The sequence below is a fragment of the Luteimonas terrae genome (assembly GCF_031457535.1).
In the GTDB taxonomy this organism is placed as follows: domain Bacteria; phylum Pseudomonadota; class Gammaproteobacteria; order Xanthomonadales; family Xanthomonadaceae; genus Luteimonas; species Luteimonas terrae_A.
The window spans coordinates 172,318-228,433 of the sequence record NZ_JAVDWO010000008.1; the positions used below are offsets into that span (position 1 = coordinate 172,318).

Annotated in this window: 52 protein-coding genes (2 of these 52 running past the window's edge); 19 read left to right on the top strand and 33 right to left on the bottom strand. The window is 68.0% G+C overall.

What is annotated here, in order from left to right; genetic code table 11:
- The 7 genes from J2W68_RS11285 to J2W68_RS11315 all read right to left on the bottom strand — a co-directional run.
- Positions 1–52, bottom strand: partial view of an MMPL family transporter gene (locus J2W68_RS11285; protein WP_310235879.1) — the 5' portion only. The gene continues 2,354 nt to the left of window position 1, outside the view; the window shows 52 of its 2,406 coding nt (coding positions 1–52); it begins with the start codon at positions 50–52; the stop codon falls past the left edge of the window.
- Positions 49–780 carry a LolA-related protein gene (locus tag J2W68_RS11290; protein WP_310235881.1) on the bottom strand — a complete coding sequence of 244 codons (732 nt, stop codon included), beginning with the start codon at positions 778–780 and terminating at the stop codon, positions 49–51. The genes J2W68_RS11285 and J2W68_RS11290 overlap by 4 nt, the downstream gene beginning before the upstream one ends.
- The gene (locus J2W68_RS11295; protein WP_310235883.1) at positions 683–1,678 is read right to left on the bottom strand and encodes an acyltransferase; all 996 of its coding nucleotides are present in this window, start codon (positions 1,676–1,678) and stop codon (positions 683–685) included. The genes J2W68_RS11290 and J2W68_RS11295 overlap by 98 nt, the downstream gene beginning before the upstream one ends.
- Positions 1,675–1,989 (bottom strand): hypothetical protein, encoded by a 315-nt coding sequence (locus J2W68_RS11300; RefSeq protein WP_310235886.1) that lies wholly within the window; start codon positions 1,987–1,989, stop codon positions 1,675–1,677. Before J2W68_RS11300 ends, J2W68_RS11295 begins: the two co-directional genes overlap by 4 nt.
- 3 nt (positions 1,990–1,992) lie before the next feature.
- A complete protein-coding gene (locus tag J2W68_RS11305; protein WP_310235888.1) occupies positions 1,993–2,763 on the bottom strand; it encodes a lysophospholipid acyltransferase family protein in 771 nt (256 codons plus the stop codon).
- Between the two features lie 64 nt (positions 2,764–2,827).
- Entirely contained in the window at positions 2,828–3,514 is a 687-nt protein-coding gene (locus tag J2W68_RS11310) for a ketosynthase (RefSeq protein WP_430539715.1), read from the bottom strand.
- A complete protein-coding gene (locus tag J2W68_RS11315; RefSeq protein WP_159680767.1) occupies positions 3,511–3,780 on the bottom strand; it encodes a phosphopantetheine-binding protein in 270 nt (89 codons plus the stop codon). The genes J2W68_RS11310 and J2W68_RS11315 overlap by 4 nt, the downstream gene beginning before the upstream one ends.
- 124 nt (positions 3,781–3,904) lie before the next feature.
- Here J2W68_RS11315 and J2W68_RS11320 point away from each other — a divergent pair, with 124 nt between their 5' ends.
- The 3 genes from J2W68_RS11320 (at position 3,905) to hemB (ending at position 7,488) form a co-directional block, all read left to right on the top strand.
- Complete coding sequence (locus J2W68_RS11320; RefSeq protein ID WP_310235891.1) at positions 3,905–5,281, top strand: NAD(P)/FAD-dependent oxidoreductase; 1,377 nt, start codon at positions 3,905–3,907, stop codon at positions 5,279–5,281.
- Complete coding sequence (locus J2W68_RS11325) at positions 5,278–6,309, top strand: pteridine-dependent deoxygenase (RefSeq protein ID WP_310235894.1); 1,032 nt, start codon at positions 5,278–5,280, stop codon at positions 6,307–6,309. Before J2W68_RS11320 ends, J2W68_RS11325 begins: the two co-directional genes overlap by 4 nt.
- A gap of 189 nt (positions 6,310–6,498) precedes the next feature.
- Positions 6,499–7,488: a porphobilinogen synthase gene (gene hemB / locus J2W68_RS11330; protein WP_310235896.1), complete on the top strand. Its 990-nt coding sequence runs from the start codon at positions 6,499–6,501 to the stop codon at positions 7,486–7,488.
- A 197-nt stretch (positions 7,489–7,685) separates the two neighbouring features.
- On the opposite strand, the gene J2W68_RS11335 is transcribed toward hemB, so the two are convergent.
- Positions 7,686–11,045, bottom strand: coding sequence for a S8 family serine peptidase (locus J2W68_RS11335; RefSeq protein WP_310235898.1), 3,360 nt, complete (start codon positions 11,043–11,045; stop codon positions 7,686–7,688).
- A gap of 268 nt (positions 11,046–11,313) precedes the next feature.
- Here J2W68_RS11335 and aroE point away from each other — a divergent pair, with 268 nt between their 5' ends.
- From aroE to J2W68_RS11350, 3 genes are read left to right on the top strand one after another with little or no spacing between them, the layout of a single operon-like run.
- A complete protein-coding gene (gene aroE / locus J2W68_RS11340; RefSeq protein ID WP_310235901.1) occupies positions 11,314–12,159 on the top strand; it encodes a shikimate dehydrogenase in 846 nt (281 codons plus the stop codon).
- Positions 12,160–12,167: 8 nt separating this feature from the next.
- On the top strand, positions 12,168–12,503 hold the full coding sequence (locus J2W68_RS11345; protein WP_310235903.1) for a hypothetical protein: 336 nt from the start codon (positions 12,168–12,170) through the stop codon (positions 12,501–12,503).
- Between the two features lie 5 nt (positions 12,504–12,508).
- A complete protein-coding gene (locus J2W68_RS11350; protein WP_430539720.1) occupies positions 12,509–12,763 on the top strand; it encodes a YkgJ family cysteine cluster protein in 255 nt (84 codons plus the stop codon).
- Positions 12,764–12,877: 114 nt separating this feature from the next.
- Here the strand turns inward: J2W68_RS11350 and J2W68_RS11355 are convergent, their stop codons facing one another.
- Together J2W68_RS11355 and J2W68_RS11360 are read right to left on the bottom strand one after the other, a co-directional pair.
- Positions 12,878–13,054 (bottom strand): CsbD family protein, encoded by a 177-nt coding sequence (locus tag J2W68_RS11355; protein ID WP_310235908.1) that lies wholly within the window; start codon positions 13,052–13,054, stop codon positions 12,878–12,880.
- Between the two features lie 114 nt (positions 13,055–13,168).
- Positions 13,169–14,008 carry an SDR family oxidoreductase gene (locus J2W68_RS11360; protein ID WP_310235910.1) on the bottom strand — a complete coding sequence of 280 codons (840 nt, stop codon included), beginning with the start codon at positions 14,006–14,008 and terminating at the stop codon, positions 13,169–13,171.
- A 351-nt stretch (positions 14,009–14,359) separates the two neighbouring features.
- Here J2W68_RS11360 and J2W68_RS11365 point away from each other — a divergent pair, with 351 nt between their 5' ends.
- On the top strand, positions 14,360–17,080 hold the full coding sequence (locus J2W68_RS11365; RefSeq protein WP_310235913.1) for a TonB-dependent receptor: 2,721 nt from the start codon (positions 14,360–14,362) through the stop codon (positions 17,078–17,080).
- Positions 17,081–17,126: 46 nt separating this feature from the next.
- Here the strand turns inward: J2W68_RS11365 and J2W68_RS11370 are convergent, their stop codons facing one another.
- Complete coding sequence (locus tag J2W68_RS11370) at positions 17,127–18,347, bottom strand: GAF domain-containing protein (protein WP_310235915.1); 1,221 nt, start codon at positions 18,345–18,347, stop codon at positions 17,127–17,129.
- A gap of 117 nt (positions 18,348–18,464) precedes the next feature.
- Here J2W68_RS11370 and J2W68_RS11375 point away from each other — a divergent pair, with 117 nt between their 5' ends.
- Both J2W68_RS11375 and J2W68_RS11380 read left to right on the top strand, forming a co-directional pair.
- Entirely contained in the window at positions 18,465–19,247 is a 783-nt protein-coding gene (locus J2W68_RS11375) for a transglutaminase family protein (protein WP_310235918.1), read from the top strand.
- 165 nt (positions 19,248–19,412) lie between these two features.
- Positions 19,413–20,132, top strand: a complete 720-nt coding sequence (locus J2W68_RS11380; protein ID WP_310235921.1) for an alpha/beta fold hydrolase — start codon at positions 19,413–19,415, stop codon at positions 20,130–20,132.
- A gap of 43 nt (positions 20,133–20,175) precedes the next feature.
- Here the strand turns inward: J2W68_RS11380 and J2W68_RS11385 are convergent, their stop codons facing one another.
- Positions 20,176–21,270, bottom strand: a complete 1,095-nt coding sequence (locus J2W68_RS11385) for a DNA glycosylase AlkZ-like family protein (RefSeq protein WP_310235924.1) — start codon at positions 21,268–21,270, stop codon at positions 20,176–20,178.
- A 149-nt stretch (positions 21,271–21,419) separates the two neighbouring features.
- On the opposite strand from J2W68_RS11385, the gene J2W68_RS11390 reads away from it, so the two are divergent.
- Positions 21,420–21,773 (top strand): RcnB family protein, encoded by a 354-nt coding sequence (locus J2W68_RS11390; RefSeq protein ID WP_310148459.1) that lies wholly within the window; start codon positions 21,420–21,422, stop codon positions 21,771–21,773.
- A 401-nt stretch (positions 21,774–22,174) separates the two neighbouring features.
- On the opposite strand, the gene J2W68_RS11395 is transcribed toward J2W68_RS11390, so the two are convergent.
- Together J2W68_RS11395 and J2W68_RS11400 are read right to left on the bottom strand one after the other, a co-directional pair.
- On the bottom strand, positions 22,175–22,885 hold the full coding sequence (locus J2W68_RS11395; RefSeq protein WP_310235926.1) for an outer membrane protein: 711 nt from the start codon (positions 22,883–22,885) through the stop codon (positions 22,175–22,177).
- A gap of 262 nt (positions 22,886–23,147) precedes the next feature.
- A complete protein-coding gene (locus J2W68_RS11400; protein WP_310235928.1) occupies positions 23,148–24,236 on the bottom strand; it encodes an ABC transporter substrate-binding protein in 1,089 nt (362 codons plus the stop codon).
- A 123-nt stretch (positions 24,237–24,359) separates the two neighbouring features.
- On the opposite strand from J2W68_RS11400, the gene J2W68_RS11405 reads away from it, so the two are divergent.
- Positions 24,360–25,202, top strand: a complete 843-nt coding sequence (locus tag J2W68_RS11405; protein WP_310235929.1) for a class I SAM-dependent methyltransferase — start codon at positions 24,360–24,362, stop codon at positions 25,200–25,202.
- 130 nt (positions 25,203–25,332) lie between these two features.
- On the opposite strand, the gene J2W68_RS11410 is transcribed toward J2W68_RS11405, so the two are convergent.
- Positions 25,333–27,999, bottom strand: a complete 2,667-nt coding sequence (locus J2W68_RS11410; RefSeq protein WP_310235931.1) for a TonB-dependent receptor — start codon at positions 27,997–27,999, stop codon at positions 25,333–25,335.
- Positions 28,000–28,206: 207 nt separating this feature from the next.
- Positions 28,207–28,530, bottom strand: coding sequence for a DUF3817 domain-containing protein (locus tag J2W68_RS11415; protein WP_310235933.1), 324 nt, complete (start codon positions 28,528–28,530; stop codon positions 28,207–28,209).
- Positions 28,531–29,005: 475 nt separating this feature from the next.
- Here J2W68_RS11415 and J2W68_RS11420 point away from each other — a divergent pair, with 475 nt between their 5' ends.
- Positions 29,006–29,236 carry a hypothetical protein gene (locus J2W68_RS11420; RefSeq protein WP_310235936.1) on the top strand — a complete coding sequence of 77 codons (231 nt, stop codon included), beginning with the start codon at positions 29,006–29,008 and terminating at the stop codon, positions 29,234–29,236.
- A gap of 25 nt (positions 29,237–29,261) precedes the next feature.
- Here the strand turns inward: J2W68_RS11420 and J2W68_RS11425 are convergent, their stop codons facing one another.
- From J2W68_RS11425 to J2W68_RS11440, 4 genes are all read right to left on the bottom strand, one after another.
- Complete coding sequence (locus J2W68_RS11425) at positions 29,262–29,762, bottom strand: hypothetical protein (protein WP_310235938.1); 501 nt, start codon at positions 29,760–29,762, stop codon at positions 29,262–29,264.
- Positions 29,763–29,848: 86 nt separating this feature from the next.
- Positions 29,849–29,989, bottom strand: coding sequence for a hypothetical protein (locus tag J2W68_RS11430; protein WP_310235940.1), 141 nt, complete (start codon positions 29,987–29,989; stop codon positions 29,849–29,851).
- Positions 29,990–30,051: 62 nt separating this feature from the next.
- Complete coding sequence (locus J2W68_RS11435) at positions 30,052–30,552, bottom strand: hypothetical protein (protein ID WP_310235942.1); 501 nt, start codon at positions 30,550–30,552, stop codon at positions 30,052–30,054.
- A gap of 135 nt (positions 30,553–30,687) precedes the next feature.
- Positions 30,688–31,842 carry an MBL fold metallo-hydrolase gene (locus J2W68_RS11440; protein ID WP_310235945.1) on the bottom strand — a complete coding sequence of 385 codons (1,155 nt, stop codon included), beginning with the start codon at positions 31,840–31,842 and terminating at the stop codon, positions 30,688–30,690.
- A gap of 82 nt (positions 31,843–31,924) precedes the next feature.
- Here J2W68_RS11440 and J2W68_RS11445 point away from each other — a divergent pair, with 82 nt between their 5' ends.
- A complete protein-coding gene (locus J2W68_RS11445; RefSeq protein WP_310235947.1) occupies positions 31,925–32,542 on the top strand; it encodes a TetR/AcrR family transcriptional regulator in 618 nt (205 codons plus the stop codon).
- A gap of 45 nt (positions 32,543–32,587) precedes the next feature.
- On the opposite strand, the gene J2W68_RS11450 is transcribed toward J2W68_RS11445, so the two are convergent.
- Positions 32,588–33,031: a hypothetical protein gene (locus tag J2W68_RS11450; RefSeq protein ID WP_310235949.1), complete on the bottom strand. Its 444-nt coding sequence runs from the start codon at positions 33,029–33,031 to the stop codon at positions 32,588–32,590.
- A 251-nt stretch (positions 33,032–33,282) separates the two neighbouring features.
- On the bottom strand, positions 33,283–35,238 hold the full coding sequence (locus J2W68_RS11455; RefSeq protein WP_430539716.1) for an alpha/beta hydrolase family protein: 1,956 nt from the start codon (positions 35,236–35,238) through the stop codon (positions 33,283–33,285).
- A gap of 259 nt (positions 35,239–35,497) precedes the next feature.
- Here J2W68_RS11455 and J2W68_RS11460 point away from each other — a divergent pair, with 259 nt between their 5' ends.
- The 3 genes from J2W68_RS11460 to J2W68_RS11470 all read left to right on the top strand — a co-directional run bounded on the left by J2W68_RS11460 (position 35,498) and on the right by J2W68_RS11470 (position 37,667).
- A complete protein-coding gene (locus tag J2W68_RS11460) occupies positions 35,498–35,704 on the top strand; it encodes a hypothetical protein (RefSeq protein WP_310235951.1) in 207 nt (68 codons plus the stop codon).
- Between the two features lie 64 nt (positions 35,705–35,768).
- Positions 35,769–36,308 (top strand): pyridoxamine 5'-phosphate oxidase family protein, encoded by a 540-nt coding sequence (locus tag J2W68_RS11465; protein ID WP_310235953.1) that lies wholly within the window; start codon positions 35,769–35,771, stop codon positions 36,306–36,308.
- 201 nt (positions 36,309–36,509) lie between these two features.
- Positions 36,510–37,667: an extracellular catalytic domain type 1 short-chain-length polyhydroxyalkanoate depolymerase gene (locus J2W68_RS11470; protein WP_310235954.1), complete on the top strand. Its 1,158-nt coding sequence runs from the start codon at positions 36,510–36,512 to the stop codon at positions 37,665–37,667.
- 58 nt (positions 37,668–37,725) lie between these two features.
- Here the strand turns inward: J2W68_RS11470 and J2W68_RS11475 are convergent, their stop codons facing one another.
- Positions 37,726–38,334, bottom strand: coding sequence for a hypothetical protein (locus J2W68_RS11475; protein WP_310235956.1), 609 nt, complete (start codon positions 38,332–38,334; stop codon positions 37,726–37,728).
- Positions 38,335–38,500: 166 nt separating this feature from the next.
- Between J2W68_RS11475 and J2W68_RS11480 the strand changes: the two genes are divergently transcribed.
- Entirely contained in the window at positions 38,501–38,905 is a 405-nt protein-coding gene (locus J2W68_RS11480) for a hypothetical protein (RefSeq protein WP_310235958.1), read from the top strand.
- On the opposite strand, the gene J2W68_RS11485 is transcribed toward J2W68_RS11480, so the two are convergent.
- From J2W68_RS11485 to J2W68_RS11505, 5 genes are all read right to left on the bottom strand, one after another.
- Positions 38,862–40,064 (bottom strand): serine hydrolase domain-containing protein, encoded by a 1,203-nt coding sequence (locus tag J2W68_RS11485; protein ID WP_310235960.1) that lies wholly within the window; start codon positions 40,062–40,064, stop codon positions 38,862–38,864. The two genes, J2W68_RS11480 and J2W68_RS11485, sit on opposite strands and share 44 nt — an antisense overlap.
- 151 nt (positions 40,065–40,215) lie before the next feature.
- Entirely contained in the window at positions 40,216–41,427 is a 1,212-nt protein-coding gene (locus tag J2W68_RS11490) for a S41 family peptidase (RefSeq protein ID WP_310235963.1), read from the bottom strand.
- Between the two features lie 543 nt (positions 41,428–41,970).
- Positions 41,971–42,483 carry a CIA30 family protein gene (locus J2W68_RS11495; RefSeq protein ID WP_310235966.1) on the bottom strand — a complete coding sequence of 171 codons (513 nt, stop codon included), beginning with the start codon at positions 42,481–42,483 and terminating at the stop codon, positions 41,971–41,973.
- Positions 42,480–42,833, bottom strand: coding sequence for a hypothetical protein (locus tag J2W68_RS11500; RefSeq protein ID WP_310235969.1), 354 nt, complete (start codon positions 42,831–42,833; stop codon positions 42,480–42,482). The genes J2W68_RS11495 and J2W68_RS11500 overlap by 4 nt, the downstream gene beginning before the upstream one ends.
- Positions 42,830–44,161, bottom strand: a complete 1,332-nt coding sequence (locus tag J2W68_RS11505) for a sensor histidine kinase (protein WP_310235972.1) — start codon at positions 44,159–44,161, stop codon at positions 42,830–42,832. Before J2W68_RS11505 ends, J2W68_RS11500 begins: the two co-directional genes overlap by 4 nt.
- 147 nt (positions 44,162–44,308) lie before the next feature.
- Between J2W68_RS11505 and J2W68_RS11510 the strand changes: the two genes are divergently transcribed.
- Positions 44,309–46,189 carry a tetratricopeptide repeat-containing diguanylate cyclase gene (locus J2W68_RS11510; protein WP_310235975.1) on the top strand — a complete coding sequence of 627 codons (1,881 nt, stop codon included), beginning with the start codon at positions 44,309–44,311 and terminating at the stop codon, positions 46,187–46,189.
- A gap of 165 nt (positions 46,190–46,354) precedes the next feature.
- On the opposite strand, the gene J2W68_RS11515 is transcribed toward J2W68_RS11510, so the two are convergent.
- A complete protein-coding gene (locus J2W68_RS11515) occupies positions 46,355–47,335 on the bottom strand; it encodes an NAD(P)H-quinone oxidoreductase (protein ID WP_310235978.1) in 981 nt (326 codons plus the stop codon).
- A 240-nt stretch (positions 47,336–47,575) separates the two neighbouring features.
- Between J2W68_RS11515 and J2W68_RS11520 the strand changes: the two genes are divergently transcribed.
- Positions 47,576–48,691: a sensor histidine kinase gene (locus J2W68_RS11520; RefSeq protein WP_310235981.1), complete on the top strand. Its 1,116-nt coding sequence runs from the start codon at positions 47,576–47,578 to the stop codon at positions 48,689–48,691.
- A gap of 63 nt (positions 48,692–48,754) precedes the next feature.
- On the opposite strand, the gene J2W68_RS11525 is transcribed toward J2W68_RS11520, so the two are convergent.
- From J2W68_RS11525 to J2W68_RS11540, 4 genes are all read right to left on the bottom strand, one after another.
- Positions 48,755–50,665 carry a putative bifunctional diguanylate cyclase/phosphodiesterase gene (locus J2W68_RS11525; RefSeq protein WP_310235985.1) on the bottom strand — a complete coding sequence of 637 codons (1,911 nt, stop codon included), beginning with the start codon at positions 50,663–50,665 and terminating at the stop codon, positions 48,755–48,757.
- A gap of 302 nt (positions 50,666–50,967) precedes the next feature.
- Positions 50,968–51,315: a hypothetical protein gene (locus tag J2W68_RS11530; protein ID WP_310235988.1), complete on the bottom strand. Its 348-nt coding sequence runs from the start codon at positions 51,313–51,315 to the stop codon at positions 50,968–50,970.
- 259 nt (positions 51,316–51,574) lie between these two features.
- Entirely contained in the window at positions 51,575–55,264 is a 3,690-nt protein-coding gene (locus tag J2W68_RS11535; RefSeq protein WP_310235990.1) for a hypothetical protein, read from the bottom strand.
- A gap of 14 nt (positions 55,265–55,278) precedes the next feature.
- Positions 55,279–56,116 carry part of the coding region annotated (locus tag J2W68_RS11540; RefSeq protein WP_310235993.1) for an Ig-like domain-containing protein on the bottom strand (this coding region is incomplete at its 5' end). 1,721 nt of the annotated region lie beyond the right edge of the window, so 838 of the 2,559 annotated nt are shown.

Sequence of the window (56,116 nt, forward strand, 5' to 3'; positions counted from 1 at the left end):
GCAGGCCGGGACGCTGCAGCAGCGAATCGCGGAATCCGGTGCGCCCGCTCAACGCGGAACGTCGTGGCACAGCCGCTGCGCGGCTTCGAGCGAATCCACGGTGGCCGCGGCGGTGGCGGCGCTGCCGAGCAACGTCGGCTGCGCGTCGCCCTGCTTCGGCCGCGTCTCGATGCAGCGCAGTTCGGCGTCGCGGCCGCGCAGCACGATGCCGGTCACGCGCGTGGCAGTGCGCGGATCGCGCGGGGTCAGGGTCAGCGTCCAGTCCGCCGGCACGCCGTCGGCTTCGAGCGCATAGACCGATTCCAGCGCCTTGCGGTCGCCGGCGAGCAGCGCGCCGAAGCTGCCCTGCAGGGCGGCGAGTTCGGGCACGCGCGACAGCGAGAACGTACGCGGGCTGCGGCCTTCGCGGGCGATCGTCGCCTCACCGGCGCGGATGGTCGTCGTTTCCGCGTACGGCGTGCGCACCTCGCGCACCAGCGTGTCGCCGTCCGGGCGGCGGTACTCGCCCGACAGCTGCAGCGGGCGCTTGAGCATCGAGGAGACGCGCAGTTCGACGAACGGCGTGGCGGTGGCGCCGTGCTGGGTCAGGCGCTGCAGGATCCAGTCGGCATCCACGGTGCGGCCGGTGGCGATCACCGGCGCGGGCACACGGTCGCGCGACTGGTTCGCGCGCGGCGCGGGATCAGCGGTCTGCGCCGCCGCCCATGTCGGCAGTGCGAGCAGCATCGCCAGCAGCAGGCAGAGCGCCGGCCACGGGCGCAGGGACGTCGCGCTTGTCATCGGCACCTGTCCAGAAGTCATAGAAGTTGAACCAGTTGTAGGGGGCACTGCGTGCGTGATGTTCCAGACGCGCGGCGTAACGGTGGATGAGCGCGGCCACGCCGGCCTGGCGTTCTCGGCGTGGCAGGTCGATGCCTTCGCTGAAAGGTTCGAACACCAGGTCGTAGCGGTTACCACCACGGTACAGGCCGAACGCCAGCATCACCGGCACCTTCAGCACCGACGCCAGCAACCACGGCGCGACCGGGAACGGCGCGGGCGCGCCCAGGAACGGCACCGGCATCGTCACGCCGCCCTCCTGGCTGCGATCGACCAGCAGCGCGACCATCGCACCCTGCGCCAGCCCTTCCTGGATCGCCAGCGCGACCGCCGGGCCGCTCTCGCCGGCATCGATCACCGTCGCGGCGACTTCGGGATTCAGCGCTTCCAGCAATTCGGTCATCGCCCGGCCGTGTGCGCGGTCGAGCACGACCCGGATCTTGTAATCGGGACGCTGGCTGGCGAGCACGCGCAACACTTCGAAGCTGCCCAGGTGCGAGCCGAACAGCAGCACGCCGCGACCGGTGTCGAGATGTCGATGGAGGACATCGAGTCCCTGCGGATGCACGTCGAACCGGCGCGTGTTCTCGCTGAGCAGAAACAGCCGGTCGAGGATGGTCGCAGCGAAGGTACGGAAATGCCGGGCGACTTCGCCCAGTGTCGCCGGCCGGCCGAACATGCGCGTCAGATACTTCCGCGAATCGCGACGCTCGGGCCCGCGGCGGAGCATGAAATACAGCGCGATCGGATGCAGCAGGGCGCGCGCCGGCGCGCGTCCGCAGTTCGATGCGAACACCAGCAACGTGCGCAGCGCGAGCCGCCCGCCGCCTTCGCGGCGCGCCTTCCACGCAGCACTCATGCCAGCGCGGGACCGTCGCCGACGAGCTCGCCGCTCGCGAGCAGCACCCCGTCGCGTTCCACCCGGAAACGCCAGCGCGGCACGCCGTCACGGCGGGTGTCGTCGAGGACGATCTCCGCCTGTTCGCCCGGCAGTAACGGCTGCACGAACTTGACCTGCGGCAGGCGCAACGCGCCCTGCGGGCCGTGCACGGCCTCGACCGCAGCGACCACGCGATCGAGGATCACCACGCCAGGCACCAGCGGCTGGCCCGGGAAATGCCCCGGCAGGCAGGGATGCGCGGCGTCGATGACAAACGTATGCGACGCCATCGGTCAGCGCCTGCCGAGCATCGCGGCCACGGCGTCCTGCGCCTCGCGCGCAACCGCTTGGCGGCCTGCAGCGCCGATGCGACCTTCGACGCGGATCGGCAGTCCCACCGTTGCCCGCATCGGGCCCCGGCAGGTGCGGAAGAATCCGGTCGGCGGCAGCACCCGGCCGGTGCCGTGCAGCGCGATCGGCAGCACATCGACGCCGGCATCGATCGCGGCCTGGAACGACCCCGACTTGAACTCGCCCATGCGGCCGTCACGCGAACGCGTGCCTTCGGGAAACAGGCACAGCGACTTGCCCGCGCCCAGCAGGCCGGCGACCTGGCGCCGCAGCAGCGGCCCGGCGCGGCGGTCCTCGCGGCTGATGAAGAGCATGCCCGTGGCGCGCGCATACCCGGCGAGGAATGGCACGCGGCGCATTTCCTCCTTCAGCAGGAAGCGCAGCGGCACCGGGACGCTCATGAACAGCACGCAGATGTCGAGCAGCGATTCGTGGTTGGCCACCACCATGTAGGGGCGGTTCCAGTCGATGGCATCCGCGCCTTCGACCGTCAATCCGCCGGCCGGCCCGACCAGGCCCGGCGCCCAGTGGGTGCGCGCCATCTCCAGCGCCAGGTCAGGCCGGCCCGTCAGCGCCTGGCGGACCAGCGACACGCTGATCCAGCCCGCCGTCCATAGCAGGGTGTACAGGCATTCGAGGACGTTGCGCGTGCGTGCGGACAGGGCCGCGAACGCCGCCGCCCCGTTTGCGGCACGGGTCTGTCGGTATTCCATGTGCGGATAGGATATCCCGTGTGACCGCCGTACATCGCGCCGGATGCGTTCAGCAAATGCCGCGTCAGCGCAGCAGATCGCGCCAGAACACCGGACCCAGCCCGGCGAGCTTGCGCAGGAAATCCAGAAATCCGGCGTAGCGGCCCGGGAAGCGGCGCTTGCGGAACGCGAACTCGACAACGAAGAACCCGCCGATCACGCTGTAATTGAGCAGGTTCGCCCACAGCGACCATTGCTCCTGGGTGATCGGCAGCGGCGATGCTACACCCACGCTCTCCAGCAACCCCGCCGGGCTTGCGATCAATGCGAGCAACAGGTTGGCGCCGGCCATCAGCAGCAGCACCCCGGCCCAGGCCGCGGTCAGATTGCGGGTGTAGCGGCGCAGATCAGGCTCGAGTGCCTCGGGCCCGTTGCCGCCTTCGATACCCAGCACGATGCGCGTGATCAGCGGCACCGAGCCTGCGCGCAGGGTGCGTGCGAACAGCCAGGCGATCGCGACCACAAACACCACCGGCACCAGCAGCAGCGGCAACGCCGCGTGCCCGGCGGCATACAGCGCCCACGCGCCCCAGGCCAGCAGCGGCGTGGCGACGTACGCCCACGGGCGACGGGCCAGCAGCGGTTCGATGACCACCATCGCGATCAGCAACGCCAGCGCGCCCAGCGCGAGGCCGTCGTGGTGCCAGCGACTGGCCAGATGCGCCAGGGCCGTGTAACCGAGCCCCAGCAGCAATTGCAGCAGCAGGATCAAGTGGTGCGGTGCTGCTCGATGTGCGCAGACAGCGCGCGCAGCGAGGCGAAGATCTGCCGGTTCTCGTCGTTGTCCGAACGCAGCTGGAAGCCGTAGCGCTTGCTGACGGCCAGGGCGAGTTCCAGGGCGTCGATCGAATCCAGACCCAGGCCGGCGTTGAACAGCGGCGCCTCGGGATCGATGTCGGCCGCCTGCACGTCCTCCAGGTTCAGGCTCTCGACCAGCAGGTCGGCGAGCGCGCGTTCGGCTTCGGTTTGGGCGGACATCGGGGCTTCCGTGGAATGACAGGGGTGCCACGATCCGGCATCGGACCGGCGCGCGCAAGCACTCCAGGCCGCGACAGGGGCTTGCCGTTATGATGCGCGCCTGCCCGCCGCCCATTTCAGCCGGATGACACCCACGCCGCACGCGCCCGCCAGCCCCGATGCACCCGCCCGCGATGTCGATGTGGTGGTGATCGGCGGCGGCCCGGCCGGCAGCACCGCGGCCACCCTGCTCGCCCGCGCCGGCCATTCGGTCGTGCTGCTCGAGAAGGACACGCACCCGCGGTTCCACATCGGTGAATCGCTGCTGCCGATGAACATGCCGATCCTCGCCGAGCTGGGCGTGCTCGATCAGGTCCGTGCGATCGGCGTGCACAAGGCCGGCGCCGATTTCCCGCTGCCAGGCGACGCGGCCCGCAGCCATGTATTCCATTTTACCCGCGCGCTCACGCCCGGCACCGATTACGCCGTGCACGTGCGCCGCGACCAGTTCGACCAGCTGCTGTTCGCGCACGCGCGGCGCAGCGGCGTGGAGACGCACGAGCGCACGCGCGTGGTCGAGGTGGCCTTCGGCGCCGACGGACGCCCTTCGCGCGTCGACGCCGATGGCCCGGACGGTGCGCGGCTGCGCTTGCGACCGCGCTATGTCATCGATGCCAGCGGCCGCGACACGTTCCTGTCGTTGAAGCTCGGCACCAAGCGCAAGAGCCGCGCCCACCAGTCGGCCGCACTGTTCAGCCATTTCCGCGGCGTGCGCCGGCACCCGGGCGTGGATGCGGGCAACATCACCATCGCCCGTTTCCCGCAGGGGTGGTTCTGGCTGATCCCGCTGCCCGACGATGTGATGAGCGTGGGCGCGGTGTGCTTCCCCGAGTACCTCCGGCAACGCAATACCGACAAGGGCCGTCTCGACAACGAGGCGCTGCTGATGCGCACCCTGCAGGGCAATGCGGCCGTGTGGGCGCGCATGGAAGGCGCCGAGCGCATCGCGCCCGTGCACGCGACCGGCAACTATTCCTACGGTGCCACGCGCATGTCCGGCCCCGGCTGGATGCTGGTCGGCGACGCTTACACCTTCGTCGATCCGATCTTCTCGTCCGGTGTGTTCCTCGCGATGGACAGCGCGCGCCGCGGCGCCGCGGTCATCGATGCAGCGCTGCGGGCCCCGGAGCGCGAGGCCTCTTTGCAGCGCGCGATGCAGGCGCGGCTCGAACGTGGCCTGCGCCACTTCACCTGGTTCATCCACCGCTTCAACACCCCGGTCATGCAGCGCCTGTTCTCCGCGCCGCGCAACGACCTGCAGGTGGAGCAGGCGGTGATCTCGATGCTCGCCGGGGACGTGTTCGACAACGCAGCCGTCCGCTGGCGTCTCTACGTCTTCCGGCTGATCTACGCCATCAACGCCGTCGCGATCGCACCGCAGGCGCTGCGCGGCTGGCTGGCCCGGCGCCGCCAGGCCGCCGCCAGCTTTCGCGGCGACACCCTGCACGAGGGCAACCCATGAGCCGACCGGCGCCGCTGCACCCCGAACCGCTGCCGCGCCTGCGCGTGGACTATGTGGAAGACACCGCGCCGGCCGAGCTGCTCGCGCAGGCCGACGTGCTCGCCGTGCTCGGCTTCGGCGATGCCGCGCCGGTGCTCGACGATCCGCGCTGGCTGCGCGTGCCGCTGCAGCCCTATGGCGCCGCGCCGCTGGAAGTCTGGCGTGGTCAGGCGCCGGTCCATCACGGCCGCGACGGCGACATCGCGTGGTCCACCGACGGCCACCTGATGTTCGGCGCGATCGAAGTCGACGAGCCCGAAGGCCACACCGGCGAGGGCGATCACAGCGGCATCCTGCTCGCCGCCGAGCACGCCTATCGCGAGCTGACCCGCTTCATCGGCCAGAGCGAGTTTCCGCACCTGCTGCGGATCTGGAACTATCTCGATGCGATCACCCACGGCGACGGCGACACCGAGCGCTATCGCCAGTTCTGCGTAGGTCGCGCGCGCGGCCTGGGCACCTTCGACACCTCCCAGCTCCCGGCCGCCACCGCGATCGGCCGTTGCGACGACGCACGTACCATCCAGGTCTACTGGCTGGCCGCGCGTCTGCCGGGCATTCCGGTCGAGAATCCGCGCCAGGTCAGCGCCTACCAGTATCCGCGCCAGTACGGCCCGCAGGCGCCGAGCTTTGCCCGCGCGATGCTGCCGCCGGCCGGCAGTGCGATCCCGCTGATGCTCTCGGGCACGGCGAGTGTGGTCGGCCACGCCTCGCAGCACGAGGGCGAACTGCTGGCCCAGCTCGACGAGACCTTCGCGAATTTCGATGCGCTGATCGCGTCCGCACGCACGCACCGCCCCGACCTGCCGGCAGAATTCGGTCCGGGCTCGCGGCTGAAGATCTATGTGCGCGATGCCGCGGACCTGGCCGCCGTGGCCGAGGCATTCGACGCACGCTTCGGGGATCGCCTGCCGCGCGTGGTGCTGCATGCGGCGATCTGTCGTCGCGAGCTGGCGCTGGAGATCGACGGCGTCCACGACGCCGGCTGAAAGCTGCGTTGCGCTCCATGTGGGAGCGCGCTTGCGCGCGATACTCGGGAAAGGCGCTGGCTGATCGATGTGTTCGATGCCGACGCTGTATCGCGTTCGCGACCAAGGTCGCTCCTACAATGACGCCCATTCCCGCCTGCGACGCGGCGTCGCAGGCCGTCCCAGAGGCGCACGCGTAGAATCCGCGCCATGACCCGACTCGATACCCGCATGCGGCGGATGCGCCGCGACGACTTCTCGCGCCGGCTGATGCGCGAATCCACGCTGACCGCCGACGATCTGATCTATCCGGTGTTCGTGCACGAGGCCGACGGCCGCGTCGCGATTCCGTCGATGCCAGGCGTCGAGCGCCTGTCGATTGACGAACTTCTGCGCGTCGCCGAAACCGCGAGCGCACTGCGGATTCCCGCACTCGCGCTGTTTCCGGTCACCGCACCGGAGGCCAAGTCGCTCGACGCAGTGGCCGCGTGGGATGACGACGGCCTGTGCCAGCGTGCGATCCGGGCGCTGAAGTCGCGCTTCCCGGAGCTCGGCGTGATCACCGACGTCGCGCTCGATCCCTATACCTCGCACGGCCAGGACGGCATCACCGACGCCAGTGGCTATGTCGTCAACGACATCACCGTCGATGCCCTCGTGCAGCAGGCGCTGAGCCACGCACGCGCCGGCGCCGACGTGGTCGCGCCCAGCGACATGATGGATGGGCGCATTGGGGCGATCCGCGACGCGCTCGAAGCCGACGGCCAGGTGCACACGCGCATCCTCGCCTACGCCGCCAAGTACGCCAGCGCGTTCTACGGTCCGTTCCGCGACGCGGTGGGCTCGTCCGGCGCGCTCGGCAAGGCCGACAAGTCGACCTACCAGATGGACCCGGGCAACTCGGACGAGGCGATGCGCGAGATCGCGCAGGATCTCGATGAAGGCGCGGACATGGTCATGGTCAAGCCTGGCATGCCCTACCTCGACGTCGTGCGCCGCGCCAAGGACGAGTTCGGCGTGCCGGTGTTCGCCTACCAGGTCAGTGGCGAGTACGCGATGTTGAAAGCCGCCGCCGCCAACGGCTGGCTGGACGAGCGCAAATGTGCGCTCGAAGCCCTGCTCGGCTTCAAACGCGCCGGCGCGGACGGCGTGCTGACCTATTTCGCACTCGACGCCGCACGCTGGCTGCGCGAGGGCTAAGGACGGCGGCGACGCCGCGTTCGTGTTCGACGGCAACGCCCGGCACCTGCCGGGCGTTCTGCTTGAGGCACACCGGATACCGCGACGGTTCCCATCGACGAGGCAAGGCGCATCGCGGCCATCGCCGTTTCGCCTCCGCCCATCAAAGAAAACGCCCGGGCAAGCCCGGGCGTTTCCGTACGACTTGAAGCAAGGGATCAGTTGACCGTCAGCACCACCGGCGCGGCCGCCTTCGGCGTTGCGGGATCGTTGCTGGTCACGCACAGGTGGCCGACGTGGCGACCCGCGCCCAGACCGGCCGCGCTCACCGCCAGACGGTTGGCCTGGCTCGCGCCCGCCTGCACCGTGCCCGACGCAGGCGTCACTGCACCAAGCCACGGCGCACCGCAGGTCACTTCACCCAGGATGCGCAGGGACAGGCCACCGAACGAATTGTTCGGCGTCCAGGCAGTGGCAGTGGTGGCATTGGTGGCGGACAGGGTCATGAAGCGGCTGTCGCCCGCTGCCGTTGCGAACCACGCCCAGCCGGTTGCATACGGACCACGTGCGTAGGTCACCAGCCAGTAACGTCCAGCCGGCAGCACCACGTTCTGACCGGCCGCGGCCAGGTTCAGGCCGTAGTTGGTCCCCGACACGCTGACGCCGGCACCGTTGAGGGCACTGGTGTACTGCCACGCGGCCGCGCCTGGCGCCGTGATCGGGTTGCCTGCCGGCAGACCGTTGACGTCCGGATAGATCGCCCAGCCGAGGCTTGTGCTCGTCGAGGTGCCACCCACCGCGAAGCCTTCGTTGAACAGCGCGGTGATGCGGGTCTCTGACTGCAGCACGAAGTCGTCTGCCGCGAACTGGGCGAGCGGCGTACCCGCGTCGGTGCGGTGCACGCTGCGGAAGCCGTTGCCGATCGCGCCGCGCAGACGCTCGTCGACCTTCAACGCACCGCTGCCGGTGTTGGCCACGGTGTAAGCCAGCGGCGAGCCACCGGTGTTGCCGACCGAGCCGACCGCCGTCCCGCTGCGGCCTGCCGCGAGTGCCAGCGTGATCGCATCGGGCAGCTTGACCACCGGCGCCTGGATCGCGATCGCGATCGGCAGCGTCAGCGGTGTGCGCTGCACGCCCAGGATCGGACCGCTCGACTCCAATCGCATCTCGCCGAAGTTGAAGCTGCCGTTGGCGGCCATGCCGCGGGTATTGACCGTGATGCGGACCGAGGCGCTGCCGCCCGCCGGCACCTTCAACATTGAAGGCACAGCCGTGGCGTTGACGCCCGTGAAGCTCACGCGCCAGCTCGATGCGCTGCCGTGCGGATTGCGGAACGTACGCACGAAGCTGCAGCTGGTGTAGCAGTTGCGGCTCGCCATGCTCGGCTGGTTGAGGGCGGACACATCACCGCCCAGCGCCGGGTCGGCCGCAAGGTAGTTCGCCTTCGTTTCGTGCATCACCAGACCGGCATTGATCGCACGGTCGACCTGGATGCGACCACTGCCCTTGTCGAACGGGGTGCCCAGGGTGACCTGGTCTTCCTTGAACACTTCGGTCTTGGCGGTCATCGCGAGTGCGGATTTGATCTCGGGCACCGTCCAGGTGGGACGCGCCTGACGGATCAGGCCTGCAGCGCCCGCCTGGTGCGGCGATGCCATCGAGGTGCCGTTGTACAGATCGACCGCGTTTTCGAAGCCGGTGATCGTGGTGCCCGCGATAACGGCGAGGATGCTGACGCCGGGCGCGGTGACGTCGGGCTTGACCAGATCGAACGAGCCTGCCGGACCGCGCGAGCTGAAGGCACCGAGTGCATCGGCGACGTTCGGCAACACCAGCGGCGGGTACTGCACGCCGGCGGTCGCAGCCGGATTGGCGGCCACGAAATCACGCAGCACGTTGGCATCGGCCTGGGGCATGCCGAACACCGGGACCGTTGCACCAGGCACCGACGGAATGATGGCGCCGGCAGCGTTGTTGGCGATGACGACCGCAACTGCGCCCGCGTTCGCCGCGTTGATCGCCTTGTCCGAGAACGGGCAGGTGCCGCGGCGGACCACGGCGATCGCACCCTGGAAGGTGTTGGCCGGGTACGCCACACAACCGTCGTTCGGGCCGTCGATACCGCTGCTGACACGCAGAGCGGTGGTGCCGGGAATCGTCGCGTTGAACGCGACGCCGCCCGAGCCTTCTTCCACCAGCACCGGACGCAGCGACTCGGGCACGTTGCCCGGGCCGGTCACGTCGAGCGCGAGCGCGAACGACCCGCGACCGTGCTGCGATGCTGCCGTTGACGACACCCACGGCTCCAGGTGCCCCATGGTGTTCGGGCCCGGACCGCTGTTGCCGGCCGACGACGCCACGAAGATGCCCGCGTCGGTCGCATTGAGGAACGCCAGCGACACGGCCTCGGTCCACGGCTGCGCGCCGCCACCGACCGAGTAGTTCAGTACATCGATGATGCCGTCGGCAATGGCCTGGTTGACGGCTGCGACGGCCGAGCTGTTCGGGCACAGGCCCTGGCCGGTCGCGGTGTTGGTGTAACAGATGTCGTAAGCGACGATGTTGCCGCGCGGCGCGACACCGGAGATCCGGCGCGTATTGCCGCGGAACAGCACGTCGCGGTGGTTGCCGGCGACCGTCGAGGCCACGTGGCTGCCGTGTCCGTTGGTGTCGCCGAAGCCGGGCTCCTCGCGGACGTTGGGCTGGCCGCAGGTGTTGCCCGGCGCGCCACAGACGAAGTTGTAGCCGCCGATCAGCTTGTCGTTGCAACGACCGGCGTCGACCTCACCCGTACGGCAGGTGCCGAGATAGGTGCCCGCGCCCAGTGGATTGATGTGCTGATAGCCGTCGATCGGATCGACCGCGGTGAACGACGGCGCGCCGAAGTTGATGCCCGAATCGAGGATGCCGTAGACGATGCCCTCGCCCTGGAACTGGCCGGTCGCGCCCGACCAGGTGCCGTCCCAGACGGCCTCGGAACCGATCAGCTTCGGACCGGTGTCGGTGTCGAGCACGTACTCGCGATACGCCTCGACCAGTTGCACGTCGGGCAACTGCGCGATGCGCGTGGCTTCGGCCGTCGTCAGCTCGACCACCACGCCGTTGAGCGCGTGCTGCATGCGGTATTCGACATCGATCGGCCGGCCGACGCGCAGCGCCATCGCGCCGACGAGATCGGACTGGCGACCCTGCAGATAACCGACGTAATTGCGCGCGCTCGCACTCTTGACGTCGAGGCGTGACTTGCCGCGTGCATCCGTGCGCCGCGCGGGCGCGGCGAGACCCGGGATCCCGCCCTTGTAGCCGGCCAGGGCAGGCTCCTCGAACACCACGATGTAGCGCTCGGGCGTGCCGGAGGACAGCGCCGGCGCCGCAGGCGTGGAGACGCGTCCCCCGGCTGCGGTCGCAACTGAGGCATCAGCGGCGGAGGCGCCGAACAGCGAACCGACGCTGGCCTTGGCGGAATCGACCGCGTTCCCGATAGCGGGAACGCGGGACGGGAGCGCGGTACTTGCGACCGCGACGACGGCGAGGCCGAGCAGAGCCGAAGCCACTCCGACCTTTCGAATGCGTGACATGGATGTATCCCCTCGTGATGGACCTGCCAGACCTGGAACGACGATGCCGCCCAACTGCCGACTGCATCGACATCCTTCCCTCCGATGGCGGGCGAGCCCCCCTGCCAGACCACCCATCAGCATGTGACGTTGTATACGACTTTCTGACGCAGCAGGGCATGCCCGCGCCAAATTCCTGCGCCTGAGGTGCCGTGCTGCGACGCTGGCGTCGCGCGGCGCAGCTAGACTGCGCCGACGCCAGCCCGGCGCGCCGCATTCAGAGATTTCCATGTCACCTGCCCGCCTCGCCGTATTCGGCCACCCGGTTGCGCATTCACTGTCGCCTCGCATCCATGCCGCGTTCGCTGCGCAGACCGGGATCGCGATCGCCTACGAGGCCATCGATGCGGCGCCCGACGTATTCGCCGATGCCCTCGCGGCCTTTGCCGCAGCGGGCGGGACCGGGGCGAACGTCACGCTGCCGCTCAAGGAACTCGCGCACGGCCTGGCCTCGACGCGCAGTGCGCGGGCCGAGCGCGCCGGCGCGGTCAACACGCTGGTGCGGCGGGGCGATGCCTGGCACGGCGACAACACCGATGGCGCGGGCCTTGTCCGCGATCTCACCGAGCGGCATGGCCTCGATCTGCGCGGCCGCCGCAGCTTGCTGGTCGGCGCGGGCGGCGCGGCGCGCGGTGTCGCACCGGCGTTGCTGGAGGCTGGCATCAGCGAACTCTATGTGGTCAACCGCACCGCATCGCGCACGGACGCATTGGCCGACGCGCTGGGCGAGCCCGGGCGCGTACATCCGCGCTATCTCGAACAGCTCGAAGAGCTGGGCGAGTTCGAGCTGATCGTCAACGCGACTTCGGCCGGCCGCGGCGGCGCCATGCTGTCCTTGCCGCGCTCGCTGGTCGGCGTGCGCACGGCGGCGGTGGATCTCAGCTATGGCGAAGCGTCGGTGCCCTTTCTGGCCTGGGCACGCGCGCACGGTTGCCGTGATGCGATCGACGGCCTCGGCATGCTGGTCGAGCAGGCCGCCGAGAGTTTCGCGCTGTGGCACGGCGTGCGCCCGGAGACCCAGGCGGTGTTCGAGGCGCTGCAGTCACAGAGCGCTCTACTGGTCAATGCGGACTGAGGGTGATGATGCGCATCGAAGATATTCTGCTGGTGGTCGCCGGCGATCTGCCGGTCCGGCTGCCGGTATTGATCGCACTGGTTGTCGGCCTGGCGCTGGTGGCACAGCGCCGCTCCCTGCCCACGGCATCCCGCACCCTGGGGCTGATCGGCTTCGGCGTGCTGCTGCTCATGCAGCTGCTGAGCATGTTCGCCTTTCCCATGCTGCAGATGTACATCATCAGCGCCGCGATGCCGACCGAGCAGATGCAGATGATGTTCACGCTGATGACGGTGCCACTGGCGCTGCTGCATGCGACAGGGCTGGTGTTGCTGGCCTTGGCGATCGTACGCAGCGCGCGTTGACCCTCGTGCAGTGCCGGGACGGCTGCGCGGCCTGCTGCATCGCGCCTTCGATCACGTCACCGATTCCCGGCATGCCGCACGGCAAGCCCGCCGGCGTGGCGTGCGTGCAGCTCGATGCACAGTTGCGCTGCCGCTTGTTCGGGCAACCGGAACGGCCTGCGGTCTGTAGATCGCTGCGGCCCGCGATGGATATGTGCGGAGATTCGCGCGAGGCAGCATTCGCGATGCTCGAAGAACTCGAGCGGATCACGACTCCCTGAAGCGCATCGGCGTATCCCCTGCGGCTGCGCTGCGGGTCTTCGAATGACGCAGGGTGTATCCGCACACACGAAAAGGGCGGCCTGAGCCGCCCGTCCGTGACACTTGGCGATGTCTCAACGGCCCTTGCGGACGTCGTCGCTGGCCTTGCCGACCGCGCTCTGGACCTTGCCGGCGGTCTTCTGCGCCTTGCCGGCCACCTCCTTGGAGGTGTTGCCCGTGACCTTGCCGGCTACTTCCTTCGCGGAGCCCTTGACCTGGTTCTTGATGCCTTCGCTGCGGTTCTTGTCCACGTTGCGGTCTCCCGTCTGCTGGATTGCAGGGTACGAACGATATGCGCCGCGCATCGCCATGCCGAAGTGAAGACCCCGCGTGCAGGTGCACGCGGTGGTGGAAACGTTCAGTCGTTACAGGATCGGCGCGCCGCCGGTGACCGCATACCGGCCGCCGCTCATGTAGCTCGCCTCGTCCGATGCCAGCAGCACGAAGATCGGCGCGCATTCGGCCGGCTGTCCCGGCCGCTTGAGCGGCACCTGCGAGCCGAACGATGCCACCTCGTCGGGCGGCATCGTCGAGGGAATCAGTGGCGTCCAGATCGGCCCGGGCGCCACTGAATTCACGCGGATGCCCTTCTCGGCGAGCAGCTGCGCCAGGCCCGCGCTGAAATTCGCGATCGCGCCCTTCGTCGCCGCGTACGGCAGCAGCGTCGCCTTGGGCTTGTCGGAATTGATCGAGCTGGTGTTGATGATCGATGCACCGGGCTGCATGTGCGGCACCGCGGCCTTGCACAGGTGGAACATCGCGCCGACGTTGACCTGGAACGTGTAGTCCCACTTGTCGTCGGGAATCTCGTCGAGCGAGTCGTAGCTCATCTGGTAGGCAGCGTTGTTGACGAGGATGTCGATGCGGCCGAAGGCATCGACGGTCTTCTGAACGATCGCACGGCAATGCGCCGGCTCGGCAATGTCACCGGGGACGAGTTCGCAGCGCCGCCCGGCGCTTTCGACAAGGCGCTGTGTCTCGCGCGCATCCTCGTCCTCATTGAGATAACTCACCAGCACGTCGGCACCTTCGCGTGCATACGCAAGCGCAACCGCGCGACCGATACCGCTGTCGCCGCCGGTGATGATGGCGACCTTGCCTTCGAGCCGGCCGCTGCCGCGGTAGCTGTCTTCGCCGTGGTCGGCGGGCGGATCGAGTTTCCTCTCGACGCCGGGGACGTCCTGTTGCTGGGCAGGCTGGTTCATGGCAAATGTTCCTGGGTGCGGGGCCTGCCACGCTCGCCCCGATGTCGTCGAACGACCGTGAAAGCACATGCATTGATCGCGCTCTCGCGTCTGCAATGCGCCCGCGCGCGCACCACACGCGACTGATACGTCACGGACGCGTGACCGAATCCTTACATCCCCGAAACACAACGCTAAGGTTCGCGTTGCTCTAATCCGCGACCGCGCCTGAACAGGCGTGATCAAGGGCGAGGTGGCATGGCTGCCGGTGGTGTCCGGCAGCGCGTGTTCCGCGCGCGGTTCGACGTCTCCTGCACGCGAATGTGCCCAGCCCGTCTCGACATTCCGCACCCCAGAGGCTCCTTCCGCACGATGACGTCCGCTCCCGATCCCCACGCCCGCACCCGCACCCGCCACCGCATGGCGATGGCCACACTCGCCGCTGCGATTCTCGCCACGCCCGTCTTCGCACAGACTTCGCCTGCACCTGTCTGTGATCCCGATGCGCCGATCCCCGGTTGCACGCCGGCCGACGCTGACGCGCCATCCAACGCGCCTGCAACCGAAGACGCCAGCGTCGACACACTCGATGCCGTGCAGGTCCGCGGCGTCCGTGCCAGCGTCGCCGGCGCGCTCGATGCCAAACGTGCTTCGCCGCAGATCACCGATTCCATCGTCGCCGAAGACATCGGCAAACTGCCCGACAACAGCGTCGCCGCAGCGATGCAGCGCATCACCGGCGTGCAGGTCGCACGCGGCGGCGCCGAGGTCGGCACGGTCCTGGTGCGCGGCCTGCCGAACGTGGTGACCACGCTCAACGGCCGCAACATCTTCACCACGACCGGGCGCGGCGTCGCGCTGGCCGACATCCCCGCCGACCAGCTGCAGCAGGTCGACGTCTACAAGACCAGCGGCGCCGAGCAGATCGAAGGCGGCATCGCCGGCGCGGTCGACATCCGCCTGCGCCGTCCGTTCGATTTCGAGGACGACAGCACCGTCGCCGGCAGCGTGTCGTCGCTGTATGCCGACCAGGCGCGCGAAACCGCGACCAACGGCAGCCTGACCGGCAGCACGCAGTGGGACACGGGCGTCGGCCGCATGGGCGTGCTGGGCACGGTGTCGTACCAGGAAACGCCGTATCTCGAATCCAATACCTTCCACGGCACCTATGACCGTGTCGAGAATCCACTCGACCCGTCGCGGCAGATCCTGGTGCCCTACAACGCCGGCAATCTGCAGGCGCAGGGCCTGCGTCGACGCAAGGCGGCCAATGTCGCATTCCAGTGGCAGCCGAGCGAGCGCACCGAACTCTGGGCCGACGGTTTCTACACCGGCTACCGCAATCGTCCGCGCGTGAACTACTGGATGCCGTTCCCGGGATCGCTGTCACCGCAGAACACCGAAGCGCTGTCCACCCGTCCCGGCACCGACATCCTGCAGCGGATCGAACTTCGCGACAGCGACGTGCTGTCGAGCACGCAGGCGCACGAGAACAGCTCCGACACCTGGCAGGCCGCGCTGGGCGGCAGCTGGAAAGGCGAGCGGCTGAAGCTGTCGACGGAACTGGCCTACACCTACAGCGAATCCGACAACCGTTCGATGGTGCTCGACGCCAACACGACCGTGCCGCGCCTGATTGTCGACAGCAGCGATGGTGTGCCGTTCACGTCGGCGACCAACGCGGACGGCAGTGCCGTTGATGTCACCGATCCTTCCGCGTATCTGCTCAGCCAGTACTACGACAGCTGGAGCCGCCAGGAGGGCGACGAATGGGCATGGCGCGGCGATGCCAACTTCGCGTTCGACAGCGGCATCGTCAGTTCGATCGATGCCGGTGTGCGGCTCGCACGACGCCAGGCCTCCAACATCGGGGGCGACCCGGGTGCCCAGGACAACCTCAGCGGCGCGGCGATCCGGATGTCCGATATCCCGGGCCTGTCGCAACTCTCGCCGGGCAACATCCTCGATGGCGATCGTGATGTCGGCATCCATCGCTGGGTCGGCGCGAACCGCGACTTCCTGCTCGGCAACACCGCGCTGATCCGCCAGGCGATGGGCCAGTCGCCGGAACGTCCTGGTGCGAACCCGGCAATGTACTTCGACAACCGCGAAGACAACGACGCTGCCTATGTGCAGGCGAACTACGGTTTCACGCTGGGCTCGATTCCCGTCGATGGCCGCCTGGGCGTACGCCATGTACGGCTGGAGCGCGCGCTCAACGGCACCTCGCTGGTGGATGGCGTGGAGACGCCGGTGCAGAACACCAGCGTACGCACCGAATGGCTGCCGAGCTTCAGCGCGAACCTCTCGCTGCGCGAAGACCTGATGCTGCGTGTGTCGCACAGCCAGTCGGTGTCCCTGCCGCAGTTCGCCGACCTCAATCCGCAGCTGGCACTGTTTGAATCCACCGACACCCTGCCCGCACGTGGCAGCGGCGGCAACCCGGATCTGGCGCCGGTGGAATCGAAGAACTTCGATGCATCGCTGGAGTGGTATTTCCAGGACAACGCGCTGCTGTCGCTGGCGGCCTTCCATCGCGATGTCGACGGCTACGTCCAGATCTACGCCGAAGACGAACGCATCGACGGCACTACGTACCAGATCACCCGTCCGCGCAATACCGGCAGCGGCACGCTGCGCGGCGTCGAGGTCGGTTACACGCAGTTCTACGATTTCCTGCCCGGCGCGCTCTCGGGTCTGGGCACGCAGTTGAACGCGACGTGGATCGATGCGGAAGCCGAATCGCCAGACGGCGTGATGCAGCCGCTGGCGAACGTGTCACGGCGCGCCTGGAACGCGGTGCTGATGTACGAGTACGAGGCCTTCTCCGCGCGGCTGGCCTACAACTGGCGCGACGACTACGCGGTGAGCTTCAGCGCATCGGGCGATCAGCCATCCGAGGTGTTTCATGGGCCGGAGACGTTCGTCGACCTCGCGTTGAACTACGCGATGGACGACAACATCACGGTGTTCATGGAAGCGACCAATCTGCTCGGCAGCAAGACCCACAACTACTTCGGCAGCCCGGAGTTCCTGCGCGACCGCGCGTCGCCGGAGCGCACATACATGCTCGGTGTCCGCTTCCGGCTGTAACGGGACGTGACGCGCCGCGGCATCGACCGATGCCTCGGCGCGTGCGTCAGGCGCTGACGCTGGCGAGCGTCGCAGGCGCGGTGTCCTGCCGGGTCTGCAGCGGCATCGCGAACGCCAGCCGGCTGCCACCGGGCGTCGGCGTGACCGCGAGCCGGCCCGCATGGGCACAGGCGATCTCGCCAGCGATGAAGAAATCCCAGGCGCGCGGCCCGCGCATCGGGCCGCCCGGGGCCGCGGACGTGTCGACCACGCGGCCGAGGTCCTCGCCCGACAACACCAGCCCGGGCGCTTCAACGGCAAGTACCAGGCTGCCGGCCGTGGTCGTCGCCTCGATCGACACGGCCGCGTCCGCGGCAACATGCCGGAGCACGTTGAGCGCCAGATTCACCAGCAGCTGACCCAGACGCGCGGGGTCGCAATCGACATCGATCCGCACGGCCGTCACCAGGACGCGCTGCGGATAGGCGCTCACGACTTGCGACAGCACACGTTGCAACTCAGCGGCCAGCGTCGCCGCCGGGGTCCGCACCAGGGGCGCGACCGGGACCAGCTTGTCGTGCGCGAAATCGGCGATGCCGCCCACCAGCGCCGCCATCCGCCAGAGATTGGCCTCCATCGCCGCGACGCGCTCGCGGGTGTCGGCATCGAGTCCCGGCGTGGTCTTGATCAGATAGGCGTCCATGACCAGCGCCTGGATCGGTTCCTTGAGATCGTCGCTGACTTCGTTGATGAAGCGCTCGCGCAGCTTTGCCACGTCCAGCGCGGTGTGCAGCGCGGCCTGGCTGAGCGCATAGCGCTCGTCGCTCTCGAGCTGTTCGCCGATGAGTTCGGCGAACAGCTCCATCATCTGCAGGGTTTCCGGCGCTTCCACCCGGGACGGCAGGGGATCGATCGCGCAGAGCGTGCCGAAGAACTCGCCGCTGGCCCGATGGATCGGCACCGAAATGTAGCTTTCCAGACCGTAGAGGCGTGGCGTGTGGTGCTCGGCGAACTCCGGATTCGTGCTGGCATGGCCGAACACCACCGGCTGGCGATGCTGGCGGATCTCGTCGCAGATGGTCGTCCGCAGTTCCAGCTCGCCGCCAGCCTGCAGGCCGAACGCCACCTCGTCGCGCACGGCGCAGGCAATCCAGCGGCTATCGGTCACCCGCGCAACCGCGGCGAAGCGCAGGCCGGTGGTGCGGGTGATGACTTCGAGGATTTTCGGCACAGCGGCAATGCGGGTGACGGCATCGATATCACGCTGCACCTGATTCGGAACGTCCATAAGACAGGCAGCCGACAGGGATGCGCCAGCCTACGCCGGCGGGTCCCGTGCTGCCACCGCGACATCCGCTACACGCGCCAGCGCCCACGCTGCGTCTTTCCCCTTCCTGGATGCACGATGCGCCTGCTGGCCGGTTGCGAACTCGTCGTCGAAGCGGAGGTCGACTGTGCCGTCGTGGCGATGCTCCGTCCCCGCAGTGGCGATGCCCAGTGGCTGGTGAGCGAGCACTACGCCTTCGATCCCGACGTGCGCCCCACCGAGTTCGTCGATTCCTTCGGCAACCTGTGCCAGCGCTTCGTCGTCCACAGCGGGCGCATGCGCATCCGCACCGAACTCGAAGTCGAGACCGAACGCGAGATCGCGGTCGCGCCCTGGAGCGCGCCGATGGCGCCGGCCTCGCTGCCGGATCACGCCCTGCAGTACCTGCTGCCCAGCCGCTACTGCCCGAGCGACCGTGCCTTCGAGCGCGCCCAGCAGATTGTCGACGAGGCTGGCCCGCGCGCCGGCCAGGTCGGCGCGATCGTCGCCTGGATCCGCCGCCACATCGAATACCGCTACGGCGTCAGCGACGCCACCACCGATGCATTCGACACGATGGCGCACGGCGCCGGCGTGTGTCGCGACTACGCGCACGTCGGCATCACCCTGTGCCGCAGCCTGCGCATTCCCGCGCGCATGGTGGTCGGCTATCTCCACGGCCTGGAGCCGATGGACCTGCATGCCTGGTTCGAGGCCTACCTCGACGGCCGCTGGTACACGTTCGACGCGACCCAGTCGGCGCCCCGCGGCGGACGCATCGTCGTCGCCTACGGACGCGATGCGGCAGACGTGGCATTTCTGACCAACTACGGCCTGCTGCAGACGGTCGAAATGCAGGTCTGGGTCGGCGAGAAGCCCTGACCGGCGAAACACGCAGGACATCACGACTGGCCGAAGGTCCAATGCCGCACGCGGCGCGCACGTGCTGACATCCGGCCACTGGCCATCTCCCCACGCGGCCAGATCGCGACCGACGCCGTCGGCCGCGCCACCTGTGTGCGGCCCGCGGGCCGTGGGAGATGTCCGATGTTCCGAGCGTCCGATCGCCGCAATGCGCGGCTGCTGCGACTGTTGCTGATCCTGTTCGTTGTCACATGCGCCTCGGCCACCCACGCCGCCTGCCGCGATGCGGTGGTGCTGGTGCATGGCAATGCCGGCACGCCCGCGCAGTTCGACAACACCTACGTCGAGCTGCGCGCCCGCGGCTGGACCGATTTCGAGATCCTGCGGCCGAACTGGGGCAGCAAGGTCTGCGCGGCGTGCAACGACCACAGCGGCAGCGAGGAGACGCCGGTGCTCGACGCGCTGGTCGAGGCGATCGCGCGTTCGTGCACCGGCAGGATCGACGTCATCGGGCATTCGATGGGCGTCACGCTGGCGGCGAAGCAGATCGTCGACTACGGCCTCGCCAACGAGGTCGCCAGCTTCGTGGGCATCGCCGGTGCGTATCGCGGCCTGTGGAGTTGCGGCACCTATCCCTGGAATGTCGTCACCTCGACCTGTGGCGCGCAGGGCCTATCGGTCAACAGCCCGCTGCTGGCGTCGCTGGCCGGCAAGCCGCTCGGCATGAAGACCTATTCGATCAAATCGTGGATCGACCAGATCGTCTGCTATGGCGGGCTGTGCACGGTCGGCGGCGTGCACAGCTCCACGTTGCCTGGCGAAAACGCGAGTCACACGATCGCCACCGGACACTTCGGCCTGCTGACCGACACCGCGGTGCTGCAGGTCAATCTGATCCAGTAGCGCGATGCATGCGTGCGACGCGGCGCACGCTGCGTCACACGCGTCACGACAAACCGAGAAACACCCGCATGCGCGCGAGTTCGGCATCGAGTCCATCGCGGAACGCCGCATCGCGCGGCGCCTTGCCTTCGACGTAACCCAAGCGCGTGTCCAACGCGCCGTCGACGACCGACACATTGCCCCAGCCGATCACGCGATCGCCCCAAAGCAGCGGCAGCGCGTAATAGCCGAGTGTGCGTTTCGGCGCAGGCGTGTAGGCCTCGAAGCGATAGCGCCAGTCCCACAGCAGTTCGAAGCGACGCCGGTCCCAGACCACGGGGTCGAACGGGGTCAGCAGCCGGACCTCGGCATCGGGGCGCCAGCGACGACCCTGCGGCGACTCGTCCGCCGGCCAGATCCAGTCGATGCCCTCGATACGCGCGCCGCCCAGTCGCGCGCGCGAACGTGCCAGGGTCGCCGCGCGTGCGGCATGCCACTGCGGCACGCCGCGTCCCAGATACGACATCAGCTGGCGCAGGCTGGCTGCAGGCAGCGGCGCATACTTGCGCACCAGCAGATCGAGCATGTGATCCAGGCGCCGGTCGATCTCGTCCGCATCCAGCACCGTCGCGTCCTGCTCGCGCAGTGCATAGACCCGCGTGCCGCCGTCACGCCGCGCAACCCGCAGCAGGCCGCGGTAGTGCATGCCGTCGAGCAGTTGCGTGCTGGCATTCGACGAGCCGCCGAACCAGTTGCTGACCTTGCCGTGGGCGAAGTGCGCGTCGACCTCGCGCGGATGCACCGCGCCACGTTCGGCGATGAAGTCGCGGACTGCATGCGCCTGTCGCCAACGCGCGGGCGTCCAGTCCTCGCGCGCGACACGCGGATGCATCAGTGCCTGCGTGGCGCGCGGCAGGAAACCGTAGTTGACGAAGAAATCCTCTTCCAGCGCCAGCCGTGGGTAGCGCCGTTCCAGGTCGCCGGCGCGATAGTCGATGACGCGATGGCGCAACGTCAGATCCTGCGCACGCGCCGGCGCGCGGATCGGATCGGCCTGCACGAAGCCCAGCTTCGTGACCGCGCGCATCAGTGTGGTCGGCTTGAACAGCGAGCGCGCCACCGCGTGGCGGCGCAGATGATCGAGGGTCAGCGGCGGCATCGCCGCATGATGCCAGTCGCCGTGTCGGTAAGCGCGCACACGCTGCCATGCCCCCGCCGCACGGCTTCGAACGGTATGCCCGGCATACGTGCTCTGGCGTTCACGAGTCGGGGCCTAGCGTCTTCGCCACCCCCCCAGGAGTCCCACGCATGCGCTACCCAATCGCATTTGCAGCCACCCTGTCCGCATTGGTGCTTATCAGCACCAACGCGTTCGCCGATCCCCCGCGCCACGCCCAGGGCAAAGGCCCGCCCGCGCATGCCGGGACTCCGCATGGGCGCCAGGGCCATGACCGCACGCCCCCGGGCTGGGAGAAGCAGGCATGGCGCCGCGGTGATCGCCTGCCCTTGGCGGAACTCGATCGCCGTTATTACGTCGACGATTACCGGGCACAGCGCCTGCATGCGCCGCGCGACGGGCAGCGATGGGTGCGCCAGAACGACGACCAATACCTGCTGATCGAGGCCGCCACCGGCATGATCCTCGAGGCGCTTTCGCGCTGACAATCCGGCGAGCGTCGGCCTGACCCGGTCGTCGCGCGTTCCTATCACGGGCCAGGGGGCGCCATGACTGGAGCGCCCGGAGGTAGCGCGGCACGTCATCTCTCGGCGCGGAAGCCTGTGGGGCCGACTGCACACGGTGCCATGACAGGTTGATCCCGCCATGCGTGGTCTAGCGCCGCGCCACTCGATAGCGCGGGGCATGCTGTCGACGTGCGACATGGGCCAGCGCATCGGGTAGGCCGGCAGAGAGGGCATTCCTGCCGCGGCGCATGCGTGAAACGCGCAACGCCCATGACGCTTGCCGCGTGCAGCACCCGAATCGTGATCCGTCTGCATGCCCATCGGATCCAAAAAAACGGGCGCCCTGAGGCGCCCGTTTTGTTACGCATGTGTAGACTGGATCAGAACGCGTATTCGGCCGTCAGACCGAGCAGCGCGGTCGAGCGCTTCGGACCTTCGAACTCGAAGCCGGTCACCGGGTCACGCACATCGCCTGACTTCGCGCGGTAGTAATCGTAGTGCACGCCGATGCTGAAGTTCTCGGTGGCGTTCCAACCGGTGCCGACGCCGGCGTACCAGCTGTTGCGGCCGTCGCTGCCACCGCTCTCCAGCCCCAGATCCTCACCAACCGAGTTGTAGTAGTCGAAGTTGTTGTCGGAGGCGCGGAAGAAACCACCACGGCCGCTGACATACCAGGCCGGGGTGATGTTCAGGCGCGCGTTGCCGCCGACCTGCCAGCCACGCAGCGCATTGCGGTCGGCGCGCTGGTTCACGTCGTCGCCGTTGTTGATATTGCGCACTTCGATGTTGCCGAGGTCCGCATAGCCGCCCTCGACGCCGAGGCCGAAGTTCTGCGACAGCTTCCAGCGGTAGCCGCCGACGAGGCCGTAGCCGGTCTTGCGACCGTCGCGGCTTTCGAACACGTTGAAATCACCGGTGCCAAAACGGCCAGCCGTGCCGCCATCGGTGCGGCCGACGTTGCCGGCGACGAATGCGTTGCCCTCGCCGACCTGCAGGTCAGGACGGTAGGTGTCGCCGCCCATGCTCTGGGCGAATGCGGTGGGTGCGCACAGCGCAGCTGCGATCGCGGCGGGAATAAGGAGCTTCTTCATCGGGGCCATCCTTTCTTGGTCTTGGACGCGCTCGATCGACGGGTCGATCGCGCGTCTGCGGGGGAAATTCCGCAACGCCAAAGGGGCGTCGCGGGCCGCAGTAGAGACCCCCGAGCCTGAAGCGCACGCAAACCTTCACGCGCCCTGCACGAATTCCCGGCCCCCGCATTCAAGTTGCGTTTACGGCGGTGAGGAACCTGACGCCATTCGAACGGTCCTTGCGTACGCGGGAACGTGTGGCGGCTGCCGACGTTGCAGAAGTTCAGGGTGCAGTCACGCCGCCGGCGGCCGGCGCCTCCATGCCCTCGATACGTGCTTCGACTTCGAACATGCCCGAGCCGCCGCCCAGACTCGCCACGCGCACGGTGTAACGGCCGGCGGCCAGGCGCGTCGAGAGCCGCGAGTTGGTGCCCGACCCGCCGTCATCGTCCTCGAACGTGCCGCCTGGTCCTTCGACATGCAGCACGGTGTCGAACTCTTCCGAGCGGGCCTCGACGATCACCTGCGTATCGCTGGGCACTTCGAGCACGAACGTGCGGCCGCTGCCGCCATCGACACGCGCCACCGCCATCTGACCGGACACCAACGCGGTCCCGTCGCGCGTCACCATGCCGCCCGGCAGCGGCGCATACCGCACGGCGAGATTGAAATCGCCACGACCGTCGCCTTCGAGCGCGGCCGCGTTCAATGTGTAGCTGCCGGGCTCGAGGAACAGGCGCAGCAGCGAATCTGTGCCGCCGCTGTCGTCGTTCTCCGCTTCGACGCCGGGACCCCGCACGCGCAACACCGGGTCGAATGCACTCGATGCCAGCGTGATCGTGTACAGGCCCGGGCGCTCGACCTGCAACGTGTAGTCCTTCGCGCTGCCGGTCAGCCAGTCCACGATTTCGCCCTCGCCTGCCAGCGGCGTGCCGTCGTAGGCCTCGATGGTCTTCGCGGCCAACCGGAACGGACCGAAGGCGTCGGCGCCGCGACCACTCACCGCGACCAGATACTCGCCCGCCGACGTCGCCCGGAACGCCAGGCCCGGACCCTCACCGCGCGCGATCAGCTGATTGTCGTTGAACACCGCCAGCGTGCCCGGCAGCGCTCCCTCCAGCGACAACGACACCGCCTGGCCCTCGCTCAGCGGCAGCGAGAAGCGCTGGTAGCGACTGCCGTCGCTGTAGTTGATGTCGCTCGAGGAGGTGATCTCCCCGGTCACCTCGCCGTCGATCGCCAACGCCGTTGTGTCGGTGTCGGCCCGCGCAGATGTGGCGGCGTCCTCATTGCCGGATCCCGACACATTCAGCCCACATCCCGAGAGCAGCAATCCGGCCGAGACGGCCAGGCTTATAGCGGTCATACGCATGCGATGCATTCCAGGTGTGGACGGTGACCGTCCGAAGCCGCGATTCTCGTCGAAGCGCCGGCAATCGGACAGAGGCGGGTCGCCGCCGGTTACGATGCCCGCCCGCTCCCATCCCGACCCGTGATGCCACACGCCACCGGCCCCTTGCTGACCCGCGACATCGCCGAGGCGATGCTGGCCGCGCACCGCACCGGCGCGGGCGAGTGGACCGGCTCGCTCGACCTGGGGCGCAGCATCGACACCGTGACGCTCGCCGACGACCACTGGTCGTGGCGTGACCATGCGTACCCGTGGCCCGGCAACCTCAGGGACCGCACGCTCTACGTCCTCGACGGCGACAACTGGGTGGCGGTCTCGCGTTACGGGCGTTCGCTGATCAAGCTGGTGCCGACCGACTGGGGCCCGCCGACGTTCGAGATCGACGGCATCAAGATGCTGGTGTCGGCGCGGATCTCGCCGATCGACGATGCGCGGCAGAAGGTCGCGCTGGTCGCGCCACGCGGCAAGTCCGTGCTGGATACCTGCGGCGGACTCGGCTATTTCGCCGCCTGTTGTCTGGAATCAGGCGTCGCGCAGATCCGTTCGTTCGAGAAGAACGCGGACGTGCTGTGGCTGCGCACGCTCAATCCGTGGTCACCGGATCCCGACGCGGCCGAGACCGCCGGTCGCCTGCACCTGACGCATGCCGACATCTCGCAGGCGATCGTCGACATCGCCGATGCCAGCGTCGACGCGGTGCTGCACGACCCGCCGCGGTTCGGCATCGCCGGCGAACTGTATTCGCAGGTCTTCTACGACCATCTCGCACGCGTCCTGCGTCGCGGCGGCCGGCTGTTCCACTACACCGGCGCGCCGAACCGTCTGACCAGTGGCCGCGACGTGCCGCGTGAAGTCGCGCGACGCCTGGAGAAGGCCGGATTGAAGACCGAACTCGCGCTCGACGGCGTGCTGGCGGTCAGGCGCTGAGGCGATCGCGACACCGAGCGCCCATGCGGCGCGTCGCATGCATCACCCAATGAAAAAGCCACCGGATGCGCGTGCATCCGGTGGCCTGTTGGCGCTGCGTGTCCCGACGCTCGGGATCCCGCACTTTCGATCAGAACTGGTAGCGGACCCGCATGCCGTAGGCGCGCGCATCGTTGAGGAAACGGATGTTGAGCCGCGAGCCCACGATGGCCTTCTGCGAGACGTCGTTGTCGAGCAGGTTGCTGCCGTAGAGCTCGTAGCGCCAGCGACCGTCGAGCGAGGTGATGCCGATGCCGGCGTTGAGCGTGACCTCGCCGCGCTGCCGGTCCGGGAAGCCGGCTTCGGCCGCGGTTTCCTGACGCACGAAGTCCTGGGCCTCATCGACGTACACCACGTCGCGGTTGTTGTACTGAGTCAGGTAATAGGCCGAGCGGTAGGACGCCAGCAGCTGCCAGTCGAGCGATCCGAACGGAAGCTCGCTAAAGTGCTGCAGGCGTACGTTTCCAGTGAATCGCGACGCCAGAGGCAGCTCGTTGCCGGTGAGGTCGATCAGCGACGTGACGCCGCCGGCGCCGTAGTTCTGGCTCCGCGCGTCGCCGACCGTGCCTTCCTTGATTTCGCTGTCGAGTGCCAGCGCGTTGATGTGCAGCATGAAGCCCGCACCGAAGCGCGTCACGCTCTCGGCCTCGATGCCGTAGATCGCCGAGCGGCCGATGTTGCGGTTGACCAGTGAATAGCCAGCCGGCTCGCCGTCCTGGTTGAGCGAGATCACCGTCAGGTCCTGGAACACCTGATCGGTGTAGTCGTAATAGAACGCGCTGACATTGAACGTGCCCGGACGGCCGAACCAGCGATGGCTCATCTTGCTGCCGATCTCGTAGGCCTTGATCGACTCGGGGCTGAAGGTTTCGGGGATCACGTCGACGTCGAAGCTGTCGTTGAAGCCGCCCGACTTGTGGCCGGTGGATACAGTGGCGTAGAGCATGTGGTCGTCGGTCAGATCGAACTCGACGCCGGTGCGCCAGTCGTTGAACTGGAAGCGGCTCTCGCCGAACTGCTGCGACGGAATGCTGTTGACCTGTACCCAGGGCTGGTAGGGGCAGTCGATCGTATCGCCGCCGATATCGGGACGATCGACGCAACCAAAATCGCCGCCGCCCGGCACCGCGCCGATCTGCTCGGCAATCGTGTCGCGCTGGCCGTGTTGCAGGATGCCTTCCAGCAGAAAGCGCGCCATGTCCGCCTGCGAGGTCAGGCCGGTCACGTCGAAATTCGGGCGCTGCATGAAGGCGGGGGCGAAGCCTTCGGTGCCCAGACGCGTCGCGAAGTCCCCGCCCACGCCCGGCAGGCCCAGCGCCCAGTTTCCGCCGATGCCGTAGCGCGACTTGGCTTCACGGGTGCGGCGCACGCCGGCCTTCAGGCGCGTGCGGTCGTTGACCTCGAAGGTGCCGTCGGCGAACAGCGCGGTCGAGCGACCATTGACCTTCGGCATCGTGAATTCGGTGCCGGAAAACCAGGTGCCCTTGTCGGTCAGCGAGAGGTAACCGACCTGCTGGTCTTCGTTGAAATGGAAGGCGCCACCGGTCCACTGGAAGCGACCGTCACCGGCCGACGACAGCCGCAGCTCATGCGTAGTGGACTGCGACAGCGTCTCCCAGTACTGGGTCGAGAAATTGTCGTAGTCGAACCCGTCGGGGTTGCCGGGTCCACGCGCGCTGAGGTCGCGGCCCGGCCACAGGATGCCTTCGCTGGCGGCGTTGGTCTGGCGGTAGTCCACGTCGCGATAGCTGGTGTTGTACTCGGCGACGATCGGGCCGAAGTCGTAGCTCACGTTCGCCATCGCACCCCAGTTGGTGCTGTCGAGCGTGCCCTGTGCGCCGCGATAGACCACGTTGCGCAGATCGAGGTCGTCGGGCGAGAGGCCCGGGCTGTCGGGGCAGGTCTCGGGATCGGCACTGCTGCAGGTGGCGGTCCAGATATTGGCGCCTGGATAGCCCGTGCCGCCTTCCTTGCCCATGTCCGCCATCGCGAACACGCTCAGCTTGTCGTCGGGCTGGTAGAGAAACGACACGCGCCCGCCCTTCTCGTCCTGGATGCCGGCTGGATCGAGGCGCGGATCGCCCGCGTTGCGGAAGGAGCTGTCCTTCTCGACGCTGTAACCGGCCAGGCGCAGCGCCGCCCAGCCGCCGAGCGGCAGGTTGATCGCGAACTCGCCCGCCTGATGATCGCGGTTGCCGGCCTCGAGCTGCACGTAGCCACCGAACTGTTCGAGGTCCGGCCGCTTGGTCACGATGTTGAGCGAGCCGGCAAGCGCATTGCGCCCGCGCAGCGTGCCCTGCGGCCCTTTGTTGATCTCGACACGTTCGATGTCGTAGAACATGCCGCCCAGACCGCGCGGACGCGCGATATACGCACCGTTGATGTGCGGCGCCGCGCCCGGATCGCCCAGTTCGGTGTTGTTGGCCGAGCCCACGCCGCGGATGAAGATCTCCAGGTTGCCTTCCTGGTTGGACATGCTCAGGCCCGGCACCACCGCCTGGATGTTGCGCAGCTCGTTGTTGATGCCGAGTGCGCGGGCGTCGTCACCGGATATCGCCTGCGCGGTGCCCGCGTACTTCTGCAGATCCTGCTCGCGGCGCTCGACCGTCACGATCACCGCATCGAGCGTCGATGCTTCATCGTTTGCGGACGAGGTGTCCTGGGTCGTGCGGTCCTGCGCCGCAGCGCTGAAGACCATCGTGGCGAAAGCGAGCGGCGTGAGCGCCAGGCGCAGCCGTGACCGGCGAATTTGGCCCATGTGTTCCCTCCCCAGGGATTTTCGAAGCTTGGATGCATGCGAACGCACGCGAAGGCCGCGACTTTCACGGCCGATGACAACGCTGTCAAGTTGCAGGGCAGCACGTGAGCGCCGCCTGCCACATCCGTTGCAGCGGCACCTCGCATCGCTCGGGATTCGCGTCAGCGGACTGGGCACCCAGGCTCCGCTGACGCCTGAAGCCCCTACTCAGCCGCGCCGTACAGACAGCAGGCCGCGCCGGCGGAACCAGATCTCCACCGGAACCGTCGCCAGCGGCGGAATCGCAGCGAGCAGCGCGACCAGCACTGCCCACAGCGGCCACCGCAGGCGGATCCACGCGAACAGGCTGACTGCGATGTAGACGAGAAATGCGACGCCATGCAGCCGGCCGAAGAACCACACGCCGAGCTCCGTCGTCTGCGTGCCGTACTTGAGCAGCATGCCGACCAGCAGGCCTGCCCAGATCAGCGCTTCGAAGAATGCCGCGGCCGCGAAGATGCGACCGGTGGTGGACAGTGGGCGGGGCGGCATGGGGTCTTCCTGTAACGGGGGCCGCAGTGTAGATGCGCGCCGCCAGACCCGTGCGACCGGCAGCCGATACTGAGACAGCCGATGACACGCGTTATCCGCGCCGCCCAGACACCAGAGCCCGGCAGTCCTGCCTGCCGCCGCTAGACGAAGCCGCGCGCCAGCGCGCCTTGCCCGCACCACGTGCCGGGCAGCCCGCCGAGCGAACGCTTTGGACGATAGCGCGGCTTGCCGTGAGCCTGTGCGGACGCGCCAACATCGTTGGACAGCTCGATCGATCACGACCGCCAGCGATTGAAGGCTGCATCCATTCGACGCGGCGATCACTGGACAAGCGCGACTGCGTTGCACAAGGCGGCTGCCTTTGGCGCAGACCCGCGTATCCGGCGATATCGCACCGCGCGCCGCATGCCGACGGAGTCACATGCGGCTCACCGCCGCGTCGCCAAGCTGTGCCGCCCACCCATTGGAGAACGCCATGAAGATGCTGAGAATCGTTGCCGCAGGCGCGTTGAGCTATTTCGCCTACCGCGCCTGGAAGCGCACCTCCGACGAAGCTGGTGAAACGCCCCGTCAGGACGCTCGCGCGCTGCCCGACGAAGGTGCCCGCACCGCGCCGCATGGCGATCCGCTGATCGCGGACGAAGACCTCGACACATCGGTGCCGCGCAGCACCTCGCATTCGAGCCCGGGTTTCGGCGCGCCCTGAGACCGGATGCGCGCACCACGCGTCCTCAGTGGACGTACACCCAGTTCTGCGCTTCGCCACCGTGATCGCGAACCTGCCAGAACGCACGAGACAACTGTCCTTTCGCACGTGTGCGTGAGAGCAGCCGCCCGCCGATTTTGGCGGTCGACGTCGCCTCGACCAGCGCACGACGGCCACCCGGTGCGAGTTCGATCCGGGTGATCTCGTAGGTGACATCTACCGCCAGCAGCCCGCCCGTCTGAGCCGACAACGCTTGTAGAGCCGTCAGACCTTCACGTGCATTGCGACAGGTCTCGTCGCGCCGGGTATCCCTGCGCTCTTGAGTTCCGGCGACATAGTAAATGCCCTGTAGACGGTAATCCTTGGCCATGGAGGCGCACAGGGCATCGCTGTCGAAACGGCGCGTCGCCTCCAACTGCGATTGCATGTGCGCACGCACGTCCGATTCCGAAATGCGGTGTCCGTGCTCGTACGCCACCACGCCGCCGACGACCAGGGCCATGCCCAGCAACAGGATTCTGATCACACCCGCGCCCTTTCGAAGATCCAGTGTGGGCGTCCTGCGGGACGCGGTTCGCGCCGACGTGTTCCGTGTCGGGCCTGGCCCGGATCTTAGATCCTGGATGCGGCGTTTTCCATAGGCCGCACGCGCTCCCGCCCGCCGGCATCGACATAGGTACCGTGGGTGAAGGCGTTGTAACGGGCGGCGCCAGATTCGCCGCGATACATCAGCGCATGGAGCGGATTGCCCATCGTCGTACTCCTATCCGTGGAAACTCTCGGCCGTCCTGGCCTTCGCGGGATCGCGCGCGACGTTATTGCGTGGATGCAGGCACGAAGTCCCATGCCATGATCTGCAGTCCCGCGTCGACGCCTGCATCCCGCCAGGCGTCGACCTCACCGTAAGCGCGCGCTTCGAGATCCTGCGCGCTACCGGCGTGGCCTAATCGCACCAGACAGCGCGCATCGCTGCTGCACGACTGCAGTTCCGGGAGTGCATCGCAGATGTGACACGCGGTGAGCTGCGGGTTCCGCGCGCACACGGCGGCGGCATCGTCGCCGACCATGTCCGCCCGGCACGTCGGGCTGGCGCGGGGCGTCCAGCCGTGCGCGAGTACGCGTTCGCGGAATGCGGCATAGCCCATGCCGGTGTGCAGATCGGCGACGACCGCCTCGACGTGCGTCTTCGAAGACGACGAGGCCTTCACAGCCGCAACCGTCGATGGCGCGACCGGTGCGTCTGCGTTGCCGCATGCAGCCAGCAACGCAACGACCGCGAAGGCGATGACGCGAAACGCCCAGATGGGCCGATGCATCCCTGCGGCTCCCGTGGGCGGATCGCCCGGTCCATGTGCTCGATCCTCTACCTCGCGCGCGCGCCGCTCAAGCCGATAAATCCGAAATCGGTGTAGATGGCGTCAGCCGGCTGCTGTGCACCCCCTGATGCCACGTCACTCGCGCCGCATCTCCCGCCACCACGCGCTACCCGGCTGCGGCGCCGTCAGGTCGACGCGTTCACCCATGCGCGGTGTCGCGAGGCGCACGCCCTGGTCGGCGGCGATCGCGCTGACGCGTTCGAAGGGGTCGTCCCAGGCGTGCATCGCCAGATCGAAGGTGCCGTTGTGCACCGGCAGCAGCACGCGTGCCTGCAGATCGACGTGCGCCTGCACGGTCTGCTCGGGCTGCATGTGCACGAATGCCCAGCGGCGGTCGTAAGCGCCGGTTTCCAGGGCTGCGATATCGAACGGTCCGAAGCGGCGACCGATCTCGGCGAAGCCGTCGAAATAACCGGTGTCGCCGCTGAAGAACAGTTTCAGACCGGTGTCGTCCGCCGTGCTCGGCGGATCCTCGATCACCCACGACGCCCACAGCGTGCGATCGGAATCGAGCAGGCCGCGACCGGAAAAATGCTGCGCCGGCGTCGCGGTGAAACGCAGGCCGTCGATCTCGGCCGACTGCCACCAGTCGAACTGGCGCACTTTTGCCTCCGGCACGCCCCAGGCGACGAGGCGATCGCCGACGCCGAGGGGTGCGAGGAACACGGCGGTACGCTGGGCCAGTGCGACGACGGTGTCGCGATCGAGATGGTCGTAGTGGTCGTGCGACAGCACCACGCCACGCAGGGGCGGCAGATCCTCCAGCGCGATCGGCGGTGCGTGCCAGCGCTTCGGCCCTGCGAACGAAACCGGCGACGCGCGCTCGGCAAACACCGGATCGGTGATCCAGAAGCCACCGCGCAGCTTGATCAGCAACGTCGAATGGCCGAGGCGGTAGAGGCTGCGGTCCGGCGCGGCGTCCAGCGCGGCGCGGGTCATCGGCAGCACTGGCGTGGGCAGCGGCGGCGTGGTGCCGCGCGGCTTGTTGAACATGAAGTCCCACCACAGTTTCGCGCCGTTGGCGAACCCCATCGGCGGACGCGGCTGCGGATTGCGGAAGCGGCCCTCGGCGGATTGCGGGGATGCCGGGTGATCGGCGACAGGCTGGTTGGTGCGGACGAAGGAGAAGGTGCAGGCACTCACGGTGAGGACTCCGAGGACGAACAGGATCGACAGGCACAGACGCCGAAGGATCCGGCGGCGCGGTTTGACGGGGGAGGACGGTGGCATCGCGGATCCAGAAGACAGGAACTACACGGTGCAGTGTAGTTATTGAAGCCGGAAAGTAAACCCCTCGGTGTAAACTTTCGGCATGACCGCCGCTGCCGACACGCCGACCCGCCTGACCGACCGCAAACGTGTGGCGATCCTCGATGCAGCCGTGGCCGAATTCCGTGCCACAGGCTTCGAGGCGACGACGATGGACCGCATCGCCGCGGCGGCCGGCGTGTCCAAACGCACCGTCTACAACCATTTCCCGAGCAAGGACGCGCTGTTCCTGCGCATCCTCGAGGAGATGTTCGCGCGTGGCGTGGGCGGGCCCGATCTCGTCTATCGCGCCGACCGGCCACTGCGCGCGCAGCTGATGGAACTGGTCGAGCAAAAGCTGCGACTGCTCGACGACCCGCATTTCGTCGACCTCGCCCGCGTCGCGATTGCCGCGGGCCTGCATTCGCCCGAACTGGCCCGACAGATGCTCGAACGCCTCGGCGACCGCGAGGAAGGCATCACGACCTGGGTGCGTGCCGCGGCCGCGGACGGCCGGTTGAAGACGCCTGATCCGCTGTTCGCTTCGCACCAGTTGCAGTCGCTGGTCAAAGGCTTCGCGTTCTGGCCGCAGATGTCGATGGGCCAGCCTGCGCTCGATGCCGCCCAGCAGCGCCAGGTGGCCGAAGGCGCGGTCGACATGTTCCTCGCGCGCTACGGCTGACGCAGTGACAGCAGCGACGGGCAGGGCTCGCGCAACGCTGGGCGCTCAGTCCTCGACAGGTCCGTAGCGCAGCCACAGGCTGGCCATGCGCGCATCGTCGAACACGCGCGCATCCAGCCCCTCGCCCATCGCCGACAGCACGCAGTACTCGACCGTGTCGAGCCCGTGCGGTTTCACGTGCGCGATCCGCAGGCGTCCGAGTCGCGGGCCGACGTCGTGCACCACGCGTACCCATTCCGCCTTGGTCAACGCCGATCGGGCGAGTTCGTCCACCAGCAGCAGCAACTGCGCCGGCTGCGCTTCGACAGCCTCGGCGATCGCATGCCAGTACCGGAGGGTGTTGGCGAACGTGCCCGCGCCGCGGACATGCGCGTGCAGGAGGCTGCCCGGCTCTCGGCGCAGCTCGATCTGCAGGTCGTGCATCGTTGCCTCCTCGTCGACCGTCGGAACGCTGGCCACGTGACGCTCGAACAGCGGCTCGCGGACCATTAACGCGCCGGCCCGCGAAAATCAAATCATATGAAACCCCGGTTGGCAGCGCTTGGGGGTCCCGGATCGCATAACCGAAGGCCGCGCCCCGATCTGCAGGTCCGGTTTTCTGAATGACGGACTTTCCCGCGGCGCCCGGCCAGTGACGCGGCCGCTCGCGCTGCCAGGCCGACCGGTGCACCGCATGGATCTTGGTGTGCCGCCCCCTCCGCCGCTCGTCCGCCGTCGCGCGCACAGTGTCCTGCGGCCCGCTATTGCGCGACCGCGCCGCCCAGATGCGTCGAGAGGAACGCGAGCAGCCGCGTATAGAACTCGCGCCGATGCGGTTCGGTGTAGAAGCCGTGGCCTTCGTTGGGGTAGTACAGGGTTTCCACCGCTACGCCACTGCGCTCGAGCGCGCGCTCCATGCGCTGGCTGTGGACCAGCGGCGCGCGCAGGTCCTGTCCGCCCGCCGCGAGGAGCACCGGAATTCGGATCCGCTCGGCAAGCGTGATCGGCGAGCGCGCCGCCAGCGTGTTGCGCGCGCCCATCCATTCGCCCGCCCAGGTGCGACCCGAACGGCTGCCCGCGGACTGGTCGCGGTGCAGCAGCTCCAGGTCATAGACGCCGACATAGCCGACCGCGCACCTGTAGAGGTCCGGCTCGCGCGCCGCGCCCATCAGCGCGGCATAGGCGCCGTAACTCGCGCCGTAGATGCAGATGCGGTTCTCCTGCGCGATGCCCGTCTCCACCGCCCAGCGCGTCGCATCGGTGAGGTCGTCCTGCATCGCGCCGCCCCATTCCTGCGCGCCGGCGTCGAGATGCGCGCGGCCGTAGTTGCCCGAGCCGCGATAGTTCACGCGCAGCACCGCATAGCCGGCGGCCGCGAGCAGTTGGCTGTCGTCGTCGAAGGCCCAGTGGTCGAACACGCCGAACGGCCCGCCATGCGGCACCACGACGAGCGGCGTGGGTCCGGTGGCGTCGCGTGGCTGCGTCAGGTAGCCGTGGATCTGCCGGCCATCGCGCGCATTAAACGCCACCTCGCGGCTGCCGAGCATGTCGGCGGGATGCAACCACTCGCGCTGCGCGAAGATCCGGCTGCCGGTCTTGGCCACGGTGTCGAACAGGAAGTAGTCACCGCTGTTGCGATCGCTCCACAGCAGCACCAGTGCCTGGCGCCCGTCGGCACTGGTCGAGGTGATGTGGATCGCATCGCCGTTGAACGCCGGCTCGAGGCTGCGGTACAGGCGCGCGGTGGGATGGGCTTCGTCGAAGAAGCGGTTGTGCACCCGCTCACGCATGAAGGACGCGCCGATCGGCGTGCGCCCATCGAGCGCGTAAAGGATCCGGTACGGGTCCACTGTGGTGTCGCGCAGCAGTTCGGTATAGCGGTCGGTGGCGGGATCCCATGCAACGATCGCGTCGGGGCCGTCGGGTTGCTCCACCTGCAGGTAAGCCAGCCTGCCGTCTTCCGAGAACCCCAGTGCATACGCGTTGCGGGTCTGCGAGGCGGTCGCCTCCACCAGACGCCACGGGCTCGCATCGTCCTCGCGGTAGAACAGCTTCTGCACGTTGTCGGCATTCGCGCCGGATGCGAAACGCACCCGACCTTGCGCATCGGCGAGGAACTGCGCGCGCCGCACCGGCACCATCGCCACCGTGTCCCGGCGCCCGGTGTAGATGTCGAGCCGTTCCACGCGCACGTTGGGGTCGCTGGTCTGCGGCACCGCCGACACCAGCACCTTGCGGCGGTCGCCTGGCAAGGTGTCGAACAGATAGACCGAGGGTTCGAGCAGCAGCTGGATCGAGGTATCCAGGGGTCCTCGCGCGCCGTATGGGCTTGCGAGCAGGCGCGGATGGCGGCCATCTGCATTGACCGCGTGCAGTTCGCCGATCGATGTCGGCTCGTCGCGCGATCCACGCTTGCTGGCAAGTGCGACCACGATGCGCTCGTCGTTCGCCCACCAGAAATCCTCGACCACCGAATCGCGCTTGCCCACCACCTTGGCGGTCGCCGTGTGATCCGATGCGCGCACGACCGCAAGCGCGGTGCGGTCTTCAAGCGCGGTGATCACCGCGTAGTACGCGCCGTCCGGCGACATCTTGACCCGCTGGAACTGCGGCTGCCGCAGATGCGGCGCGAGATCCACGGCAGGCGGCTGCGCCCCGACGACCATCGGCACCACGCACAGCAGCCCCACGCACACGCGACGCATCCAAAGCGCCATGAGCTTCCCCTGTCCTGAATGTCCCCGCCCGCATCTTGCAGACGCATCGGCGTTCCGTCCATGGCGTGACGATTCGGCCGCCATCACGCGGCTCGCCATCGATCGAGCGGGGCACATGAAGCCTGCCTGTCGGAACGTGCGACGCAGCCAGATGAATGCTGCGACCTCGCTCCGGATTCACGGCGGGGCATGCAGCGTCCCGGTTCCACGCGGACGCCATGACGCGGCTCGCTCCCCACACAGGTACAGGACATCGCATATGGGACTTCTCAGAATCGCCGCCGCAGGTGCACTCGGCTACTTCGCATACCAGGCTTGGCAGCGCCGGTCGCCCGCCGCTCCCGCCATCGACAACGATGCGCCCGTGCGCGCGGACCGTCCGCTGGTGACCAACGTCTCCGACGACGCCAACGCCGCGCGCGCTCAGGACAACACCGCCACGGCGCAGGGCGCCAACGCGCACTGACACTGCCCGGCGCCACGCCTGCAGTGCGGGGCCGATGGTTTCAACAACTCGTACGGAGACACCGATGGATTCGATCAATCGCAACCAGCCCGAACACAACCGGGAAGACCTCGCCGGCACTGATGCCGCAGCCCGCATCCGGGAGATGACCAAGGATGCCGAGTCGTGTTTCTTCTGCACCACGCCGATGGCCGGCAGCGACACCGGCGGCACGCGCCCCATGGCGATCGAAGAGGCCGACGAGGCCGGGGCGCTGTGGTTTCTGAGTGCGTCCGACAGCCACAAGAATGCCGAGATCGAAGCCGATCCGGCCGTGCGTCTGTTCTTCCAGGCATCCAAGCACTCGGGGTTTCTCGCCCTCGAAGGCCACGCGACGATCAGCCGCGATCGCCAGCGGATCGAGGAGTTGTGGAATCCGATCATGAAAACCTGGTTCACCGAGGGCAAGGACGACCCGCGCATCACCGTCATCCAGGTCCGCCCCACGGGTGGGTATTACTGGGACAACAAGCACGGCGATTTCGTTGCCGCATCGAAAATGGTCGTCGGCGCCGCGATCGGCAAGACGCTCGACGATTCCATCGAAGGCCGCGTCTCGCCCTGATCGGCATCCATGCACGGTGGAGCCGTCTGGCTCCGCCCTGCGCCGGTGATCCGGAACGCCGCATAAGCGGTTCAGGACTGTTGGTGCAATGCGTCATCGCGCTCACATGCGCGGTCGTAGGCTGGTCCAGCGGACTCCCCCCTCCGCTTGGCCTCTGTCTTGAAATCTTTCAGCTCCCTCCTCCGTCGGCATGCGCCGACGATGACCGCACTGGTCCCGAAGTCCATGCTGCGCCGTGGATCCGAGGGCGCCCAGCAGATCCAGACCACCATCCAGGACGCGTTGTCGTCGGCGGGCATTCGCGCAGATGGCAACGCGACCGGGGTACAGAGAACAATCCAGGACGCGCTGCAACAGGCCGGCCTGCTGCCGCTGGAGAACGCGCCCGCGCAGGCGACAGCTGCCGACCGCGCGAGCGCCGCGCGCACCGCATCCGATGAGGATTCGACTGCGCGCCTGCATGGCGCCGAGCCAACCACGCGTACAGCGCGCGGCACGACCACCGAATACAGCTACAGCAATCACGCCGGCACGCGCAGCTACACGCTGTATGTGCCGCCGGGACTCGATGCTGCCGACGCGGCCGCCGCTCCGCTGATGATGATGCTGCACGGCTGCACGCAAACGCCCGCGGACTTCGCGGCCGGCACGCGCATGAACGCACTTGCCGATGCGCACGGCGTGCTGGTGGTGTATCCGGCGCAGACCGCACGCGACAACGGCCAGAAATGCTGGAACTGGTTCCGCAGCGAAGACCAGCGCCGCGGCGAAGGTGAGCCCGCGATCCTTGCCGGCATCGTCGACGACATCGCCAGCCGTCATCGGGTGGATACGCGCCGCGTGTACGTGGCCGGTCTGTCCGCCGGCGCAGCGATGGCGGTGATCCTCGGCCGGACCTATCCGGACAAGTTCGCCGCTGTCGGGGCGCATTCGGGCCTGCCATTCGGCGCGGCGACCGATGTCCCCGGCGCGTTCGCCGCGATGCAGGGCCGCAGCGCGCGCAACGCGACGCCGCCCGACGCCGATGGGCACCGCGTACCGACGATCGTCGTGCACGGCACCGCCGACCACACCGTGCGCGCCAACAACGGCAGTGCGATCGTCGCCGACGCGACAGCGGGCACAACGTCGGTCGCGCCGCTGCGCGCCGAGATGTCGGAGACCGCCCGCGTCAACGGCCGCGAATGCACGCACACCGCCTTCGTCGATAGCGAAGGCCGGGTTCGCGTCGAACACGTGCTCGTGACTGGCGCCGGCCACGCGTGGAGTGGCGGCGACCCGTCAGGCAGTCACACCGATGCCAAGGGCCCGGATGCGTCCGCGTTGATCCTGGCGTTCTGTCTGCGCCACGCGCACTGAAAGCTTCAGGGCAGCCGAAGCTGCCCTGAAGTGTCGAAAGGGATCAGCGACTGCGTCCTCAGGGGCCGCACTGCCAGCGACCCTCGATGGTGCGGCTCGCGCCATCGGCGCGCAGGTAGGTCAGCGTGGCCGGCCGCGGCGGCGATTCGCCACCGCCGATCGCCTCGCCCGTCTCTTCGATGCGGATGGTCTTGCCCTGTCCGGTGAAGGTCGGGTTCTGCGTCATGCCATCGAAGCCGCCCGGCGCGCGCACCGGTTCGACATAGCCGGCGACCTTCACGATGCCCTGCGCAGGGTCCTGGGAACCGACGACGCCCATGGCATACAGCAATGGCGGCTGGTCGTCTTCGGAGAAGCTGCAGGCGAGTTCGCCGGCCAGATTCGCGCTGCCCAGGTCGGTTTCGCCCAGCGTGTCGAGCACGATCTGTGAGCCGTCGCCGCCGACCGTTCCACTCGCAGCGTCCGACACAGGTGCAGCAGGTTCGGGCGCCACATCGTCGGCGGCCGTTGATGTCGGCGCGATTGCGGGCACTTCGGCATCGGCAGCAGGTGATGCAGCGTCATTCGCCGGCGCGCACGCCGCGAGCAAGGCGGTGGCGCACACTGCAATGGCCAGAGCTTTGGCGATGGACGTGGGTTGAGCGGCGACGGATTGCGTCTGGGACATGCGAACCTCCTGCGTTGCGGCCGCGACGACACCGGCGGCCGGGAGCGTCGATCGTCGCCGCGCACGCCTTCGCATTCCGTGAAGCGCGCATCGACGCGCACATGCCGTGCGCACACAACGCGATCCCTACACTCGGCGCATCGTCATAGCTCGCTGCGCACACCGTATGCCGCAACTCACAACGCCCGATGGCCGCTATCTGATCGTACGCGACCGTCTGTGGCGCACCAGCAATCCGAGCCTTCCCGAAGCGGAACGCCAGCGTCTGGTCGACGCGCTGATGGATGCGCGCCGCGCGGTCAAACACGCGAAGCGATCAAACGAGGCCGAGGCCTTGGCAGATGCGCGCCGCGACGTCGACGCCGCCAAGCACGCACTCGGCGAACGCGGGCCGGTGTGGTGGACCGACGGCGCGCAGGACTACACCCGGTCTCTGGTCAAGAACTCGCCGTATGCGGAGTGGTACGCGGAACGCGATGCGTCGCCACGCGCATCTTCACGATGCGCGCGGTGTTTCAAGCTCGGGATCACGGCGCTTCGATTACTTCCGCGAGCCGCAACACGTCGCTGACGAAATCCGCGTAGTCATCGTCTGGAAAGGCGTGGGTCTCGCGGCGGTGGATCTGCCGCACTGCCACGATGTCCTGCGTCGGCACGATGACCAGATACTGGCCCAGATAGCCGTTGGCGGAATACGCCTGCGTCGGCCCACGTTCCTGGGCGAACAGATCGGTGAGCCGGATCCCGCGCCTGGTGATCTCGGCGCCGTAACGGTCGCCCCAGGCCGGCCCGAGCCTCTGCGACAGAAAGTCGATCAGCTCGCCCTTGCTGGTGAACGTACGGCCCGTCGCGGCGACCACCGCCTCGCGCACATCCGCAGCCACGTCTTTGTCCACGAGGAACGCGTCCGCATCGTCTTTGAGCGTGTAGCGCTCCCACGCCGCGTTGCGCCACCACAGCAGGCCGACATCGGCCGAACGCGCGCTTTCCGCCGTGAGCATGTCGACAAAAGCCTCGCCAAGGATGCGTTCGCCGCCGGGCGCGACGCCCTTGTCCAGCAGCAGGCGCCCCACTTTCGCGAGGTCGCGCGCGGACATGGCCAAGCCGGCCATGCCCATCGGCGTGCCGGCTTCGTCGCGCATCCACGTGGACTGCGTGATGCCCAGCGGCGCGAAAATGCGTGTGGCGACATAGGTATCGATCGGCTCGCCGGCGAGTCTGCCGACGATTCCCGTCAGCAGGTTCGTCGCCTTGTTGTTGTAGGCGAAGCTGCTGCCGGGATCGCTGGCCAGTTCCGCCGCAAGCGCGAGTTGCACCAGGTCCGGCGCGCTTTCGAGTTCGACGCCCGCGTTGGGTACGTTCTGCAAACCCGAGGTGTGGTCGAGCAACATGCGGATGGTGATGTCGCGCTTCCGACCCTGTGCCCATTCCGGGAATACATCGCTGACCGGCTGGTCGATCGAATCGAGTTTGCCGTCCTCGAGCAACAGCCCGATCGCCAGCGCGACGATCGACTTCGTCGCCGACATCAACGCGACCGGTTCGGGCGTCGGGCACGCGTACATCTCAAGCAGCGTTTCATTGCCCCGCTGGATGAGCAGCGCATCCGAGTGCGTCGCGGTTGCCTTTGCCTCGATGGTCGTCAGGGCGTCCGGAACCTGCGGCGGATTCGCCGCAAGGCCGGCCGGGACGGCGAACACGAGACAGGCGGAGACCCACATGGCGCGCATTGAAAAACTCCTGGGCGAACGTGAGCACATATTTTGACTACACGTGTAGTCAAAGCCGCGTGCCGAAAGTCACTGTCGGTCGCGGAAAGCCTGCTTTCCCGGGCAGTCCCCGCACGCATGTCACGTGCAGATCGACATGTAGATCAAGTCGTCAAGGGACGGCGCCTGCAGGCGGTATTGATTTCAGCCAGACCGACGCCACCGCGACCGCGTCCGCTTCGGCGTCGACCCGGACATCCGGAATGACACCCGCTGGATAGACCGTGCCTGCGCGATCGACGAACACCGCCGTCGTCAGCATCAGCACACTGCCACCGGGCAGCGGAAAACGCTGGTTCGCTGTCGACAGACCCGCCGTCGGCTGTCCGAAGAAGCGCGTGTCCGGGCGTCCCTTGAACGCAACAGCGACGGCCTCGCCGGAACTGGCAGTGGCAGGACCGATGAGCACGGCCACGCGACGTCCGGCAAGGTGTGCGCCGCACGCGTCGATCTTGTCGGGCGTCCACGGACTCGACTGGCCTGTCCGATCGCGGAAGGCGCCGATCTCCACATCGCCCAGTAGCGGGCGCAAGCCGGCGAGCATCGGCCACATGCGGCCGCCGCCGTTGTCGCGCAGATCGACGATCCAGCCCGCGGACGCCTCGGATGCGTGCACGGCGATGGCCTGGCAGACGGATTCGCTGAAGGCACGTCCTGCAGCCCGGTCAGCGCCGCGCAGACCGGGGAGCCGCAGATACCCCACGCCATCCACGACCCGCGATGCGACCGGCTGGGTGGCGATCGCGTCGGCGCGATACTCCGCGTCGTCATGTGCCGACAACAGCGCACTGTGCCGGTCGCGCAGCGCCTGGAGCAGCGCGTGGATCGCGTCATGTGCGTCGCGCGCAGGCGCCGCCTGAAGTGACGGGGTCAGCGCGCGTTGCTGCGCCGTCCAGTCGACACGCGATGCATTGAGCGCATGCGCGCGGATCGTCGCGATCGCGGACTCGAGAAGCGTATAGGCGGATACCGTGTCCGCTGGCGCGGGCAGCGCTTTCAGCGTCACCGCATCGGCACGCACCGCACCTGCAGGCTGCAGCGTGATGCCGAGTTTCAGGATGGTGGCGGCAGCCGGTACGTGCAGCCGCAGCGTGCGGCGCTGCGCGTCGCCATCCTGCGTGACCGGGCGGCCATCCGTACTGCGGAACGCCAGGCGTCCATCGGGACCCTCAACCCGCAACCAGAGCGTTGCTGCGCCCGCGCCCTGCGTGACATCGAGCGAACCGGACAGTTCCACGTCCTGCCCGCGAAACGCAGTCGCGTCCACCGACGTGATCGCGCCGGCGAAGCCTTCCGGCCCCGCGGTGTCGGCAGCCAGTGTCAACGTGGCGCCTTCCGGCCGGGTCGGGTCGCCCGCGCCCTGGACATTCGCGTGGGAACCCGTCGCCGCCCAAGGCGTGGCCGCCTGTGCGGCGCCCCACGGGAGACACAATGCAATCAGTACGCCTGCAAGACGCATTCGGTCGACCTCCATGTACCCGTCGGATCGCATCCTAGCCGAGCTGACCACGTCAGCGACCCGGCACGGGTTCGGGGCTGCGGGGGTGCTGGGGTGGGGGGGGGCAGGGTCGCAGTACGCCGCAGGCGCGAACGGCTCGCCGGTATCAGGTGCTGTCAGGCCTCACCACCGGCGTCGGCTTCCCACAAACCGGCAGCTCGAGGCGTGGGTCACCGTGCAGGACGGACGACAAGCGATCACGTCACGGCATACGCCGAATCGCTGCATGCCGTCAGCGTCAATGCCAACGGCGTGCCGGGTGACATGCGGATCGTCCCTACCGAACGAGGCTCGGCGTGCGCGTCTCGGTCATGCGACGCACGCCGACCCGCGCATGCATCCGGTTCGGCAGTGCGTGTGCGGTCTGCGTCAGGCGTCGCGCGCCGACGCGAGCGGCCTGATCCAGGCCACATCGAGTGCGAAATCGCCGGCACGCCCGTCGCCGATCAGCAGGCCGATCTCCTCGACCCTGGACAGATCGAGCGTCCGCCCCTCGAGCACCGTGCCGCGATACGTCGGCTGCATCTGCGCGAAGTCGACGCTGACCTCGGTCCATTCGCCCGCGCGGGTAGTGAAATCGCCCCGCCACGACACGTTCGAGCCACGGTGTCGCGCATCGGTCGCGACACGCAACTGGTAGGCGCGGCCATCGCCGCGGACCCGCAGGCACATGACCGCGGCGGCGCTGAAATCGAACGCGCCGCGTGCGCGGATCGACGCGAAGCCGCCGTTGTTTTCCAGCGATGTCGTGCCGGCGAATGTCAGCACGCCATCACGCACGTCGACGCGGCTGCACGAGTGCCCGCCCATCACATCGTCGTCGAGGGTGATCCAGCGCGCGTCGTGCAGACCGACTGGAAACACTCCAGATGGTCTGCTCATGCGACCGCCGCCCAGGGAGCGTCGACATGGGCTTCGCTCGTAACGGCTGCCTGCGCGACGCATCCGTTTGCGGATGCCCGCACCTTGCGCCGCGCGCGCTCCAGGTTCCGGTACGCGTCGCCGCGGTTTGCTCGGGCCGCGCTGAGACGCATCGAATGTGCATGCGCCAACTTGCGCATTTGATGTCCTGTCGCGCCTGCAAGCGTCGCCGGGTTCAGCGCCGGACGCGATGCGCGCGCGTGGTCGCTCGTCGGCACGCGCGGATCGCGTCCGGACCGAATCACCTTCCACCATGGATCGGATAACGGCCCGGCGCGCGCGCCACAACGCGCGACCTGGCAGACGGTCACGCCTGGGTCTCCGCGATGACCGGCAAGGTGATCAAAAACGTGCTTCCAGCCGGCGAGGTGTTTTCCAGGGAGAGCGTCCCACCTTGATCACGGAGGAGGTCCGCGGACACGGCCAGACCCAGGCCGGTGCCCAGCTCCTTCGGCCGGGTGGTGAAGAAGGGTTCGAAGATCCGCGCGCGCACCGCCTCCGGCACGCCATGGCCGGAATCGGTGAAGCGCAACTCGAACTGGCCTCCTGCGCCCACGCATCCCGACAGAGAGAACCTGCCGCCATCGGGCATCGCATGGTCGGCGTTGGCGGCGAGGTTGAGCACCACGAGTTCCAGCTGGGCACGGTCGAACCGGATGCGAACCGCGTGCTCGGGCAGCGTGATGTGCACCCGGGCGCGGTGGTTGAACAATTGCTTGAGCACCGGCTCCATCTCGCGCAGCGCCAGCACCGCGTCGAATTCCTCCACATGGGCGACATCCTGGCGGCTGAACCCCAATAGCTTCTTGCTGGTGGCCGTGGCCCGGCGTCCTGCCGCCTCCACACCCGCCAGCGCCCGGTGGGTTTCGGCCACGGTGGTGGCGTGCAGGCCCCGGTCCGCGTATCCCAGGATCAGCGCGAGCAGGTGGTTAAAGTCATGCGCCAGCCCACTGGCCAGGCGGCCTACAGCCTCCATTTTCTGGGCGTGCACCAGTTGCGCCTGGGATCGAATCTTTTCGGCGATCTCCAGTTCCAGACGGTCGCGACTGCGCGCCAGTTCGTTCGCGCGGCGCACCGCCATCTCCAGGCTGTCGCGCAATGCGCTGACGGCGCGGTCAAGAAAGATCGCAATGACCAGGAAAGCGAATGCACTTGCCAACGCGCCGCTGATTGCGAAATACAACGCTTCGGGATGGAACAGGGCACGGGCGGCATCCTGCCACGCGCCCGCACACACGATCAGAATGAGCCAACCGGCCGTTAGCCAGAGGGCCCGGCGGTGCAGCAGCAGGCCGCAGACCAGCACCGGGACGATCTGGGTGGCCTGATGGGCCAGCTGCAGGCGCAGCCCCCAGCGCAGATATGCAACCGTCAGCAGGGCCAGCGTGCCCGCGACGAACAGCGACGCTGCCAGACGGGTGCGGCCTCGCAGGACCACCAGGTAGCAGGTCCATACGAAGCCCGTATTGATAATCGCCAGCCAGACCGCAACCGGATCAAGCGACGCCGCCTGCGGGCCGACGAATGCATAGCCCAGCATCAGCGGCTGGAAGACGCCAGTCAGCACCAGAACGAGCTTGAGCATCGGCGCATTGCGCTCGCGCAAGACCCGGCTCGCTGCGTCCACAGCGGTGCTCATCGTGGCGCCCCCGGATGCACGCGTTCAAACGGAACCGGCGATCCCGACCACTGCGCCGTGTCTGGATCACTCATACGGTCTTCACAGGGTCGTTCGGGCGCGTTGCACAAGGGTATCCTAGCCCGCCCACCAACCACCGGGTTCACGATGGACCGTGCGCTGCTGCTGTTCTGCTTGCTGGGGATCGGATCCCTCGTCCAGGCACAGACGATTCCTTCGATCAACCCGGACGAGGCACGACTGGCACGCTGCTTCGAGATGTTGCGAAGCAACCCGAAGCAGAGCGTGGAGATCGCGCTGGAAATGCTCGATCGACCGGCGCTGTCACCGCGCGTGGAAACACGTGCGCAAGCCTGTCTCGCGTTTTCTCGGCAGTTGCTTGGAGATCACGCGGGTACCGCGGAAGCGGTCGACCGGGTGCTGGCGATCGCCGACTCCGGAAACCTGGACGAGACCGAGCGGCTGCAGGCGATTGTGAGCATCTCCCCGTTGCTGCAGTTTCTGGGACGCGTCACCGAGGCCCTCGAGCGCCTGACCGAAGCCCAGACGCTGGCCATCCAGCTCGACGATCGCTCTTCGCAGACGATCGCGTTGTTCGGGATAGGCAACGTCCATGCGATCGAACTGGGCAACAACGAACGCGCACTTGAGTACTTTCAGCAGGTGCGTGACCTGGCGCCGCCGGGAACTCGGCTCCAGCTCGACGGCGCCTATGCCCATGCGTATACGCTGATGTTGATGGGTCGACATCAACAGGCGCGCCCCGAGCTCGAACGCCTGCTGTCAGATGCGAACCGCCAGGCACATGGGATAACGGTGCTGAGGGTGCGCAGCCATCTGGCCGAAGTCCAGCGCCTCGACGGCGACATCGCGGGGGCGAGTGCCGTGTTCGAGACGCTGCACGCCGAGCAGCACGCCGTCGGCGATTCTGCAGGCGAAGCCATTACACGCTTGCGTCTGGCCCGCGTGCATCTGCAGACAGGCGAGCTGGACCGGGCGCGCACGCATGCCGAAGCTGCGCTGTTGCTGATGGAGTCAGGCCGGTTCGAGATGGAAACCATGGAGGCGCTGTTGCTGCTTGCGGAAGTCCATGAGGCGGCGGGCGCCCCGGCCGCCGCCCTCCCCCTGCTGCGCCGCGAACGCGAGATGGCGGCGGCGCGGACGCAGCGGCAGAACATGGCGCAACTGGCGGTGCTTCAGGACAGCATCGACGACATCACCAGTGCGCACCGCAGCGAACGGCAGCGCATCGAACTGGGCCAGGCGAACCGCCGCCGTGATCTGGCACTGGTGGCGTTAGCGATGGTGATCCTGCTGGTCGGCGTGGTCGGTGTCCACCAGCGCAGGACGCATACACGTCTGCGCCACCTCAGCGCGACCGACCCGCTCACCGGCCTGCTCAACCGCCGCGAGATGCTCCGACGCCTCGCCGCCCTGCCGGCGCCGGCTGACGGGCAGCGGATGTTGCTGCTGCTGATCGACGTGGATCATTTCAAGTCGATCAACACCCGGCACGGCCACGCCGAGGGCGATACGGTCCTGGCTGCGATCTCGACGTGGCTCACCGAGGCCTGCGATGCCGGCGATCTGGTGGCGCGCTGGGGCGGCGAAGAGTTCCTGGTGGCGCGTCCGGCCACCGACCTCGACGGTGCGGCCCGCTTTGCGGAACACGTGCGGGCGGGCGTGCGGGATGGCAGCGTCGTTCTGGACGACGGGCAGCGCGTGTCGGTCACAGTCTCCATCGGCGCCGCGCCGGTGCCGTTCTTTCCGGGCGATCCGCCGCACCTGCCGGCCGGCATCCGCATTGCCGACAGCGCTCTGCGGGCGGTCAAGGGCAGCGGCCGCGACGGGTGGGCGGTGCTGTGGGGACATGCGGCCGGGGTCAGCGATGCCACGCTGGCATCGGTTGAACACGACCCGATGCGTGCGGCCGACAACGGCTGGTTGCGCATCCAGTCGAGCCGTCCGCTGCAGTGGCCGGCGCGCGCGCTGGCAGCCGCCGCACTCGGCGACGCGGCGCCCGAATAGAAGAAGCACCGAGTGACGGCGGCCCCGCATGCGACGCGAACCACGGGCCGCATGAGAACAGATCGGCAGGCACTGCCCGGTCGCGGGTGGTGCCGGTTCCCGCGGTGCCGAACAGGTGCCGCGTGGCGCGCCCGCGGTGCCGGCAGGCGGCGACCGCGGCTGCGCTCACGCGACCTCCAGCACCACCTTGCCGAAATGCTCACCGTCTTCGAGATACGCATGCGCGGCCGCGGCTTCGGCCAGGGGAAACGTCCGGTCGATGATCGCATTGACGCGGCCTTCGGCGATCCACGGCCAGACCACACGCTCGACCGCCACCGCCAGACGTGCTTTCTCGTCGGCGCTGCGCGGGCGCAGTGTGGAACCGGTGAGCACGGCCTGTTTCTGCATCAACTTCATGACGGGCACGTCCAGCGTTGGGCCGCCGAGCGTGGCGATATAGACGATGCGGCCCTTCGGGTTCAACGCATCCAGCGTGGCTGCAAACGTGGGCGCACCGACCATGTCCAACGCCACGTCGATGCCGCCGTGCTCCTTGGCGATCGCGCCGAAATCCATCGTCGTGGTGTCGACCGACACATCCGCGCCGAGCGCGTGCGTACGCGCCGCCTTGTCCGCGCCGCGGCTGCTTGCCAGCACGTGGGCGCCGGCGGCCCTCGCCATCTGGATCGCGGCCACGCCGATGCCCGAGGTCGCGCCGTGCACCAGCAACCATTCGCCCGGCTGCAGCGCGCCATGTTCGAACACGTTGGCGTAGACGGTGAACACGGTTTCCGGAAGCGCCGCCGCGTGCGCCCAGTCGAGGCCGTCCGGGATCGGCATCACATGGCGGGCATCGGCCACCGCGTACTGGGCATAACCACCACCGCCCAGCAAGGCGCAGACGCGATCGCCCTCCTTCCAGCGCCCGGCGCCGCGCACGATCTCGCCGGCGACTTCGAGACCCAGGGTCTCGGGCGCACCTGGCGGCGGGGGGTACTTGCCGCCGCGCTGGGCAATGTCGGGCCGGTTGACGCCGGCCGCACGCACGCGTATCAGCACTTCGCCATCCCCGGGCACGGGCCGCGGCAGCTGCACCGGATGCAAGGCAGCGGCATCGCCTGTGCCGCCCCGGATGGCGATGGCGGTCATTATCGGCTCTGGCATGGCAAGGTCCTGCAGGCGCGAGCGTGGCTCGCAGAACGCGACAGCGTAGGGACGTGCGCGTCGCGGGCGGGTGTTGTGCTCTGCCGCCGCCGTGCGCATACGGCGCACTAACGTCCGGCTCGCAATCATCACAGAAGCCCATTCATCATCCCTGGCCGCTCACAGCCTGCTGCCGTGGTGGATGGAACGGGCGCAGGCCCCCCTGTAATCTAGCCCTCTACAAGGACGCCAGAATTTCACATGCGACTCGCGGATTTCATTGAAGAAAACGCCGGGGAGATCCTGGAAACCGCCCAGGCGTTCGCCAGAACGCAGGCACCTGCAGGCGTTGAACTGAGCGCGAAGGAACTGCGCAATCACCTGCCGCAGATCCTCAAGGCGATCGTGACCGACATGCGCAGCCCGCAAAGCAGCAGCGCGCAGCAGGCCAAGGCCGAGGGCCGCGCCCCGCCCCAGGCGGGTCCCGAATCGGCCGCCAGCTATCACGGCCGCACGCGTGCGATCGCCGGTTTTGGCGTGAACCAGATGGTGGCCGAGTACCGGGCCCTGCGCGCCTCAGTGCTGCACCTGTGGTCTGCCGACGAGACGCTTTCGCGGGACTCGATCGAGGACATGGTGCGATTCAACGAGGCAATCGATCAGGCCGTGGCCGAATCGCTGGCCGAGTACTCGACGGAAGTGGAATCGTGGCGGCAGATCTTCCTCGGTGCACTGGGGCATGACCTGCGCGGCCCGCTGACGGCGGTCGTGTTCACCGCCGACGTGCTGGCGGAGAAGACGCGCGACACCCCGTACGCCCGCCATGCCGAGCGCATCCTGGTCGGCGCCGAACGGATGTCGAAACTGCTCAACGACCTGCTGGCCTACAGCAAGAGCAAACTCGGCGCCGGCATGGTGCTGGACCGGGACCTGTGCGACCTCGGCGATGTGCTGGTGGACGAGATCGAACTGCTGCGCGCCGCGCTACCCGGCACCGCGATCCGGTTTGGCGCATCCGGCACCACGCAGGGCCGGTTCGATGCCTCGCGCCTGCGCGAAGCGCTGCACAACCTGGTGACCAATGCCGCCAAATACGGCGATCCAGGCTCGGACGTGTGGGTCGACGTCGAGGGCGATGCGGATCACGTGCGACTGTCGGTCCGCAATGCCGGCGCTACGCTCACCGGCGACGACCTGCATGCGATGTTCGACCCCCTGCGACGCGGGGCGAAGAACGCCTCGACCGGCGAGCACATGAGTCTGGGTCTGGGTCTGTTCCTGGTACGCGAGATCGTCACCGCGCACGGGGGCAAGGTCAGCGCTGCATCGGCGGACGGTTTCACCACATTCCTGATCGCATTGCCGCGCGACGCATAAGGCGCCGCCGCTCGGCGCCTGACCCCCGCGCCGGCAAGACCTGCCGACGGGAACGCGCCCTGGTCAGTCCGGCGACGTGTCCGTCGGCCCGAGCTTCACGCCGAGCATGCGGCACAGCTCGATGTTGGGCATCGCCTTGCCATACAGCCAGCCCTGCATGCGATGCACGCCGGCCGCATTCAAGGCCTCAGCCTGCGCGGGGGTTTCCACACCCTCGGCAATGACCTCGATCGCGAACGCCTCGGCCAGACCGATGACCGCCCGCACGATCGCCAGATCCGCCGCGCTGTCGGGCATGCCCTGGACGAACTCGCGATCGATCTTCAGCGCATCGACCGGCAGCCGCTTGAGGTAGACCAGGGAGGCATAGCCGGTACCGAAGTCGTCGATCGCCACCTGCACACCGAGCGCGCGCAGCGGCCGGAGGATCTCGAGCGCATGGTCGATGTCGCGCATGAGCGTGGTTTCGGTGAGCTCCAGCGTCAGGCGCGCGGGATCGAGCCCCGATGCATCCAGCGACGCCTGGACGTCTTCCACCAGACCGGTCTCGTCGAACTGCCGCGCCGACACGTTGACCCGTACGCCCGGCGCCCCCTCGCCCGCGCGCGCCGGCCAGGCTGCGGCGTCCTGGCAGGCCTGACGCAGCACCCAGCGTCCGACGGCCGGCATCAGTCGCGATGGTTCCAGCACGCCGATGAACTCGGCCGCCGTCCGCAGCGCACCGCCGACGCGCCAGCGCAGCAGGGCTTCGGCTGCGACCCACTGCCCGAGGGCCGTGTCGTACTCGGGCTGGTAGTGCACCTCGAATTCGCCCCTGGCGAAACCATCACGCATCGCGCGTTCGAAGCGCAGCGCCTCCAGCAACGCCGTGTGGTGTTCGGTGTCGTAGACGGCGTGGCCGAACCGCCCGGCGGCGCGCGCCTGCGCGGCCGCCTCTTCGCCCTGCTGCAACAGCAGCAAGGGATTCCGGGCGCCGGCCTGCTCGGCGACCGCGATGCCGATGCTCGCACCGGGCTCGAGATCGGCATGCGGCCAGTCCATGGATTCGAGCATGCCGAGGATGGCTTCCGCCAGGCGGATCACCGTGCGGTTCGAGGCATGGGTGCTGACCAGAAAGCTGAAACCATCGACGCCGGTCCGGGCGAGTTCGGTGTCGACGCCCATCATCGGTCGCAGCACCTGGGCAATGCGCCCCATCACCGTGTCCGCGCTCGGTGCACCGGCCGAACAGCCGCGTCCGGTGCTCACGTCGACCTGCACGTGGACGACCGCCAGCAGTTCGTGCCGGCGGGACGGGCCGTCGATAAAGCGCTGCCGGATCAGTTCGATCATGTAGGCGCGGTTGGGCAGGCCGGTGGCGACATCGTGCAGGCGCAGATGCTCCACTTCGGCCTCGGCCCGCCGCCGCCGGGCGATCTCGAACGCCATCGCCACGTAATCGCCCATGCTGGCCGCGAATGTGGTTTCAGCCCGCGACCAGATGCGCGCACCGGCCAGACTCTCGTGACAGACCATGCCCTGCAGTGCGCCGCCTACGAACGCCGGCGCATCGAGCACGCCATGGATGCGATGCCGCTGCAGATAATCGCGCAAGGCCAGATGCGACCGGGCCATCCAGGCATCGCGTTCGAACACCGCGACTTCCAGCGTGCGCACGTCGTCGAACGAGGCGATGTAGTCGTCCTCGTCCAGTGGCAGCGTCTCCAGTGCATCGGGGGCAATGCCCTGCCCAGCGATGGCGTCGTAGGCGTGCAGACACCGCAGGACGCGTTCACCGGCGTCGTAGCGCCACACGCTGACACGCTCGATCTGCAGCGCGCTGGCCGCGGTCTGGCAGATGGCCGCAATGGCCGTCTCGAACGTGCAGTCGGGACTCCAGACCGTACGCGTCAGCGCGACCAGTGCGCGGGTGAAGCGTTCGCCCGCATCGGCGTCGTCCGATTGCGAGGCCGACGCCCGGGCAGGCCTGAACATCTGCAGCGTCACTGGACCCCCTCGCTTGCCTCGAGGCGTGATGGAGACATCCCGTGGATGTGCCGAACACGCGTTCCGCACAGTACGCCCAAAAGAGACCCGTCGTGGCAATCGGCAGACACGTCCACGCGAAGGCTGCAGCCCGTCCCGCCGTCCGCCGCGCAGGCGTGCGCAGCCACGCACTGCGGCCTGCCGATGCCCGCCCATCTGCGTGTGACTGCGACTGCCATGTCACAGGAGACGGCGCAGCGGCAGCCGTCGCGATTCCGCGGAGGGCGGAGGGGCATCCGGGTCCCGCGGCCTCAGGCGTCCTGCGCCTCGTATTCGCGCAGGAATGTCTCCAGCGGCACGAGCGCCTTCGGTGGCAGGTCCGCATCCATCACCGGCGCGGCATCGCGCCGCGCGCGGAGCCAGCGTGTCATGAACCGTCTGGCCTGCGACGACGAGGCCGCCGTGCCGGCATGGGTCCGCCGCCGCCACGTCAGCCAGTAGCGCCCACCCGGATACACCGCGCCGACCGTCTTGCCGCGCCAGGTCAGCATGACGACGCCGGCACACGCGGACCATGCATAGAGCGCCGGCATCGGCCGCAGCGGCCGACGGCGCACCGTGATTTCTTCCCGCAGCAGGGGATTGCACTGCCAGTCCATGCAGGCAGCGTGTCGCGCGGCGCGCTCAGCGGATGAGACGCGACGCGGCCACCTGCAGATGGCCCGGAACAGTGCCGGTGATGGCCGGCGACCGCGTGGTGTGCCGGGGCCCCAGTGCCGCCGCGGGCATATTCCCGCTACCGGATACGCGCGCGAACCTTGGCCCACGGCTTCCCGCGAACGCGGATGATGCCCGGCGTTTGCCGGACACCAACCGCGACGGCCTCGAACATGCCGCGTGTACGCGAAGGCAGCCGGATCAATAGCTGCCGACGAAGTTGATGTAGAACCCGCGATGGTCGTAGTCGAAATCGGTGAGGTCGGCACTGAAATCGGTGAAGTTGTAGCCGACGCCGACGCGGAAATTGCGGCCGATGTCACGGTCGACGCCCGCCATCCAGCCCTGGCGCGTGCCGCCGTTGTCGACGTCGAGCCAGCGGTACTCGGCCAGCGCGTGCCACTTGTGCAGCAGCTCGTAGCGCAGCTGGCCGGCGGCGAAGGTCGTCGCCGAGTCGAACCACTCGCCGGTGCCGCGACCGAAGCGCGCCTCGCCTTCGCGGCGTGCGAGCTTGCCGGCCACTTCCCAGCGGTCGTCGATGCGGTACACGCCTTCGAGCGAGAGCACCTGCGATCGCTGGTCGTAGTCCGCGCCGCCGATCTGGCCCAGCGTGGCCAGGTCGTACAGGTAGGTGTAGCGCCCGAACAGGCCCCAGCGCGAGCCGTCCCACGGACGGTAGGCGAAGCCGAGATTGCTCTCGATAAACTTCGCGCTTGCGGCCGGATTCAGATCGTCCTGGGTATCGGCGTAGTTGAAGCGGGCGGCGACGCGCCAGCTTTCGTTGAGGCGGTGCTGCACGCGGTTGGTGGTGATCCACTGCGTGCGGCGTTCCGCGCCGGTGTCCTCACGCCACTCGACCTTGCTCTGCCAGTCGGTGCCCGGCGACGTGCGGCCGCCGGAGACGCTGACCGCGCGCCGGTCGACCTGACCGCCGTCGCGATTGGTCAGTTCGCCGTCCGACAGCGTCAGGCCGAGGTTCCACCCGATCGCCGGATAGAAGTCCATGCCGTAGGTATGCGCCAGACCGGACTCATTGCGCGACTTGAGGAACTGGCTCTCGTTGAACACATTGACCTGGTTCGACAGGCGCCAACGCTGTCCCAGCGTCCAGCCGTTCTGCTGCGCGCGGTTGAACAACGGGTCGTACTCGGTGGCGTCGGTCGAATAGGTGTAGGCGCCGTAGAAGCTGTGCTGCGCGGTCAGGCGGTACTCGCCATTGACCTGCGCGGCGTCACCGCGGTCGCCGGTTGTGACCTCGGCACCGACATTCGACAGGTTGGCGAAGTTGTAGCGGCCACCGAGGGTATAGGCGTCGTTGTCGACATAGCCGCCCTCGTCGTCGAGCGTCCACTGCGCGGTGCCGTAGACATCCAGCGCGGTCCCGAAGCGCTGCGTGTAACGCAGCGCGCCGAGCGTGCCGGTGGCATCGCCGCCGATGCGGCCTTCTTCCACGCGCCGCAGTTCCGCTGCGAGCGTGCTGACATCGGACAGGCGCCACTCGGTGGTCGCCTGCGACTGGGTCAGCGTCTCGGCGCCGCGCTCGGCGCGGCTGTGGCGTGCGTAGACGCCGACATCGCGACCGAACTCGCCGAGCACCTCGACCCCGTACTCCTCGACATCGGCACCGATGTCGAAGCGCGCGACCGAGAAGCCGGCGTCGACGCGGCGCCACCAGACCCCGGTGCTCCAGTCGCTGGTTGTCCAGCCCAGCTCGCGGAAGTTCGCACGGGCTTCCACCGCGCTGGCTTCGCCGTCGCGCGGGCCAACCGGATTGAGCTGGGTGAAGGTGAAACCGCCGTTGTCGGAGAAGAACACCGGTGCGCTGGTGGCTTCGGTGCGGCTGTGCTCGAGCTTGAGGTAGGTGCCCTTGCCGGCCTGCAAGGTGATGTCGGCCGACATCATCGTGTAGTCCTCGCCGGCCCGGCTTTCGTCGACCCATGTGGCGCCGACGCCGAGATGATCGCCGAACCAGTGTTTGCCGCGCGCGCCGACGGTGATCTCGTCGGGGTCGAAGCCGTTCGGCACCCATTCGTAGTCGACGATCAGACGTTGCTCGAAGCCGTCGAGCGGTGCGTCGCGGGTGATCGTCGGCAGGTTCTCGTGTGTGATCTGCGTCAATGCACGCGACAGGGTGATTCGGCCCTGCAGTTCGTTGATCTCGTAGTCGGCGCCGCGCAGCAGCACGGTGCGCGCCTCGACGCGACCGGTGGTCGGATCACGGACTTCCACCACGACCTGCTCCGAGCCGGGCAGCACGTCGGTGTGACGCAGGTAGTACAGGCTGGTGCCGGTGCCGACGAACTCGCTGTGGCCCGGCGCGGTCTGCGCCTCGGATACGAATGCGCGCAGCTCGGTGCCCGGATCGCCCCAGACATTGGACTGGCGCGAACGCCATGCCAGCGCCGCGCCGTAGAGCGCACGCTGGTACTGGCCGTATTCGGTGCCGGTGAGGCCGGTCGAGAAGTTGCCCCACAGCGCCTGGTTCTTGTCCCAGTCCATGCGGATGTAGAACCGGCCCATGGTGTCGACATCACGATAGGTCGTGGAGTCGTCGCCGTAGGTTGGGTAGTACAGGTCCGGATCGACGCGGCGGAAGATGTCCTGCGGATCGGCCGAGGTGAAGCCGTCGAACAGATCGCTGAGCGGCCGGTTCTGGGTGTCGGCCTGCGCGGTGATCAGGTACTTGCCGGCGATCTTGCCCTTGCCGTAGAACGCCAGGCGGCCATCACTGAGGATGTCGTTTTCGCGGCCGGCCAATGCCATCTCGCGGCCCGGACCGCTGGCCTTGTTCTGGAACACGGTGACATCGGCGATGCCGACGCCGAAGAAATAACGGCCGCTGACGTCGACATCGAGCGCATGCGTCGACACCTCGCCGCCGCGGCCCCGCAGGCCGATGTCGAAGCGGTGCTGGCCGATCGGCATCAGGTACTCGGCGACGAACTTGCGCTCCAGGTCGACCGGATAGGGCTCGCCATTGATCAGCAGCGACTGGCCCTCGGGCAGGTTGCGGCCGGTGATGCGCACGCGCGAGCCGTAGACGGGAATGTTCTGCTGGCGCAGTCCACTGCCGGAGAACACGTTGTCGACCAGCGCCTGCGTCTCGGCCTGATTGGCGTCCAGCGCCAGGCCAAGTCCACGCTCGGTGCTCTGACGCAGCGTCTGCGCGCCGCGCTCGGCTTCGGCCGGCGTCACCAGCTGCAGGCGCTTGACGAAGGTCTCGTCGAAGTTGCCGGCCGCGTCGTAGGCACGCAGCACGTACACCAGTTCGTCGCCCGCGCGGTACTGGCGCCCTGCAGGCAGCGCACCGTCCCACTCCGCATCGGCCACCGCAGTGCGCGGCAGCGCGAACTGGGCGATCGGTTCGATCAGATCGGCGTCGGTAGCGCGATAGAGCGTCACCTCGAACCGGTCGACGAAATCGATGTAGTTGCTGCGGGCGTAGAAACGCACCGGCCGGGTGATGCGTCCGTCCTCGAACGGCACCATGGTCGGCGCCGAGACCGAGAGTTCCGGCAGACCGAGATTGGGATCTTCGGTTGCCCAGATCGCGCCGCCGCCTGGCAGCTGCACGGAGAACCGGCCCATCGCGGTCGCCCGGCCCGGCTGCTCCAACGCAATGCTCACGCGACGATCGGGCTGCAGCGCCTGCGACGACGACGCCTCGCTGGTGCCCTGCGTGACCGGCTGGTCGTAACTGCGTGTCCGCAGCCGGAACAGCAGGTCGCCTTCGCTGCGGCAGCCGTCGGCGTCGCAATCCATCGCGGCGGCGCCCTCACCGGCCGCGCCGGTCGCCCCTGCACCTGCAGTGGCGTCCTGCGCCACCGCGGTGGTGGATGCCGCGCCGGCCAGAATCGCCAGCAGCGCTGCGTCGAGCAGCTTTCTCTTCATAATCCGGTCCCCTTTCACTTCCGCGCCTCCCCGACAGAAGCCGCCGGATCCCTGCTTGTTTCCACCCGGGTCTTGGCCCGTACCTGTGGGCTCAATCGCCCAGAAAGCGCGTCGAACACCGACTGCGCACGGCGCAGACCGAGATCGACGTTGTAGGCATGCGAGCCGCGCACGTCGGTGTGGCCCACGATGCCGACCATCCCGCCGCCCAGTGCTTCGAGGCGACGCGCGACTACATCGAGCAGTGCCTCGAACTCGGGCCGGATGTCCGACTTGTCCGTATCGAAGAGCACCGTGCCCAGCAGCACGCCGCTGTTGTCGACACCAGCCACCAGTGCGTGCGGATCGTTGACCTGCGTGCGCAGTTCGACGCGCAGCGCTTCGGCCGCCGTCGGCGTGATCCGCGCCTGCAATGCATCGCGCACAGCGGCGGCGCGGGCGAATGCGAGCGCTTGGTGCTCGCCCTCGCCGTTGACCACCACATGGCCGCCGCGGTAGCGCTCGATCTGCCCGGCCATCGCCTCGATCGCCGGCAGATAAGCCTCGCGCAGCGCGCTGCTGTGCGGGGCGAAGAACACCTCGCCCAGCTCCAGCTCGACCACTTCGCTGCCGCCCTGCAATTCGACCACCGGCAGTCGCACGCCGAAGTCGAAACGCACCGGCAGACCGGGGGTGACGCGCCGCACCAGCGGATTGGCCGTCGTGAACTCGGTACCCGGCGGCAGCGTGGACGGATCCACCTTCAGGATGAAGTTGCGCCCGTGCATCGCGTGCCCGCCCGGCACGTCGACCAGGTGATAGCGGCCGTACTGGTCGGTCTCGATCAGCAGACCTTCCACCGACGCGATACGC

What these genes read in the sequence shown, in the direction of transcription:
- J2W68_RS11290 (WP_310235881.1), bottom strand. Translation starts at nt 780, where the DNA reads ATGACAAGCGCGACGTCCCTGCGCCCGTGGCCGGCGCTCTGCCTGCTG.
- J2W68_RS11295 (WP_310235883.1), bottom strand. Translation starts at nt 1,678, where the DNA reads ATGAGTGCTGCGTGGAAGGCGCGCCGCGAAGGCGGCGGGCGGCTCGCG.
- J2W68_RS11300 (WP_310235886.1), bottom strand. Translation starts at nt 1,989, where the DNA reads ATGGCGTCGCATACGTTTGTCATCGACGCCGCGCATCCCTGCCTGCCG.
- J2W68_RS11305 (WP_310235888.1), bottom strand. Translation starts at nt 2,763, where the DNA reads ATGGAATACCGACAGACCCGTGCCGCAAACGGGGCGGCGGCGTTCGCG.
- J2W68_RS11315 (WP_159680767.1), bottom strand. Translation starts at nt 3,780, where the DNA reads ATGTCCGCCCAAACCGAAGCCGAACGCGCGCTCGCCGACCTGCTGGTC.
- J2W68_RS11320 (WP_310235891.1), top strand. Translation starts at nt 3,905, where the DNA reads ATGACACCCACGCCGCACGCGCCCGCCAGCCCCGATGCACCCGCCCGC.
- J2W68_RS11325 (WP_310235894.1), top strand. Translation starts at nt 5,278, where the DNA reads ATGAGCCGACCGGCGCCGCTGCACCCCGAACCGCTGCCGCGCCTGCGC.
- hemB (WP_310235896.1), top strand. Translation starts at nt 6,499, where the DNA reads ATGACCCGACTCGATACCCGCATGCGGCGGATGCGCCGCGACGACTTC.
- J2W68_RS11335 (WP_310235898.1), bottom strand. Translation starts at nt 11,045, where the DNA reads ATGTCACGCATTCGAAAGGTCGGAGTGGCTTCGGCTCTGCTCGGCCTC.
- aroE (WP_310235901.1), top strand. Translation starts at nt 11,314, where the DNA reads ATGTCACCTGCCCGCCTCGCCGTATTCGGCCACCCGGTTGCGCATTCA.
- J2W68_RS11345 (WP_310235903.1), top strand. Translation starts at nt 12,168, where the DNA reads ATGCGCATCGAAGATATTCTGCTGGTGGTCGCCGGCGATCTGCCGGTC.
- J2W68_RS11360 (WP_310235910.1), bottom strand. Translation starts at nt 14,008, where the DNA reads ATGAACCAGCCTGCCCAGCAACAGGACGTCCCCGGCGTCGAGAGGAAA.
- J2W68_RS11365 (WP_310235913.1), top strand. Translation starts at nt 14,360, where the DNA reads ATGACGTCCGCTCCCGATCCCCACGCCCGCACCCGCACCCGCCACCGC.
- J2W68_RS11370 (WP_310235915.1), bottom strand. Translation starts at nt 18,347, where the DNA reads ATGGACGTTCCGAATCAGGTGCAGCGTGATATCGATGCCGTCACCCGC.
- J2W68_RS11375 (WP_310235918.1), top strand. Translation starts at nt 18,465, where the DNA reads ATGCGCCTGCTGGCCGGTTGCGAACTCGTCGTCGAAGCGGAGGTCGAC.
- J2W68_RS11380 (WP_310235921.1), top strand. Translation starts at nt 19,413, where the DNA reads ATGTTCCGAGCGTCCGATCGCCGCAATGCGCGGCTGCTGCGACTGTTG.
- J2W68_RS11385 (WP_310235924.1), bottom strand. Translation starts at nt 21,270, where the DNA reads ATGCCGCCGCTGACCCTCGATCATCTGCGCCGCCACGCGGTGGCGCGC.
- J2W68_RS11390 (WP_310148459.1), top strand. Translation starts at nt 21,420, where the DNA reads ATGCGCTACCCAATCGCATTTGCAGCCACCCTGTCCGCATTGGTGCTT.
- J2W68_RS11395 (WP_310235926.1), bottom strand. Translation starts at nt 22,885, where the DNA reads ATGAAGAAGCTCCTTATTCCCGCCGCGATCGCAGCTGCGCTGTGCGCA.
- J2W68_RS11400 (WP_310235928.1), bottom strand. Translation starts at nt 24,236, where the DNA reads ATGCGTATGACCGCTATAAGCCTGGCCGTCTCGGCCGGATTGCTGCTC.
- J2W68_RS11405 (WP_310235929.1), top strand. Translation starts at nt 24,360, where the DNA reads ATGCCACACGCCACCGGCCCCTTGCTGACCCGCGACATCGCCGAGGCG.
- J2W68_RS11410 (WP_310235931.1), bottom strand. Translation starts at nt 27,999, where the DNA reads ATGGGCCAAATTCGCCGGTCACGGCTGCGCCTGGCGCTCACGCCGCTC.
- J2W68_RS11415 (WP_310235933.1), bottom strand. Translation starts at nt 28,530, where the DNA reads ATGCCGCCCCGCCCACTGTCCACCACCGGTCGCATCTTCGCGGCCGCG.
- J2W68_RS11420 (WP_310235936.1), top strand. Translation starts at nt 29,006, where the DNA reads ATGAAGATGCTGAGAATCGTTGCCGCAGGCGCGTTGAGCTATTTCGCC.
- J2W68_RS11430 (WP_310235940.1), bottom strand. Translation starts at nt 29,989, where the DNA reads ATGGGCAATCCGCTCCATGCGCTGATGTATCGCGGCGAATCTGGCGCC.
- J2W68_RS11435 (WP_310235942.1), bottom strand. Translation starts at nt 30,552, where the DNA reads ATGCATCGGCCCATCTGGGCGTTTCGCGTCATCGCCTTCGCGGTCGTT.
- J2W68_RS11440 (WP_310235945.1), bottom strand. Translation starts at nt 31,842, where the DNA reads ATGCCACCGTCCTCCCCCGTCAAACCGCGCCGCCGGATCCTTCGGCGT.
- J2W68_RS11445 (WP_310235947.1), top strand. Translation starts at nt 31,925, where the DNA reads ATGACCGCCGCTGCCGACACGCCGACCCGCCTGACCGACCGCAAACGT.
- J2W68_RS11450 (WP_310235949.1), bottom strand. Translation starts at nt 33,031, where the DNA reads ATGGTCCGCGAGCCGCTGTTCGAGCGTCACGTGGCCAGCGTTCCGACG.
- J2W68_RS11455 (WP_430539716.1), bottom strand. Translation starts at nt 35,238, where the DNA reads ATGGCGCTTTGGATGCGTCGCGTGTGCGTGGGGCTGCTGTGCGTGGTG.
- J2W68_RS11460 (WP_310235951.1), top strand. Translation starts at nt 35,498, where the DNA reads ATGGGACTTCTCAGAATCGCCGCCGCAGGTGCACTCGGCTACTTCGCA.
- J2W68_RS11465 (WP_310235953.1), top strand. Translation starts at nt 35,769, where the DNA reads ATGGATTCGATCAATCGCAACCAGCCCGAACACAACCGGGAAGACCTC.
- J2W68_RS11470 (WP_310235954.1), top strand. Translation starts at nt 36,510, where the DNA reads ATGACCGCACTGGTCCCGAAGTCCATGCTGCGCCGTGGATCCGAGGGC.
- J2W68_RS11475 (WP_310235956.1), bottom strand. Translation starts at nt 38,334, where the DNA reads ATGTCCCAGACGCAATCCGTCGCCGCTCAACCCACGTCCATCGCCAAA.
- J2W68_RS11480 (WP_310235958.1), top strand. Translation starts at nt 38,501, where the DNA reads ATGCCGCAACTCACAACGCCCGATGGCCGCTATCTGATCGTACGCGAC.
- J2W68_RS11485 (WP_310235960.1), bottom strand. Translation starts at nt 40,064, where the DNA reads ATGCGCGCCATGTGGGTCTCCGCCTGTCTCGTGTTCGCCGTCCCGGCC.
- J2W68_RS11495 (WP_310235966.1), bottom strand. Translation starts at nt 42,483, where the DNA reads ATGAGCAGACCATCTGGAGTGTTTCCAGTCGGTCTGCACGACGCGCGC.
- J2W68_RS11505 (WP_310235972.1), bottom strand. Translation starts at nt 44,161, where the DNA reads ATGAGCACCGCTGTGGACGCAGCGAGCCGGGTCTTGCGCGAGCGCAAT.
- J2W68_RS11510 (WP_310235975.1), top strand. Translation starts at nt 44,309, where the DNA reads ATGGACCGTGCGCTGCTGCTGTTCTGCTTGCTGGGGATCGGATCCCTC.
- J2W68_RS11515 (WP_310235978.1), bottom strand. Translation starts at nt 47,335, where the DNA reads ATGCCAGAGCCGATAATGACCGCCATCGCCATCCGGGGCGGCACAGGC.
- J2W68_RS11520 (WP_310235981.1), top strand. Translation starts at nt 47,576, where the DNA reads ATGCGACTCGCGGATTTCATTGAAGAAAACGCCGGGGAGATCCTGGAA.
- J2W68_RS11525 (WP_310235985.1), bottom strand. Translation starts at nt 50,665, where the DNA reads ATGTTCAGGCCTGCCCGGGCGTCGGCCTCGCAATCGGACGACGCCGAT.
- J2W68_RS11530 (WP_310235988.1), bottom strand. Translation starts at nt 51,315, where the DNA reads ATGGACTGGCAGTGCAATCCCCTGCTGCGGGAAGAAATCACGGTGCGC.
- J2W68_RS11535 (WP_310235990.1), bottom strand. Translation starts at nt 55,264, where the DNA reads ATGAAGAGAAAGCTGCTCGACGCAGCGCTGCTGGCGATTCTGGCCGGC.